Here is a 55,431-nt window from a genome sequence, read left to right on the forward strand (position 1 = left end):
GCCCCCAGGGCCGCCACCACTGCGCCGTCAACGCCCCACCCCTGGAACCGGGCCGGGGCGGAGACGAGTGAACGCGCGCCGTGCCACCGGCGATTGGCTCCCCTGGGCGGCGTTCAAGGCACTCAGGAGATGAGCTCCACCGCGCACCGCACCCCGACCGCGCGGGCCGGCCGCGCGTCCGCGGTCACCAGGGGGCAGCCGTGCGCCTCGGCGGCGGCCACGTACGCCGCGTCGTAGCCGCTGACGTTGCCGCGAAGCTGCCACATCCGGGGCAGCAGCGAGTCGAGGGGAACCACGCTGACCACCATGCGCGGAATGCTCTCCACGGCCGGGCGCGCGCGGACGTCGTCGAGCTTGCGCCCCAGCCACAGGCCTCGGAGGGTGCTGAAGACGTCGGTCTTCCAGTGCTCGGGGACCGCCCAGGCCGGGTCCGACGAGGTGCTTATGCGACACGGCGTACCCGAGGTGGCGCACGGCCCCCGGCACGTGGGCGGTCAGCCCCCAACGCGCCCTGGCGGCCGGCCTGGTGTGCCGCCCGCTGGCCGAGACGGTCACCGACACCTGGGCCTGGCTGAACGCGGGCGGCACGCCCGTCCCGAACCCGAGGTGGGCCGAACACGGCCTGCCGCCGGAGAAGGAAGCGGCGATCCTGGCGGCGCTGCCGGAGCGGTGATCAGGGGCCCAGGGCCAACGGGGAGGAGCCGCCGAGTCCGCGGGCTGCGGCTCGCGCGGTGAAGCCCTCCATGCGTTCGCCCATGTGGCGGGCGGCTGCGGCGGTGGAGAGTTCGCTGCGCAGAGGTCCGCGCGCAGAGCCGTCATGCGTTCCAGCAGCCCCAGCGTGCGCCACTCCGGCTCCAGTGCGAGCACCGGCTCGACGGCTTCGAGGGCACCGTCCACCTCCCCGCGCAGCAGGCGAGCGCGGGCCAGGTCCACGGCGGCCTTGCTTCTCAACGCCGGGCGCTCGTTGTCGACATCCTCGGGCAGCCCCGGGGCGGGAAGCGGCTCGACCTCGGGGACGGCGTTCAGCTCGTCATACAGCCGAACACCGTCCTCTACGCGACCAGGAGCATCAGGCCACGGCGCGGGCCGCGGTGACGCCCAGCGGTCAGAAGAGAGACAGCGAGGCGTTGATGCGGCGGGGCGCGTCCAGGGCGCGGCTCAACGCCTGGACGGGGAGCGGGGGTTGGGCCGTGTCGCCGGGGTCGGTCGTGAGGGCGTAGTAGATCTGCTCGACCGAGGGCGGGCCGACCGCGAGGTTGCGGAGGGCGGCCTGCTGGGAGTCGGCCTGGCCGGTGGTGACGAGGTAGGCCGCGGCCATCGCGCCCGTGCGGCCGACGCCCGCGCCGCAGTGGACGTAGACGGGGCCGGGCGCGTTCTCCACGGCGGTCAGGAAGGACGCGACCTGCTCCTCCGTCGGGGTCTGGCCGTCGCGGATCGGCAGGCGGACCAGGTCCAGGCCCGCCTCGCCCGGGTGCCCGAGCTGGCGCTCGCTGAGATCCTCCGCGCGCAGGTCGATCACGGTCGTGATGCCGCGCTCGGCCAGCGCCTCGTACCCGTCAGGCCGCGGGGCCGAGCCGCGCCACACCTGGTCGTCGACGCGCAGGAAGTGGTTGATGCCCGCGACGCGCTCGCCGTCCGAGTAGTGCTCCCGCGCCCAGAACGACACGCCGAGCGTGCCGAGGACGGCCGCAAGCCACAGGGACACGTACGCCAGCACGCACAGCCCGGCGATCTTGCCCGCGCGCCGCAGGACGCGGCGGCGGCGCGAGGAGCGCGGGGCGAGGGGGGAACGGACGCCGTCCGGTGGCGCCTCGTCGGCCGGGAGGGTCGGCGGGGCGGACAGAACGGGCACGTGATCACCACCGGGGACGAGTGTGAGTGCGAGGGGGTAAACGCCCGGATGGGGACGAACGGGCGCGGTCGGGGCAGCTGACCACGGCGGCCCGGGGTCTGTCCAGCCTCCCAGGTCAGGGGTGCGTGACCTGCGCCACGCCCAGCACCTCCGCGCCCGTCCGGTCCGCCCGCGTGTCGGCCAGGCAGCCGCGCAGGCGCCGCAGGTCGTGCGCGGTCAGGGCCGGCCGCAGCACCCCTGTGAAGACCCCCGGCTCCAGCCGGGCCAGCGGCGCCCGGTCCCGCAGGGCGGACGTGGAGCGCCGGCAGTCCTCCCACAGCGCCCGCGCGGCCTGGTCCACGGCCTCGCCCCGGTCGGTGTTGCGGACGGTGACGCGGAAGACGACCGCGCTGGCGGCCGAGTCGGACGGGGGCCGGGAGGGGCGGGTCTGCGTGGCGTCCGACACCGCGTCCACCAGCAGGAACGCCGCCACGGCCGCCACGGCCCCCGCCGCGAGCAGCAGCGCGGTCCGCCGCGGCCGGGCGGGCGGCACCGGCGGGGGCGGCGGCTCCGCCGGCCGCACCCCGCGCACCCCGCCCGGCGGGGCAGCCAGCCGCGCCAGCCGCCCGGCCAGCCGCCGCTCCGCCCCCGGCCGCGCCGTGGCCGAGGCCACCTTCTGCACGCACAGCGCGACCACGGCAAGCGCCGCCCCCGTCGCCATCAGCACCGGCACGAAGACGAAGGTCCGCCCCCCGCCCGGCTCGTCAAGCCACGCGAAGCGGTGGCGCCCGCCGCCCTCCGCCTCCCGGCCCTGTTCGAGGCGCCGCAGCACCTCCTCGACGCGGGAGCCGTTCTCCGCCAGCTCGCGCCGCAGGCGCCCCACCCGCCCCAGCAGGACCGCGGCCACCAGCGGCACCTCCACGATCAGCAGCAGGACGCCGCACAGCAGGGCGCGCTGCCACTCCCAGCGGTTGAGGTAGACGAGCAGGTAGAGGGCCGCGCCCACGGCCGAGGCCGTCCCCAGCAGCCCGGCGAGGACGCCGCCCGCGCGCCGGGCGTTCACGGGGCCCCCGCCGGCGTCTCCGCCGAGACCGCCCCCGCCGCGCCGTCCACCCGCACCCGCGCCCCCGGCGGGAAACGCTCCAGCGCGCCCGGCACGCCCACCACCGTCGGCACCCCGTACTCCCGGGCGAGCACGGCCAGGTGCGCCAGCACGCTGCCGGTCTCCGCCACCAGCCCCGCCAGGCCCGGCAGGTGAGGCGCCAGCGCCGGATCCAGCGTGCGCACCACCAGCACGGCCCGCTCCGGGCGTTCCCCCGTGCCGTGCCAGGCCGTCCCCGTGCCGAACCCGCCGCCCGCGCCCTGCCCCTCCCCGCCCCCGGCCCGGCGCCCGGGCCGCTCCGGAACGATCCGCCCGCCCGCTGCCAGCCGGAAGGCGGCCGGCAGCTCGGGCGCCTCGGGCCGGGGACGGCGGCCGGCCAGGTCCGCCGGGAACCGCCCGGGCGAGGACGGCTCGGGCGGCCCCGCCGCCAGCGCGTCGGCCAGCTCGGGCCAGCGCAGCAACGCCAGGCGTTCCAGATCCGGCGCGTCCGGCCCCACCCCAACGGCCGACTCCTCCGCAGTGCCCCGCCCCCGCGCCGCGACCTCCCGCACCACCCGCGCCTGCATCTCCTGCACCCACCGCACCCGCATCCGCAGCCCCTCCCGCACCGGCAGCGCCGCGACCCCGCGCGGCGCGCCCGTGCCGCCCGTGCGCGCGGGCAGCGGGCCGGGCCCGCGCAGCGAGGGCGGGAGCAACGCCAGCAGCACCGGGTGCCGCGCGATCAGCGCCGCGTCCTCCCCGGGCGAACGGCCCGCCGCCCGGCACTCCGCGAGCACCGCCAGGGCCTCGCCCGCCGCGGTCAGCCCGGTCCCGGGTCCGAGCAGCGCCCCGGCCAGCGACTCCTGCGCGTGCAGCGCGGTCAGCACGGTGCGTCCCCAGGCCAGGGCTGCCAGCAACTGCCCGCCGAGCATCCCGCCCGGCGGCGGCAGCCCCGCCAGCTCCCGGTCCACCTCGGCCATCAGGTCGGCGGCCAGCAGCGGCAGCGCGCTGCGCAGCCGGCCCATCCGCCACGCGGCTGAGGCCCGCCGGGCGCCGGGTGCGGGGTTGAGGACGTGCAGCACGGGGTGCGGGGAGGGGACTGCGCCCAGCAGGCGCAGGTCGGCGGCGGCGCGGCCGTTGACCGTGGTGACGGTGGGCAGCGTGCGCAGCAGCCGGCGCGGGGCCGTGCCGCCGATGTCCAGGGCGAGGGTCAGGCCGTGCGCCATCGGCTCCAGCCACATGTCCTCCTCCAGCGGCTGGAGGACCTCGGGGAAGGTGTCGGCCACCGGCCCCGGGCCCAGCAGGCGCGCGCGGCTGCTGGGCCGCGCGCCCATCGCGGTGATCGGCCGCGCCTGGAACAGCCACAGCCGGTCCGCCTCGTCGAAGCCGAACTCCATGTCCTGCGGCCCGCCCAGCGCCCTCTCGGTGCGGCGGGCCAGCTGCACCAGGCGCGCCAGGCGCCGCCGCCCGAGCACGCGGTGCCTTCGCCCCTCCGGCGGCTCGGTGCCCACCAGCCGCCCCAGGCGGGTGAGTTGATAACGAACGCCCTGCGCCGCGCCGCCGACCAGCCGGTCCGGGCCGCCGCGCACCGCGCTGACGAGGATGCGGTCGGGACGCCCGGCGACGGGGTCGGCGCCGAAGACCACGCCTCCGGCGACGGCACGCCGCATCGGCTGCACGAGCACGGCCATCCGTTCCCCGGGCTCGCCCGCATCGGCCGACTCCCGCACGCGGCGCACGGCCGTCCCGAACTCGTCCCAGCCGCGGACGTTCAGCACGGACACGAAACGGCCGGCCCGGGAGGAGTCGGCGCTGTCCTCGCCGGTGGAGGAGGAACGCACGACGAGGGCCTCGTCCCCCTGCCCGCGCAGCCCGGCCCAGGCCCGGCGCAGCTCCTCCTCGTCCGCGGCCCCCTCGCCGTCGCCGGGCGGCACCAGCGCGAACCCCGGCAGCACCGGCAGCCCCGCCGCCCGCGCCCGCGCGAGCGCGGCGGCCTTGGCCCCCGTCACGGCGGCCTCCCCCGCCCGCCCACTCTCCAGCGGCACGACCACCAGGCCCACCGCACCCTTCCCCACGCGGCCCCACCTCCTTCGTCCCCCAGCCTTCGCCCGCCCCGCCCACGCCGCCACCGGTATCGGCAACCGGGTGAGGCCCGCTGCGCGCGGCGAGGAACCACTCGACCCACGGGCCGTCCTCCCCGGCCCGGCGGAACGACCGGGCCACGGGCCGGCACCGTGCCCACCCGCCGCCCCGAGGCACTGCGGCGGCACCGCGCTGCGGCACGCCGCGCGCGGCGGGGGGAACGCCCGGCCGAGGCAGGCTCGGGCACGCGCCCGGAGGCTGGGCGCGAGGCCGTCAGCCGGGCAGGGCCTCCTGGGGCATCGCCGGAAGGACCGCCGAGGCGGGGGAGGGGCCCGCCCCCGGGACCGGGGCCATCACCGTCCGGGGCGGAGCCCCGGTGCCTGCCCCCGCAGGGGCCGGAACGGCCGCGGCCGGGAGCGCGGGCGCGGGCGTCCTGCGCGCCGCCGCCTCCGGGTGCGGGCCGGGCGCGGCTGGCGCGACGCGGAAGCGGCCCGGGGTCGTGCCGTGCTCCCGCTTGAACGCCTTGGCGAAGGCGAACTCCGAGGTGTACCCGACCTGTTCGGCGACGACGCGGAGGGTGTGGGTCGTGGTGCGCAGGAGGCGGGCGGCCAGGGTCATGCGCCACCAGGTGAGGTACGTGAGCGGGGGGCGGCCGACCAGGCCGGCGAAGCGGCGGGCGAAGGGGGCCCGGGAGAGGCCCGCCTCGTCGCCCAGCGTGCGCACCGTCCACGGCCGGGCCGGCTCCCGGTGGATCGCGCGGAGCGCGGCCGAGACGCCCGGGTCGTGCAGCGCCGCCGCCCAGCCCGAGCCCGGCCGTTGCTCGGCCAGCTCGTCGTACCAGGCCCGCAGGATGTAGAGCAGCAGCGTCTCCAGCAGCGCCGGGACCGCCCCGTCCGCCCCGGGCAGGGGCGGCCCGGCCAGCTCGCCGCCCAGCAGGTCCACCGCCGCGCGCAGCGAGCCGTGCCGCCCCACGCGGGCGGGCAGGTGGATGACCTCGGGCAGCTCGGCCAGCAGCGGGTGCGGCCGGGCCCGGTCCAGCGGGAACGCCCCGCACAGCAGCACCGTCCCCGGGCCCTCGGCGTCCTCCGGCCCGACCGACCCGGCCAGGCAGGTGGTGAGCGTTTCGGCGGCGGGGCTGCCGGGCGCGTCGGTCAGCTCGTGCGCGCCGCCGTGCGGCAGCAGCAGCACGTCGCCGACCCCGAGCCGCAGCGGCTCGGGGTGCGGCGGGGTCCCGGGGAAGAGCCATGCCTCGCCCTGGAGCACGACGTGGAAGCCGGCTCCCTCGAAGGGCCTGGCGCGCAGCCGCCAGGGCGCGGGCAGACGCCGCCTGGCGGAGTGCGGGCGGCCGGTCCGCATGGCGGCGACCGCGTCGCTGAGCACGTCCATGGGCTCGACTGTATCGGGCAGGGCCATCCACCTGAGACGAACGGACAGTTCAGCGAGACTATCCGGCACGGGTGGTCTCGAAGCCGCTTTCCACGGTCAGTTCAGCGAATCTCCACCAAACCCCACGCAGCGCGCGTAGATCGCCGCAGTTGCCGAGGGCCGTCCGCAGGCGTCCTCGGCCGCCCTCAGTCGTACTGGACGGTCTCCGAGCCGAAGAGGAAGGAGGCGTGTTCCAGGACGTCCTCCAGCGGGTCGTCGATCTGGCCGGTGTTGACCAGGCCGACGCGGGGGCCGATCTTGGGGTCTCCGTAGTAGTGCTCGTCCGCGCTGGCCACGCCGGAGCCGAGGGCCGCGAGCCCGGCCGTCATGCCGGCGGTCAGTGCGGCGGCCATCGGCCAACGCGCCCACACCCGGACATTCCTCATCATGACTGACCGCCTTTCCGCTGGTGGAGTGGTCGGTGTGCTAATCAGCCGTGAGCCGGGAAGGTTACGGTTTCACCTGCTCGTACTACTGTGCGCCCGGGGCGGGTTGCCGCCGGGTCGAGGAAGGTGGGGTGGCGCCATGGTGAGGCGGACGGCGGCGACGGCGGCGGCCCTGCTCGCGGTGGTGCTCGCCGCCGCCTGCGACACCCCCGCCGGGGAGCCGGGCGCCTCGCCCTCGGTCACCACCGCGCCGGAGGCCGCGAGCACCCTCCCGGGCCTGCCCGCGCCCGAGGCCGCGCGCGAGGCGCTGGAGGGGCTCACCGTGGCCGACCCGCGCCCCATGACGGGCTATTCGCGCGACCACTTCCCGCACTGGACCACCGAGGACGGCTGCACCGTCCGCGAGACCGTGCTGCGCCGCGACGGCACCGACGTCGAGGTGGACGACGACTGCCGCCCGGCCACCGGCCGTTGGCACAGCCCGTACGAGGACGCCGACTACACCGACCCCTCCGACATCGACATCGACCACGTCGTTCCGCTGGCCAACGCCTGGCGCTCCGGCGCCGACGCCTGGACCGAGGAGGAGCGGGAGGCGTTCGCCAACGACCTCACCCGCCCGCAGCTGATCGCCGTCGGCAACCGGATCAACCGCGAGAAGGGCGACCAGTCCCCGGATCAATGGCAGCCCCCGGAGCGGGAGTTCTGGTGCACCTACGCGCTGGCCTGGGTCGCGGTGAAGGACGCCTACGGCCTCACCGTCACCGGACCCGAGCGCGCGGAGCTGGAGGACATGCTCGGCACCTGCGGATGAACGCCGGCGGCGCGGGCATCATCGCCCCGTGAACGGTGTGGAGGGCGCGGGGGCCGAGGGGCCGGGCGGCGACGGCACGGTGCCGCTGCCCTTCGAGGCCCGGCGCGGCGCGGAGCACGGCTGGTACGTGGTGGACCCGGTCGGCGGCCTGGTGCACGTGTCGGGGGAGGACGGCCGTCCCCGGGCGGCGTTCTTCGGCGAGGACCGGGCGGCGGCCGAGGCCGTGGCCGCCCGGCTCAACTGCCGCCACGGCATGGACCGTCGCTGAGCCTGCCGCCGCCGGGCCGCTCAGATCAGGCCGCCGGTGCTGCGCCGGTTCGCCTGCCGGACCTTCTCGCGCAGCAGGTCGCTGGCGCTCACCGGGTGCACGTCCTCCGCCGGAGCGTCCCACACCCCGCCGCCCTTGACCGGCCGGAGCTGGTAGGTCTGCCCCTGGCGGCCGACCACGACGCCGACCCGCAGGGAGCGGGAGTCCCGCGCCAGCGCGCCTACCTCGACCTCCGGCGGGCGCGCGGCGGCCTCGGCGCGGGGCGTTTCCCCCGTGGAAGGGGTGGCGGGGCGCCCGGCCGTGCTGTCGGCGGTGCTGTCGGTGGTCGTCATCGGCGGCTCCCCCGGGGCTGCGGGTGGTGGGACGGTTGCCGCGCACCAGCATTCCGCCTCGGGCGCCCCCTGAACAGCCGTCGGTGTTCACCGTTCGGAAACGACCGGGCGTCCGCGCCCGAAACGCCGACGTGCGTCCGAACTCGCGTTGTTCGCACGGCACTGGGTCACACGCTCAGAGGGCGTTGGCCCGCGTCACCTCGGCGTACCACCGCCCGCTGTCCTTGAGCGTGCGGCGCTGCGTCCCGAAGTCCACGTGCACCAGGCCGGTTCTGCGCCCGTAGCCGTGCTCCCACGCGAAGCAGTCCAGCAGCGGGTGCACGAGGAAGCCGCGCAGGTCGACGCCCTCGCCCAGGGCCCGGTGCGCGGCGGCGAGCCGGGCGGCCAGGCCCAGGCGCCGCTCCTCGTCGTGCACGCGGCCGTCGCCCGTGCGCAGGTCCTCGAACGCCCCGCCGTCCGCCGTGAGATAGAGGGGAGGCGGGTCGTAGTGCCGGTGCAGCCCGGTCAGCGCGGCGTGCACCTCCCCGGGGGAACGGCCGCAGCAGTGCGCGTCGAGGAAGTCCAGCGGCGCGGAGATCAACTCCAGATCCCCGCCCAGCACATGCTCGCCCGGCATCGCGTCCGCCGGGTACGCCCCGCGCAGCAGCGGGCCGAGGAACCACGCGTCCGGGGGCCCGTCCCCGCGCGGCGCCAGGCCCAGCGCGATGCCGATCGGCGCCCGCGCGCCCCGGGAGCGCAGGGCCCTCAGGGCCAGCCCGTGCGCCAGCAGCAGGTGGTGGGAGGCGCGGACGGCGGCGGCCGGGTCGGTGAGGCCGGGGGCGTGCAGCCCGGTGCCGTACCCGGCGAAGGCCGCGCTCCACGGGTCGTGCACGGTGGTCCAGGCCGCGATCCGGTCGCCCAGGCGCTCGTGGACGGCGACGGCCCAGGCCGCGAAGTGCTCGGCCGTCGCCCGGCGCGGCCAGCCGCCCGCGTCCTGGAGGCTCTGCGGCAGGTCCCAGTGGTAGAGGGTGGCCCAGGGCCGGATGCCGTGGCCCAGCAGCCCGTCCAGCAGGCGGGAGTAGAAGTCCAGGCCCGCGCCGTTGAGCGGCCCGTACCCCTCGGGCTGGACGCGCGGCCAGGACAGCGAGAACCGGTAGTGCGTCACGCCCAGGTCGGCCAGCAGGGACACGTCCTCGGCGAGCCGGTGGCAGTGGTCGGCGGCCACGTCCCCGGTCTGGCTGCGGTGCACCGCGCCCGGCGCGTGCGCGAAGGTGTCCCACACGGAGGGCAGGCGCCCGCCGGTGCGCACGGCGCCCTCCACCTGGTAGGCGGCCGTGGCCGCGCCCCACGCGAAGCCCTCGGGGAAACGCACGGGGCCGCCCGCCGCGTCCGGGCGCAGGCGGCCGTCGGCCCCGGGCCGTCGCGGGTCAGGGCGTTCCGCGTTCGTGCCGTCGGGTACGGGCCGTTCCGCGCTCGGCTGGTCATCCCTCATGGGCCGGACCCTAGACCGCCCGTCCCGGCGGCCCGTCGCGGCGCGCCCGCCGGGCGCCCCGGGCGCCGGGGTCAGTGCGGGGGGCGGTAGTTCTCGGCCTTGTCGAGGATCGCGGTGAAGCGCTCCCACTGGGCCGCGGCCTCGGCCGTGGGCCCCACGGTGAAGTCCTCCGGGTCGAGGAAGTCGAGTCGCTCGCGCGTGGCCGGGTCCAGATCCCGCCACGCGGCCTCATCCTGCGGTGACCGAGCCACAGTCGTCGCACACCCAGTTGCCGTTGTTGAGCCTGCGGCCGTTGTTCGACCCGCACGATGGACATTCCACAGGGCTGCCCCCTCACGCATCCCTCGCTGTGGGGCACCGACTGTAGCGTGCGGGGGGTGGGCGCGGCAGCCCCCGTCGCGCGCGGCGGGCGGCCTGTGCGGGCCGTCCGCCGCGCGGTGGTCAGGTGATCCGGGTCAGGCGCGCGGTGAAGCCGGGTTCGGCCAGGTCCGCGCCGACCGCGACGGGCACCTCGGTTCGCCGATCGCCCGAGCCGATCAGCAGCCGCCCGACCGTCTCCCCGGCCTCGGCCGAGCCGGGAACGCCGCCCTCGGCCGGGCCGTCCAGCTCCAGCGCGACCTCGAGGCCCGCCCAGCCGGCGACCCGCACGTCCTCCGCGACGACCAGGGGCGCGCCGCCGCCCAGGCCGTCGTCCACCCGGCCGATCTCCTGCCCGGCCTCGAAGACGGTCTCGTCCGTCAGCGCGTCCTGGGCGAACCGGATCAGCGCGTCGCCCGCCGTGAGCGCGCCGGTGAGGATGGAGTTGTCCGAGGGGTGCGGCGGCTGGCTCAGCACGGCGCCCAGGATCAGGCGGGTCTCGCCGCCCGCCTCCTGCTCGGCGGCGAACAGCAGGCTGCCGCCGGCCCGGGGCGTGGTGCCCGTCTTGATGCCGATGACGCCGTTGACCGGCACCAGGCCGTTCCAGTTGGAGTGCTCCACGCCCTGGCTGTCGACGTACGACGGCATCCGGACGATCTGGCGGAAGACCGGGTCCTCCATGGCCGCGCGCGCCAGGAGCACCTGGTCTTCGGCGGTGGAGACGGTCTCCGGGCTCAGGCCCGAGGGGTCGGTGTAGGTGGTGTGCTCCATGCCCAGCTCCTCGGCGGCCTCGTTCATCTGCCGCACGAACTCCTCCTCGGAGCCGGCGCTCCAACGGGCCAGCAGGCGCGCGACGTTGTTCGCGGAGGCAATCATGATCGCCTGAAGCGCCTCGCGCTGGGTGAGAACGCTGCCCTCCTCCACCTCGACGGTGGACTCGCCGTCCTCGCTCAGCGCCGCCTCGTCCTCGGCCCGCTGGTCGACGGGGATCTCCGCGCCGTTGCTCTCGGTGTCCATGCCGTGCTCGCGCAGGACCAGATAGGCCGTCATCACCTTGGCCACGGAGGCGATCGGGACCGGCTCCTGCTGATCGCCGGAGGAGCCGAACGTCCCCAGCCCCTCGACGCCGAGCGCGGCCTGTCCCGAACTGGGCCACGGGGCCTCGGGAACGCTGCCCCCGAAGCTGAACGAGGGGGCCGCGGTCAGCTCCAACTCCGGCTCGGGCAGGGGGCGCAGGGACTGTGCGACGACGAACAGCAGCAGCAGGAACAGGACCAGCGGGGTCCAGATCTTGACCCGGCGGCCGAAAGTGCGCAGCGGAGTGGGCGGCGGGGCGGGCCTGTTGGTCAGCTCGGCCAGCAACTCCAGCGGGTTGCGCTGCGCGTCCGGAACGGGCGGCGGCGCGGCGGGCCTCGGCGGCGCGACCGCCTCCGGCGCGGGCTCGGCCGCGTGCGCCTGCGCGGCGCGGGGCCTTTCGCCGGGCGGGGCGTTCCTTGCCTTCGCGGCCTTCGCGGCCTTCGCGCCGTCGGCCCCGGGACCGGGTCCCGGCTCGGCGCCGGCGTCCCGCTTCGGGCCGAGGACGGTGGTCGCGGAGTCACCGCGCGGGGCGTCGTCCGGCTCCCGCTTCGGGCCGAGATCCATGGTGGCCGGACTGCCACGGGGGGCATCAGCCCCTGGCTCGGGGTCCGGCCTCGGGCTCGGGTCCATGGCCGCGGGGCTGCGACGGGGGGCCTCGTCCGCGTCCCGCTCGGGGCCGAGGACGGTGGTCGCCGAGTCGCCGCGCGGGGCGTCGTCCCCTGGCTCGGGGACGACGCGGGTGATCTCGGGGTCGTCGTCCTCGCCCGGCCTCGGGGCGAGTCGGGTGACCTCCGGGCCGTCCTCGGGCGCGGCGACGACACGGGTGATCTCGGGGTCCCCGTCGTCCTCCGGGGCGGCGACGACGTGGGTGATCTCGGGGTCCCCGTCGTCCTCCGGGGCGGGGACGACGCGGGTGATCTCCGGGTCGTTCCCGCCGGCCCGCCGGGCGGGGAACGCGCGCCGGGGCGCGGGCGTGCGCGGATCCACCGGCGGCCGTTCGCCCTCCTCGGGCAGTCGCAGCACGGCCGTGTGCTGGTCGACGCCCTCCCCGGCCTCCGCCTCGTTCGAGAGCCCGTCCGCGGCGCCGTCGTTCGCGTCCGCGGACGCGTGCCCGCGGTCCGCGTCAGCGGCACCGCCGCCGGGGGCGTTGCCCGCCAAAGCCGGGGGCCTGACCTCCGTCTCCCCGTCCCGGCCTTCGGACGCGTCCGTCGCGCTACCGGGGGCGTTGACGGCCGGGTCCTCGGGACCGTCGTCCGGCGTCCGGGGCAGGCCCGCGTCGTTGCTGGAGGCGTGCGCGTCCTCGGACCCGTCCGGTGCGCGGCCGGGGGCCGGGGCTTCGGCCCCGGTGACCGCCGCGCCGGGCCGGTCCTCGGGCGCATAGGCGCCCTGCGCGGGCGGCTCGTCCGTCTCCCCGTCCCGGCCTTCGGACGCGTCCGTCGCGCCGCCGGGGGCGTTGACGGCCGGGTCCTCGGGACCGTCGTCCGGCGTCCGGGGCAGGCCCGCGTCGTTGCCGGAGGCGTGCGCGTCCTGTGCCCCGCCGGAGGCAGCGGCGTCCGGCGGGGCCTCCTCCGCGTCCCGGGACGCGTCCGCGTCCGGTGGGACGCGGAGGGACGTGGTCGCGCGGTCGCCCGTGCCCTCGGGGCGCACGCGCAGCGAGGTCGTGCCGCCGTCGCCGGACGCCCGTGCCGGTGGGTCCGGCGGTACGCGCAGCGACGTCGTCGCGGAGTCGCCGGTGGAGCCGGGCCGCGTGGACAACTCCGGCCGTTCCGGACGGCCCTCGTGCCCGGTCGTTGCCGAATCCGCCGAATCCCCCTCCCCGGGAAACCTTTCGGAGTCCCCGGGCGTCTTCCCCGGTGACTCCTGCCCCTGTACCCGATCCGACCTGTCCGGGGACTCGCCCGCCACCGATCCTCCCTCTCCTTGATCAAAAACGCCGCTGGCTCTACCAGTCTGCCCGGTCCTGTGCACCGCGGTACGACAAGCCGGTGGTGGCGGAATCCTGCGCTCTGCCCTCAAGGACGACAACGACATATCTACGGGTTCCCGCCCAAATCAACCACGTGCTCTCGACAGAACAATGTGAGAGGCGTCACCCTGTCTTTCATCCACGCGGGGAGGCATGGATGGGCAGGAGTCGTAGAACCATTCCGGAGGAGCTGCTGCTGCTCGCTCTGGACCCGGCCACGGGTACCACTGCGCAGCCGCAGTCGCTCGATCTCGGCCTTGCCGGGGCTCAGCTAGTAGAGCTGGCTCTGGCGGGTCGCATAGCCCCTGATGGGGACCGAATAGCCGTGGTGCTGCCGCGGCCGACCGGAGATCCGACGCTGGACTCCGCACTGGAGCTGCTGCGCAGGCGTGGCAGTCCCGTGCGGGCCGTCCACTGGATCGGCGGGCCCAGACTCGGGCTGCGCCAGACGTATCTCTCGCATCTGGAACGCTGCGGCATGGTGCACGCGGTGGAGAACCAGATGTGCGGGGTACTGCCGACGACGCGGTACCAGGCGACGGACACCGCGGTCAGCCGGCAGATCCGGGCTCGGCTGGACACCGCGATCCGCACCGGTACGCCACCGGACGCGCGGACCGCGGCGCTGGCGGCACTGGCCCACGCCGTGGGCCTGGGCAAGCATCTCTACCCGGGGAACGAGGGGCGGTCGTCCCGCTCCCGGCTCCGGGACCTGATCAGGCACGACCCGATGGGTGGCCTCGTGGCGCACGCCGTGATGGACGTCCAGAACGGCGTGGCGGGTCAGGCAGCCGCGGCGCGCCGCCCCCAGCAGGGCAACGGCACGCGCAAGGCGGGACGCGCCCCGGCGCCGGCGCCGGCCATGGCTGTGGTCGGACAGCCGCAGTCGATCGGCGATCAGAGCCGGCGGAGAGGGGTGACGCGAGCCGCAGTTCGTCCCTCGCTCTCGCACTAGGGCACGCGTCGGCCACGCGCCGACGACCCTGACCGGGAGCCGCGGGTGGGCACGGGGTGTGGTGACGGCCACGGACGGTGGCCGTTCCCACACCCCGTGCCCGCGCCCGCACCCGGGGCGCGAACTCGGCGCGCGAACACGGCGCGCGCGGTCGTTGAGCGGCGGCGCGCGCGGCCCGCGAGCGGCGCGCGCCGAGGCTCGCCGCGGCCCGGCGCACGCACCGGCGCGCGGCCAGTCCGAAATCCGTCGTCCGATATGCCCGGCGGGCAGGCCGCGCGGGGTGGCACTCTGCTGACAGCAGCGGTCCCGTCCCGGGCCCTGCCGTCCGGCCGCCCGCCCCGGGAGGGCCCGGAACCACGCCGTAACGACGGAGGTGCTCACGTCCGTGGCGGGCAACGTCAATCCCACGGTCCGGCGGCGCCGGCTCGGCCAGGAGCTGAGGCGGCTGCGCGAGGAGCAGGGCATGACCGCGGAGGAGGTCGCCGAGCGGCTGCTGGTCTCCCAGTCCAAGATCAGCAGGCTGGAGAACGGCCGGCGCAGCATCAGTCCGCGCGACGTGCGGGACCTGTGCGCGGTCTACCAGGTCGAGGACCACCGGCTCGTCGAGTCGCTGATGCAGATGGCGCGGGAGTCGCGCCAGCAGGGCTGGTGGCACGCGTTCGCCGAGCTCTCGCCCACCTACAGCGTCTACATCGGCCTGGAGACGGACGCGTCCTCGCTGCGCGTCTTCGAGCCGCTGGTCGTTCCGGGCCTGCTCCAGACCCCCGGCTACGCCAACGCCGTCATATCCGGGGCACTGCCCGAGGTCGCCCAGGACGAGGTCAACAGCCGCGTGCAGGTGCGGCTGCGGCGCCAGCAGCGGCTGCACGACGAGGAGAACGCCTTACGGCTGTGGGCGGTCGTCGACGAGGCCGCGCTGCGCCGGGAGGTCGGCGGGCCGCGCACGATGATCGAGCAGCTGCACCGGCTCGCGGAGTGGTCGCTCCTGCCGCACGTCACGCTCCAGGTGATGCCCTTCTCCGCCGGCGCGCACCCCGGCGTGAACGGGCAGTACACGATCCTGGAGTTCCCCGAGGCGTCCGACTCCACGGTGATCTACCTGGAGGGCGGCACCAGCGACCTGTACCTGGAGAAGCCGCACGACGTGCAGCACTACAGCATCATGTACGAGCACCTGCGGGCCCAGGCGCTCAGCCCCGAGCAGTCGCGGCACTTCCTCGTGAAGCTCGCCGACGAGTACCACGCGGGGTGATCGGGGAGTGACCGGGGGGTGACGAAAGCCGGGGAGAATACACCGCCGTCGCCGCGGTGGGGAGGGGGGTCTCGCAGGGTCCATCCGGTCGAGTGAAGCGGCACATCATATGGCGATCCGGACTAGTACGGTCACGGGGCATTCGAGCCGACCGACACCTTCCGGAGAGATCATGGCGATTGAGCAGGGCAGCAGCGACACCTGGACCAAGTCCTCGCATTCGGGCGGGAACGGGGCCTGTCTCGAAGTGATGTCCCCGGCCCGGAACCGCCTGGCCGTCCGCGACTCCAAAGCTCCGGCCGGGCCGCGCCTGGCGTTCGCCCCCGGCTCCTGGGCGGCCTTCGTGGACGCCATGGGCCGCGAGGGGCTCACCGCCGCGCTGTGAGCCTCGTCGGGGGGAGGCGGGCCCGGCGGGTGCGGGCCCGGCGGGCAGCGCCTACGCTGGCAGCAGGGAGGTGCCGTAATGTCCGGATCATCGGAATCGTCGGAAGCGCCGAAGAAGGGGCCGAAGCGGGGCGAGTCGAGCCAGGGGCGGGCCACCGACCCCTCCGCCGACCAGCCCACGCCCGACCGGCTGCTGCACACCGGCGCGGAGAGGCCCCTCGACCCCGAGGACCTGGTGCGGCTCAGTGGCCGCGAGCCCACGCCCGAGCGCGTGGAGAAGGCCAGGAAGCTGCTGGAGGAGGAGGGCCCGGCCGCGGCCGAGCGCTACCTGCCCTGAGTCCGGCGCCGCCCCGCGCCCGCCGCGGCCGGAATGAAACCGGCCGCGGCCCTCGTTGCCCATCACCGTGAACGCCGCCACCGCGCGCCCCTCCGGCCCCACCGGCCGGCGCGGGCGACGCGGAGCGCGGCCGGGCGACGAGCGAAGGGCGGAACGGCCGTGGCGGAAGCGACCGGCGGAGCCGGGCAGACCGGGGCGACGGGGCAGGACGAGGCGGCCGGGCCGCCCCCCGGGGCCGTCGCCCCGGACATCCGGGGAACGGCCCGCGGAACGGCCCCCGTGCCCCTGTCCGTCCTGGACCTGGCCACGGTCGGCAGCGGCCGGACCGCCGCCGAGGCCCTGCGCGCCTCCGCCGCCTTGGCCCGGCTGGCCGAGCGCCGCGGCTACCACCGGTACTGGGTGGCCGAGCACCACTCGATGCCCGGCGTCGCCAGCTCCTCGCCGGCCGTCATCCTGGCCCACCTCGCCGCCCACACCGAGCGCATCCGCCTCGGCTCCGGCGGCGTGATGCTCCCCAACCACGCGCCCCTGGTGATCGCCGAGCAGTTCGGCACCCTGGAGGCCCTCGCCCCCGGCCGCGTCGACCTGGGCCTGGGCCGCGCCCCCGGCACCAACAGCGCCACGGCCGCCGCCCTGCGCCGCGGCCCCGGCGGGCACCTCCCGGACGGCGAGACCGCCGAGGACGGCGCCGAGGGCTTCCCCCGGCAGCTCGGCGACCTGGTCCGCTTCCTGGACGACGACTTCCCCGAGGACCACCCCTACGCCCGCATCCACGCCGTGCCGGGCCCGGTCCAGGGCCCCGGCGCCCGCCCGCCGGTGTGGCTGCTGGGCTCATCCGGGTTCAGCGCGGAACTTGCCGGGCGCCTGGGGCTGCCGTTCGCCTTCGCCCACCACTTCTCCGCCGCGAACACCCTTCCCGCACTGGATCTCTACCGCCGCGCCTTCCGCCCCTCCGCGGTCCTGGACGAGCCCTACGCCCTCATCGGCGTCTCCGCGCTGGCCGCCGAGGACCCGGCCGAGGCCCGCCGCCAGGTCCTCACCGGCGCCCTGGCCATGCTCCGCCTGCGCACCGGCAGGCCCGGCCTGGTCCCCTCCCCGGAAGAGGCGGCGGCCTACCCCTTTTCCCCGCAGGAGACGGCCTTCGTGGACGAGTGGATGGCCAACGTCGTCCACGGCACCCCCGACCAGGTCCGCGAGGGCCTGAACGCCCTGGCCACCCGCACCGGCACCGACGAGCTGATGATCACCGCCAACGTCCACACCCCGGAGATCCGCCACCGCAGCTACGACCTGATCGCCGACGCGTACGGCTTCTGACCCCCGCTCCGGGGCGAAGTGGCGGACGGGGCCGCCCGGGGGCTGTTAGGGTTCCGCCGTTTCGTATCAACGTCCAACGGGGGGAAGCGGCATGGCGCACCGGCCGAGCGTGCCCGCGGATCTCGATCATCCACGGCGCCTGTGGGCCCGGGCCGCGACGCTGGCGATGCTGGCGGCCGTCGGCATCGACGGCGACGAGTATCAGCTGCTGGGGGACGGCGAGTTGCGCTGCGACCACGCGGGCGGCAGCTACTGGTGGCGGCTGACGCTCCCTCAGGGAGGCGACGCCCGGGCCGTGTTCCGCGGGCACGACGCCGACGGCAGCCACGGCCATCTGCGCCGCACGCCCGTCGACTTCCTGGCCGGCGGCCCGCGCTGGCTGCCCTGGGAGGAGCTGCGCGAGGAGCAGAACGGCCTGACGCTGGGCTTCGTCTACTGGTGGCAGGACGGCTCCTGGGGCCGCGCCCCCTACCCCGAGGACCTGGTGGACGACGGGCTCGAGCTGTCCGCGGGCTGGGTCAGCGGCGACGGCGCGCTGACCGAGCAGCTGTGGGAGGCGGCCGACGAGGGCGAGAACGTGGACGGCGCGCTCGCCGCGTTCCTGGACCGGGCCCAGGCCCGCACGGTGGACGCCGAGGCGGTGCGCGCCCTGCTCGCCTCCTTCTCCCCGGCCGAGCCGCCCAAGCCGCAGGCCGTGGACGCCGCCCTGGAGGTCGCCGCCCGCGCGGCCCTGACCCCGTAACGCCCGAGGCAACGGCCGCCTCGGCCACGGGCGTTCGCCCTCCCCCGCCCCCCGTCGGCCGGGGGAGGACGAACGGGCTCCTCAGGACAGGGGGTTGGTCAGGTCGTAGAGCGTGATCCCGTCCACCGTGACCGGGGTGAACGTCTCCCGCACCCACGAACTGATCCGCTCCCCGGGCGAGTCGGGGTCACCCGCGCTCGGCCCCATCAGTACCGGCGTCGCGGCCTCGGCCCCGCCCCCGACCGGGACCGCCACCAGGGACCCGGGCCCGCCGCCCGAGTCCACGAACCAGTGGATCTCCCCGGCCCGCACCAGCTCCCGGAACCGCTCGAACGTCGGCGAGGGATCGGTGCCGTTGAAGCCGCCGATGGGCATCACCGGCTCCCGCGTGGCCAGTTGGTAGCCGGAGGCCACCTGCGAGCCCACCGAGGCAGCCACCCACGTGTAGGCGTCGGCGTCCTCCTCCAGCAGCGCGGCCAGTTCCTCGCTCGGGCGGCTGGCGTCCAGCAGCCCGCCGCCCGCGCCGCCCCCGACCCGCTGGTTGCCCCCGTACATCGCGGGCCCGCCGCCCGGGGTGGGCGCGCCGCCCGGCGCGCCCCCGTCCTTGCCGCCCGGCCGCGGCCCGCCCGGTCCCCCCGGCGCGGCGCCCGGCCCCAGGCGTTCCATCAGGCCTGGGCCGCCCAGTGCGCCCGCCGCCGGGGGACCGGCGACCGGGATCGAGCCCTGGTCCGGGTTGGCCACCGCCTCGGCGGCGAAGGCCGCGGGCCCGGCCAGCCCCGCGAGCAGGGCCGCCCCCGCCGTCCCGGCCGCCAGCCGCCCGGCCCACCGGGCCCCGGCGACCCGGGGCAGCAGTGGCAGCAGCAGACCGAGGACGGCCGCCGCGCCCGCCGCCGCCACGGCGTACCGCAGCCAAGGGGCCCAGTCCGGCGAGCGGTTGAGCAGCACGAACGCCCACCACGCGGTCAGCGCGGTCGCGGCGGCCAGGGTCAGGGCGGCGGCCGGGTGCGCGCGCCGCCGCCACAGCACCGCGCAGCCCATGGCCACCACCGCGGCGACCCCCGGCACCAGCGCGACGGTGTAGTACTCGTGGTAGATGCCGCGCATGTAGCTGAACACCAGCCAGTGGGTCAGCAGCCAGCCGCCCCAGAGCACGAACCCGGCGCGCAGCGGCGAAGTGCGCGGGGCGCGCAGCGTCAGCCACAGCCCGGCGGTGAGCAGCAGCAGCGCGGCCGGCAGCAGCCAGGCGGCCTGCCCGCCCGAGGAGGCGTCGAAGAGGCGGCCGATGCCGGTCGCCCCCCAGCCGCCCGAGGAGGTGATCTCCCCGCCCGGGCCGACGACGATCATCCCTCCGCCGTCGCCCCCGCCGCCCCCGCCGCCCCCGCTGCCTCCGCCGCCCACGCTTCCGGGCTCCTCGCCGTTGAGCCGGCCCAGGCCGTTGTAGCCGAAGGTCAGCTCCAGCACGCTGTTCTCCTGCGAGCCCCCGATGTAGGGACGGGAGTTCTCCGGCCACAGCTCGACCAGGGCCACCCACCACCCGGCGGAGACCAGCAACGCCAGGCCGCCCAGCAGGAGCTGCCCGGTGCGGCGCAGCAACCCGCCCGGCCCGCACAGCAGGAAGACCACGGCCAGCGCCGGCAGCACCAGGAACGCCTGGAGCATCTTCGTCAGGAACCCGAACCCCACGCAGGCCCCCGCCAGCACCAGCCACCGGCCGCGCCCGTCCTCCACGGCGCGCAGCACGGCCCAGGCGGCGAGCACCATCAGCAGTACCAGCAGCGCGTCGGGGTTGTTGTAGCGGAACATCAGTGCCGTCACGGGCGTCAGCGCGAACGCGGCGGCGGCCAGCAGCCCGGCCGCCGGCCCGAGTCCGGCGGGGGCGTCCCCGCCCGGCCCCCCGAAGGGCAGGCGGCGCACCGAGGCGTACAGCAGCCCGGCCGTCGCCGCGCCCATCAGGGCCTGGGGGACCAGCAGGCTCCAGGTGTTGAGCCCGAAGAGGCGCGCGGAGAGCGCCATCACCCACAGGGAGGCGGGCGTCTTGTCCACGGTGATGGAGTTGGCCGCGTCGGAGGAGCCGAAGAGGAACGCCTTCCAGCTCTCCGTCGCGGCCTGCACGGCGGCGGAGTAGTAGGCGTTGCCCCAGCCGGCCGCGCCGAGGTTGACCACGTACAGCAGCGCGGTCAGGACCAGCAGGCCCACCAGGGCCGGGCGGACCCACGCGGGATCCTCGGGACGCCCGCGCCACAGGCGGCGCAGTGGCGCGGCGTCGTCGCGCGCTGCCGCGTTCGCGGCGGCGGGAACGGGGATGGCGCTCATGGTCGGGGATTCCTCGGGTCGGTGACGGGATCGGTCGGGTCAGGGGTCCGGGGTCGCGGCGGAACGTCCGCCGTGGCCGGGTCCGGGTGAACGTCCGCGGTGGCCGGCGATCGCTCAACGGCCGTGCCCGCGACGGGCGTTGACCCCTGCGGTGCGGGAGCGCGGCGGAAGACCCACGCCCGGAAGAGCAGGAAGCGGGCCAGCGTCGCCGCGAGGTTCGCCGCGATGAGGGCGGTCAGCTCCACGGCCCGCCCCGGCGTCGCGTCCAGCGCGTGGAGCGCCGCGAGCGCGCCGCTGGTCAGGGCCAGGCCCAGCAGGAAGACCGCCAGCCCCTGCGCCTGGTGCCGCGCCGCTCCGGCCCGCCCCCGCACGCCGAACGTCAGCCGCCGGTTGGCGGCCGTGTTCCCCAGCGCCGTGCACAGCAGCGCCAGGGCGTTCGCCGCCTGCGGCCCGGCCGGGCCGCGCAGTGCCACGTACAGCAGCAGGTACGCGACCGTGCTCAGCGCGCCGACCGCGCAGAACCGCGCGAGCTGCGCCCCGAGCCCCGGCGGCACCCCGGCAGGTCCGGCCGCCCGGTCCCCGTCGCGGCGCAGCGCCGCGAGCGGCACCCGGCCGCGCGCCAGGGCCCGGCCGAGCCGGGCGATGCCGCGCAGGTCGGCCAGCGCCGTGGCCAGGATGTCCACCCGGCTGTCCGGGTCGTCCACCCAGTCCACCGGCACCTCGTGGATGCGCAGCCCGGCCCGCTCCGCGACCACCAGCATCTCCGTGTCGAAGAACCAGCCGGTGTCCTGCGTCATCGGCAGCAGCCGCTCGGCGACGTCCTTGCGGATCGCCTTGAAGCCGCACTGCGCGTCGGAGAAGCGGGTGGCGAGCGTGGTGCGCAGCAGGAGGTTGTAGGCGCGCGAGATCACCTCGCGCTTCGGGCCGCGCACCACCCGGGAGCCGGGGGAGAGGCGGGTGCCGATGGCCAGGTCCGAGTGCCCGGAGATCAGCGGCGCCACCAGCGGCAGCAGCGCGGCCAGGTCCGTGGACAGGTCCACGTCCATGTACGCCAGCACGGGCGCCGGGGAGGCGGCCCAGGTGTGCCGCAGGGCCCGGCCGCGCCCCTTCTCGGGCAGGTGAACGGCCGTCACCTCGGGCAGTTCGGCCTGGAGCGCGGCGGCCACCTCGGCCGTGGCGTCGCGGCTGGCGTTGTCCGCGATCGTCACCCGGAAGGGGTAGGGGAACCCGGCGCTGAGGTGGGCGTGGAGTCGGCGCACGCAGGGCTCCAGGTCGCGCTCCTCGTTGTAGACCGGGATCACCACGTCCAGGACGGGACGGCCGCGCGCGGCGGCCACCGGCGTGCGCGCGGGCAGCGCGTCCGGCTGCGCGCCGGGCGCGCGCGGCGTGCGCGGCCCGTGCGGCGTGCGAGGGGTCAGAGTCTCCATGCCGGGTGACCCTCGCGGCGCCGCCTGTCACGCCCGTGTGGCCCGGCTGTGCGAGGGCTGTGAGCGCGGCCCGGCCCCGGCCGTTGGCTCAACGTCCGTGGCGCGGGCGGCCGTTCGTCTGCCGGCCTGCGGGTCGACGTCCGTGTCCGGCCCGGTCGTTGGCTCCTCGGCTATCGGCCAGGTGACCGTGAAGACCGTCCGGCCGGGGACGCTGCCGACCGCGACCGTTCCGCCGTGGGCCGCGACCACGGCCTCCACGATGGCCAGGCCGAGGCCCGTGCTGCCGGCCGCCCGCGAGCGGGAGCCGTCGCCGCGCGCGAACCGTTCGAAGACCGTGGGCAGCACGCGCGGCGGTATGCCGGGGCCGTTGTCCGTCACGCGGATCACGGCCTCCGGCCCGGCGCGCCGCACGGCGGCCGTGACCACCGTGCCCGGCGGCGTGTGGGTGCGGGCGTTCGCCAGCAGGTTGACCAGGACCTGGTGCAGGCGGGCCGGGTCGGCGCGCACCGGCACCGGGTCGTCGGGCAGGTCCAGGCGCCAGTGGTGGCCGGGGCCCGCGGCCCGCGCGTCCCCGACCGCGTCGATGACCAGCGGCGAGAGGTCCACGCGGGCCGGGTCCAGCGGGCGGCCCGCGTCCAGCCGGGCGAGCAGCAGCAGATCCTCCACCAGCGCGGTCATCCGCGTGGCCTCCGCCTCCACGCGCCGCAGCGCGTGCGCCGCGTCCGGCGGGATCTCCTCGCGCCCGCGCCGGGTCAGCTCGGCGTAGCCGCGGATGGAGGCCAGCGGCGTGCGCAGCTCGTGGCTGGCGTCCGCCACGAACCGCCGCACCCGCGTCTCGCTGGCCTGCCGGGCGGCGAGGGCGGCGGACACGTGGCCGAGCAGGCGGTTGAGGGAGGCGCCGACCTGGCCGACCTCGGTGCGCGGGTCGGTGTCGGCGGCCGGAACGCGCTCCAGCGAGCCGACCTCGCCCTGGTGCAGCGTCTGGCCGGAGACGCGCAGGGCCGTCCCGGCGATCCGCCGCAGCGGGCCGAGCGAGAGCCGCACCAGCGGAACGAACGCCGTGCCCGCGGCGATCAGCCCCGCGGCCGAGAGCACCACCTCGATGACGACGACCCGGCTCACGGTGTCCTGGAGCGTGTCCATCGGCACCCCGGTGACCACCGTCTCGCCCGGCGTCCCGGTCCGTACGGCGATCAGCCGGTAGTCGCCCAGGCCCGGCACGGCCCGGGTGTGCGCCGCGCCGTCCACGGGCACGTCGGAAACGGCCCGCGTCTGCGCGTCGGTCAGGCCGCGCAGGGCGGCGTCCGCGAGCACGCCCGCGTCGGTCCGGCCGTCCGGGTGCAGCCGCACGCCCAGGGCGCGCGGGTCCACGCCGGGCCCGCGCAGGAACTCCAGGCCCTCCGGCTCGCCGCCCGGCGCGGGCAGGGGCGAGACGAAGTAGACGACGTCGGGCCCGGCCCGGCGCCCGGCCTCGGCGACCCGCTGGTCGAGCTGGCCCATCAGGAAGGCCCGGATCGTCACCGTGCAGGCGACGGCGATCAGGGCCAGGACGAGGGCGAGCAGCGCGATGGCCGAGGCCGTGAGCCGGGTGCGCAGGGGGCGGGCGGCCCACCACCTCCTCACGGCCCCGTCCTCACGCGGCCGGCTTGAGGACGTAACCCGCGCCGCGCCGCGTGTGGATCATCGGCTCGTGCCCCGCGTCGATCTTCCGCCGCAGGTAGGAGATGTACAGCTCCACGACGTTGGCCTGGCCGCCGAAGTCGTAGGACCACACCCGGTCCAGGATCTGCGCCTTGCTCAGCACGCGGCGCGGGTTGCGCATCAGGTAGCGCAGCAGCTCGAACTCGGTGGCCGTCAGCCGTATCGGCTCGCCCGCGCGGTGCACCTCGTGGCTGTCCTCGTCCAGCGTCAGGTCGCCGACGACCAGCAGCGAATCGGGCCGGGACGAGGCCGCGCCGGAGCGGCGCAGCAGGCCGCGCAGCCGGGCGACGACCTCCTCCAGGCTGAACGGCTTGGTCACGTAGTCGTCCCCGCCCGCCGTCAGCCCCGCGATGCGGTCCTCCACGGCGTCCCGCGCGGTGAGGAACAGCACGGGCGTCTCGGGGCGTTCGGCCCGCAGCCGGTGCAGCACCGTCAGGCCGTCGAGGTCGGGCAGCATCACGTCCAGGACCACCGCGTCCGGCCGGAACGCCCGCGCCGCGCGCAGCGCCCCCGCGCCGTCCCCGGTGGCTCGCACCTCCCAGCCCTCGTAGCGCAGGGCCATGGTCAGCAGGTCGGCCAGGGAGGTCTCGTCGTCCACGACGAGGACGCGCGGGGCGGTTCCGTCGGCGCGGTGCAGGGGGGCGGTCCGCGCCGTCCGCGTGGCGGGCGTGGCGGGCGTTTCCGGTGAGGGGGGCGTCGCCCGTCCGGCGGGGGTTCTCGATGCGGTGGTCGTCATGGGCCCACCCTCCGAGCCCTTCTTTTCGCTTTCCTGAGAGCCGTCTGTGAGTCACCTGAGAAACGGCCCCCCGGGGATCGTCCGTCCGGCCGTTGGCGCTCAGTTGCCGGGGAAGGACACCTTCGTCAGTTCTTCGGAGGTCCGCCAGACGCGTTGGGCGTCCTCGGTGCCGCGCAGGCGGGAGTAGAGCTTCTGTTCGGCGGGCGGGCCTCCGAGGTGTCCGAGTCCGCTCGGCCCGTAGAAGCCGCCGGGCCGGGCTTCGGGGGCCGTCGCGGCGTAGAGGGCGGGGAGCTTCGCGGTCTCGACGGTCCCGAGGAGGATGCCGCGGGCGGACAGGGCGCTGATGAGCCTCCTGCTTCCGGTCTCCGTGTCGCGGCCGACCTCGGGGCGGGCGGCGAGCAGGCTGGTCGGGGCGACCCCGGGGTGGGAGAGGTTGCTCGTGATGCCCCAGCCGTGCGCCTGGCTGAGCCGGTCGAGTTCGAGGCCGAAGAGCCCGAAGGCGATCTTCGACTGGCTGTACGCCTTCATGCCGTCGTAGGAGCGTTCCCAGTTGAGGTCCTGCCAGTTGATGGCACCCCGGTTCGCCGCGATGCTGATCTGCGAGGTCACGCGGGCCCGGCCGGCGCGCAGCAGGGGAAGCAGGTGGGCCACCAGGGCGAAGTGGCCGAGGTGGTTGGTGCCGAACTGAAGCTCGAAGCCGTCGGCGGTCGTCTGACGGTGGGGCGGGGTCATCACCCCGGCGTTGTTGACGAGGATGTGGATCGGGCGGCCTTCCTCGCGCAGAGCGTCGCCGAGGGCTGCGACGGAGGCGAGGGACGACAGGTCGAGGGCGCGGAGCGACACGTCGGCTCCGGGAACCGCCTGCGAGATCCTGGAGGCCGCCGCTTCGCCCTTGCGCGGATTCCGCACGGGCAGGAGCACCTCGGCCCCGGCTGCGGCGAGCCTTGTCGCGAGCCCGAGGCCGATGCCGTCGCTGGCTCCGGTGACGAGTGCGCGCCGCCCGGTCAGATCGGGCACGGTGATGTCGATGGTCTTGCGCGGCATGCGCTCCTCCTGGAGTCCTGTGCGTGAGCCGTCGGCGCTGCGAGGGGGCCGACGGGTGCCTCGACTCAATGTATGCGACGATCACAATGTATGCAATGATGACAATGTATGCGGTGCTCGGACTAGGCTGTGGACATGAAGAAGCGCCCCTACCACCACGGAGACCTCCGCGCCGCCCTGCTGGAACGGGCGGAGCAAACGCTGCGTGAACGAGGGTCGGGCGCACTGTCACTCCGGGAACTGGCCCGCGATCTCGGCGTGAGCCCCGGAGCGCCCAGCCGCCACTTCAAGTCCAAGCAGGCGCTGCTGGACGCGCTGGCCCTGGAGGGCTTCGAGCGGCTTCTTGAGACCATCGCGGCCTCCCAGGACGGCGCGGGCCGGACATTCGGCGAGCGCCTGAACGCCATGGCCCGGGCCTACGTGGGCTTCTCCCTGGCGAACGCCGCGCTGCTCGACCTGATGTTCTCGGCCAAGCACAGCCCGGAGGCATCGGAGGCGCTGGAAGTGGCCGCGCACCGGTGGGTCGAGCAGAGCCTGGAACTGGTCAGCACCGGGCAGCGCCAAGGTGAGGTGCGCGAGGGGCCGCTGGACCGTATCGCGCTGACCGTGTTCGCGCCCCTGCACGGGTACGTCGGCCTGGCGGTGAGCGGCGCCCCGCTGCCCGGGCCGGACCGGCGCGGACTCGACGACGTCATCGCGTCCATCATTCGCGGGTGCGCGCCGGACTGATGCGCCTGCGCGCCTTCGGCCCGGCCGTGCACGGCTTCCTCGACACCATCCGCGAGGGGCACCCGGACGCGCCGCTGCTCGTCGTCTCCGCGCTGTACTGCCCGCTGCACGAGGAGACCCCGGGCCCGGCCGCCTTCGACCTCGCGGCGCTGGCGGAGGGACGGCTGGGATACCGGGCCACCGGCGACCCGGCCGAAGTCGCCGCCGGGAAGCTGACGTTGACCGTCGTGCGCGAGGAGCTGTCCCGCATCGTGCGGGAACGGGCGGCCGGCGACCCGCACTTGGGTTACCTCGACGGCCGAGAGCTGTACGGCGAGGCCGACTTCGCCGACCTCCCGCTTCCGGACGGCCTCCACCTCAACACCGCCGCCCACCGCCGCGTCGGCGAACGCTTCGCCGCCCTGGCGTTCGGCCCGGGCGGCCTGCTGACGGCTCCGGCCGCCTGAGCCCCCTCGCCCAGGGCGTCGCGTTCCGCGTCCGTCCCGCGCGCCGGGTCCCGCGTCCGCCTCCGGCCTCGCGCCCGGCGTCGCGCACCCGTCCCCGGCGTCGTCACCGCGCCCGCAGCGACTCCAGCAGCCGCGCCAGCACACCCCACGTCTCCTCCAGTGGCGCGGCCCCCTCCTTCCCGTTCGCCAGCCACAGCGCGGCCTCGTTCATCGCCCCGGACAGCAGCCGGGTCAGCGGCTCCACCGGCTGCTCCACGATCACGCCCCCGGCCACCAACGCGCCCAGCGCGTCCGCCAGATGGCGCGCCGAGTGCGCCTCGTCCAGGGCCCGCCAGGCGTGCCAGCCCAGCACGGCCGGGCCATCCACGAGCATGATCCGCTGCACCCCGGGCGCGGTCGCCGCCACCAGGAACTCCCGGCATCCGGCGAGCAGTTGGTCCCAGCCCTCCGCGCGCCGCCCCGCCGCCGCGGCCACCCGGTCCCCGATCTCCCGCTGCACCTCCTCCAGCACGGCCCGGAACAGCTCCGCCTTCCCCTCGAAGTGGTGGTAGAGCGCGCCCTTGGTGACCCCGGCCGCGCCCACGATCTCCGGCAGCCCCACCGCCGCGTAGCCGCGCTCCGCGAACAGCCGCCGCGCCTCCCGCACCAGCGCCTGCCGCGTCGCCGCGCGCTGCCGCGCCCGCACGCCCTGCGTCATCCCGCCGCTCCCCACTCGCGTTGACATACCGATGGTACGCGAATAGCCTGCCTCGCGTGAGTTCACATACCGACGGTACGCGAAAGGTTCCCGCCGTGCTGACCAGCTTCTATCCCGTGATCTGCTCCCGCCGTCTCGCCGCGTCGCGGGACTTCTACACCGGCCTGCTCGGCTTCGAGGTGACCTTCGAGGCCGACTGGTACGTCAGCCTCCGCCGCCCCGGCCCGCCCGACTACGAGCTGGCCCTCCTCGACCACACCCACCCGACCCTCCCCGCCGCCTACCGCGCCCCCGTGCGCGGACTGCTGCTGAACCTGGAGGTCACGGACGTGGACGCCGAGTGGGACCGCCTCGTCACCCGCGCCGGCCTCACCCCCGAACTCCCCCTGCGCACCGAGGACTTCGGGCAGCGGCACTTCATCGTGGCCGACCCGGACGGCGTGCTGATCGACGTCATCACCCCGACCGAGCCGACCCCGGAGTTCGCCGCCCAGTACGCCACCTGACGGCCCGCTGGGCGCCGTCAGCCCGACGAACCCCCCGCGAGACCGACCCCCACGACCACGAGCGCCAGCACCCCCACCCCGACCCACCCCAGCACGATCCCCGCCACGGCCATCCCGTCCCCGCTCTCGTACCGCTCCCTGATCTGCCGGCGCGCGATGTACCCGAAGATCAGCGCGAGGATGCTGCCGATCCAGTACACCCACACGATCCCCAGCACGAGCGCGGCCACCGCCATCCCATTCACCCGCCGGGGCGGTGGCCCGTAGTAGGAGGGGTACGGCGGCGGATAACCGGACGGCGGCGTGACCATGTGTCCCTCCTCGTTTTCCACCCCCTCACCCTCCCACCCCTCCCGGGGAGGGGTCCCGGCCCCCGCCGCGGCTAGGCTGGCCACTCGCGCACCAGGCGCCCTCAGGGCAGTAAGCAAACTCCGCACCACCCCGCCTGAACCCGTAGCTCAGGCACTCCGCTCCCCGCCCGCGCGGGGCCGTGCCCCGCCCCGTTCCGGCGCCCCGGCCGGGGTCGATTGCCGTGCGCGTGCGGCGTTGGCCAAGGCGCGGGCGGCTAGCCCTCAGCGGAGAGCGTCCAGTGCCTTGACGATCAGGGCTCGGGCGTCCGCTCCGTACACGGCGAGCGCGCGGAGTTCGGCGAAGGCCCTGACGTAGAGGTCGACTTCGGAAGGCTGCGTGACCGTCACCCGGGCCGTGAGCAGTTCGACGGCCGCGAGGCGGTCGTCGTAGACGTGGAAAGCCTCCAGCGGCCGGATCGGCCTGGCGGGCAGGCCGGTCGGGATGATGCCGAGGGAGACCGCCGGGAGCGCGCCCGCGGTGAGGAGGCGGCCGAGCTGAGCCGCCATCGCGTCCGCGTCGCCGAGGCGGTAGTGCAGCACGGGCTCCTCGATGAGGAGAGTGACCCGGCGGCCGGGGCGGTGGATCACGAGGGAGCGCTCCACCCGGGCGCGGGCGGCGGGCCCAGCGTCGTCGGGGGCGCCGTGGAAGCGGGCGACGCCGGCCAGGAGCGCGGCGGCGTAGCCCTCGGTCTGCACCAGGCCCGGGACGATGCGCGAGGAGTAGATCCGGAAGGTCGTCGTGCTGGCGAACAGGTCGTTGTGGCTCTCCTGAAGGCGGCGCAGGCCGCCCCGCATCGTGCGTCGCCACTCGGTGTACAGGGACTGGGCGTTGCGGGAGGCGGCGACGAGGTCCTCCGCCTGGTCCTCGGCGCCGCAGGCGCGGCACCACAGCCGGATGTCCGCCGCGGAGGGGGTGCTGCGGGCGTTCTCGACGCGGGAGGTCTTCGCGTGGTGCCAGCCGCAATGGCCTGCCAGCCCGACGACCGTCAGCCCCGCGTCGAGGCGCAACTCCCTCAGACGGCGCCCGACTTCGGCGCGGGCGGCCTGGGCTGCTGACGAGGGTGACGTGGGCATCGCGCCGACCGGCCGGTTCAGATCTCGTACTTCTCGTGCGGGGTGGCGCGGGACCACACGGCCTCGAAGGCCTGCGCGCAGAGCGCCGCGACCGCGGGGTCGTCGGTGACGTCGTGGCCGGTGAGGTGCCCGTCGCCGTCGAAGTACCCGAAGCGCACCAGGCGTTCGTCGAACAGCCAGAAGTCCGCGTCGGGAAGCGCCAGGTCCGCGGCGTGGTCCCGGGGCAGCCAGCGCACGTCCTCGCCGGCGGCGAGGTTCGCCGGAGTGCCGGCGTGCTCGAACCGGACGTACTCGCTGACCGGCTCGGAAACGATCCGGGCCCGGCGCACGGTCACGCCGCGGGCGACCGTTCGGCGCACGAGGCCCACCCAGTCGCGCCAGTAGGGCGAGTCCGGGGCGGACCGGCGGCCGGTCGCCCGCCACGTCGCCATCTCCTCGCTCTCCGGGGCGACCGCGTAGACGTCGCGCGCCTCCAGGTGCACGGCCGTCCGTTCGGCGGCGGCGAACAGGTCAGAGATCGGGGGAAGGGGCGGGCTGGGCGAGGGCATCGAGCGCCTTCCTGATGACCGGGGCCATGCGGGCGGGGACCCTGATGATCGTCTCGTGGCCGGGAACGCCGTGGGCGTGGCCGGGGGCGGTGCCTCCTTCGGCGTAGCAGCGGTCCGCCTCCTCCGGGGTGGCCGTCCACCCCTGGAGCAGTAACTCCCCGCGGTCGGTGTCCACCCAGGCGGTCGGACTGTCGGCCTGCTCGCTCTCGGGGTCGATCCCGACGAATACCAGGGGCACGTCGTCCTCCTCGGTCCGTGGTGTGCGCGTCTGTGCGGAACTCTTCTGGCAGGGCTGTGACCTGGTCAAGGGCGCATCGGGCGTGCGCCGGGCGTGAAGGATTCATTCGCACAACGCTGCACATCGCTGGCTGGCCGGGGCGTCGGCTCCCTACCGTCCTGAAGCGGAGATTTCGGGCCGGCCGAGGAGGCGAGCGGATGACGAGCGGTGCGCTGCCCGCGTGGTTGCCGACGGCGGATCAGGGGGTGCGGATGCTGCCCTGCCATCGGTGGTGGGACGCCGTCCGGCTGCCGGGGTTCGTCGGGCAGCCGGTTCTCGCCGGCCTGCGGCGGGTGCGGGGGCCGGTCATCGAGGATCAGATGGCGGACACGTATACCTGGCTGGTGCCCATCGGCGCGGCGGACGGCTGGGAGGCGATCGGCGCGCACGTCCTGAACTACGGCCTCATCCCGGTGCCGCCCGCGCGGTTCGACGCCGGGGCCTGGACGGCGGGGGCGGCCATCCGCTGGCTCGCGCCCCCTAACGGCCCGCGCCTGGCCGAGCCGGGCCCGTTGCGGGCGGCGATCCTCGCGGAGTACAGGGGCCCGGGCCGCGCGTGAGTCCCCGCCGCGCGCCCCCGCTCGCGCCCCACGACCACTACCCGGGCAAGGAAGGAGCAGGAACCATGGCAGGCGGAGAACACGAGGAGGTCAACGGCTACGACGTGGCCGGGCAGGAGATCATCACCCCGGCCGAGCCGCCTCAACAGGAGCCCCCGGAGCAGGACGATCAGCAGGATGGCCACTAACCCGGTCGACCCCGAACAGCCGCCGCGCATCGAGGACATGTTCCACAGACCACTGCTCGACGCGGCCCCCGAACGGCCGACATGCGCACGGCACCCGGGCACACGCCCCCGCCGGGTGCTGCGCGCGGCGTGGATCTGCCCGGCGTGCGTCCGCGCAACCGCCGCCGACGAGTGAAACGCGGCTGCCGCCACGCACCGGCGCCCGCCGAGTCGTTGCTCCCCGCACGCGCGGGGATGACCTCCGGCGGCGGGCCGCCGTGAGCCGTGCGCGCGATGACCCCCGCGCGTGCGGGGTCATGCCCTGTTCGAAGACCCGCTCCCCGGTCAGCAGCCTTGCTCCCCACACGTGCGGGGTTATTCCCCGGCGTGGGTGTTCTGGTCGGGTGCATGCGGGCTGCTCCCCGCGCTTGCCGGGGCGTTCCCCACACCCGACTGGCCGGGGGCAGCCCCTGGGGCGGCCTCCCGCGCGTGCGGGGATGCTGCCTGGCAGGGCGGCCCCCCGAGCGCGCGCGCAGATGTCTGCCCCGCGTCCGGGCGTTGGGCCGTCGTGAGGAGGTGGGAGCCGGCGGCCAGCAGGTCGGGGAAGGACTCGGCCATGCGGGCCGCGGCCAGGGCCGAGGCGAAGAGGGGAGTGCCGGTCAGGGATTGGCTGTTGAGGCGTTCGGTCGCGCGGAGCAGGCTCCAGGCCGGGCCCTCGACGCCGGTGACCTCGACGTTCTCGAAGTGGGCGGTGGTGACCTCCTCGCGTAGCTGCTCGCCGGTGTGGAAGTAGGCCGTGGTGAAGGACTTCTTCCCGTCGTGAACGCCGGACTCCAGGATCGCGCCGATGCTCTCGCGGACGTCCTCGCGGTGCAGGTGCGCGAGCGCGGTGTGCTCGAACAGGCTCGCGTACCGGTTGATCGCCGCGGCGGCGAGAAGGCCGCCGGGGCGCAGCACGCGGAACGCTTCGCCCAGGGCCCGGCGGCGGCCCTCCGCGTCGAGGTGGTAGAGCGGGCCCAGGAGCAGGACCACGTCGAAGGAGGCGTCGGCGGCGGCGAGTTGGCGCGCGTCCCCCAAGGCGGCCGTGCAGCCGGGTACCTGCCGGGCCTGTTCGACATGCCGGGGGACCGGGTCGACCAGGTGCACGCCGTAGCCGTCCTCGATCAGCCACCGGGCGTGCGTTCCCGGCCCGCCACCAACGTCCAGAACAGCGGCGGGCGGAGCGGGCAGGCGCCGCCGCAGCAGCTCCTGGGTCCGGATCAGCTCCAACTGCCCGTCGGCGGAGGCCGTCAGCCGGTCGGCTTCGGTGATCTTCTCGGTGTAGAAGGCCAGGATTTCGGGCGCGATCTCCATGCGACGCATTCTGTCCGCCCGCCAGGGCGGTCGACAGGGCCGAAACGGTAACGTGACCGGTTAACCTGACCACCTGGGAAGAGAGCCATGGCGAAGCTGAAGTATGAGCAGATCGCGGACAGTTTGCGAGAGCGGATCACGAACGGCGAGTTCGCCCCTGGCCAGTTGCTGCCATCCGGCCGTGATCTCTGCGAGCAGTGGGGCGTCTCGCGCGCGACCGTGGTCAAGGCCATGGACGTCCTGCGCGCGGACGGCGTCGTGGTGGCCCGGCAGGGCTCGGGCTTCACCGTGGTGGAGGTGCCGGTCGCGCGACCGGCCGGCCGCCGTGGCCGCAGCGCCCGAGCCTTGGGCGCCCACCCGTTCAGGCGGCTCGGCCGGCCCACGATGGCACAGCCGCCCGAGCATGTCGCCGAGGCGCTGGAACTGCGCTCGGGCGACGTCGCGTTGCGGCGCGACCGGCTCGTTCTGCTGGACGACGGCTCGCCGTTGACCCTGGTGATCGCCTGGTTCCCGCCGGACATCGCCAAGGCGTGCTCGCGCCTGGCGGGCGAAGCGCCGCTGGCGGAGGGGACCACGGCGTACGTGGCCCGTACCACGGGCCGGTCTCCTGTGCGCGGCACGGACGTCTGCACGGTGCGGCTCGCGACCTCCGAGGAAGCGGAGGTACTCGGTCTCTCGACGCCGGCGGCTGTCGCCGTCGTTCTGCACCACGCCGTGGACGCGGACGGACGGCCCCTGGTGTGCGAGGAGGGCGTCACCCCCGGGGCCACGTGGGAATTCACGGACAGCTACCCGATGGGGTCGTAGTGTCACGCAACTCTTGACTGGACCGGTTAACCGGTCCAGTGTATGAGGCGTCGTCATCGATACCTCGCACGAAGTGAGTTGCCATGCACGAAGTTCCAGATTGGGTCCCCACCGACCGGCAGGGCGCTCGGCCGCTGCTTCCCGGTCGGTACTGGGACGCGGTCGAGGTGACAACGCGGGTCGCCGCCATGACCTTGGCACGGCTCCAGGCCCACTGCCCGCCGCGGTCCGGGGCCGTGCTGGGCGTCCCGGGTGATGGGTCGAAGCCGGGGCTCGCCTCCTGGCTGTGGTTCGTACGCCCGGGGGATGCCGAAGGATGGCGGGCCCCGGTGGGAGATCGCGTGCTGCCCCCCGGAGAGGAGGTCCTCCTGCCGCCGGCGGGCTGGACTACCGCCCCGGGCACTCACTGGCTCGGCTCCATCCCTGCCGGGCGGTTCACGATGGCCAGGCACCTGGCGGCGGCTCTGGACGCCGTGGGCCGCCGGGAGGCGACCCGTGCCTGAACGACTCGTACGCGTGGACCTGATCGCCAACCGCCTGCCGTACGCCGCCGCGACGGGGATGGTGCACGTCCCGGTGGCCGTCCATGGCCTGCCGGCCACGGTCGATGCCGACATCACGCTCTGCCGCGCCGAAGCACGGTGGCTGGTCGAGAAGTTGACGCAGGTACTCGGGGAGCAGGGCGAGAGGGAGCGTGAGTGATGGGGTCAGGGGAGGGCGAGGGGCGAGGCGTGGAGAGGAAGGTGCCGGTCGCCGTAGTCGTGTCGTTGACGGTGGACGCGCGGTCCGTGCGGCGCGGCGATGAGGTGATGGTGGGCGGCGTGCCCTGGCGCGTGCGGGACATCGTCGGGGCCCCGGCCGGGTGCAAGTGGCTGGAGTTCGAGAGCGGCGAGCGGATGCTGATGCGGCCGTACACGGCGTTCTACGCCAGCCGCTGGCGTTGCTCCCGGTGAGACTCGTCGGTCGCGTCGCCGTCGATGTGGCGGCGGTCGGACGCGGACTCTCGCTCGCCGCGAGATGGGCCGAGGGTCCAGCGCTCCGAAGTGTGATGGAGGCACCAGGCGGCCTCGGTAAAGTGAGCAAAGTCCGCCACGACGCCGCGTGGCCCCTCAGGTCAGACGCTCTGCTCCCCGCGTGTGCGGGGTTGTTCCCCGCGGGCAGGTGGAATGCGTGTCGGGGCTGAACTGCTCCCCGCACCTGCGGGGTCGCGTTCCGCAGAGTTCGAGCGGAACGCGAAGGAGCCGGGCGCCGCGGTCAACGCCAGCCGTTGGCGTTACCCCGGTGCGGCCCGTCAGGGGCCGGAGGCGTTGAGGGGGCGAGGCTTCGTGCAGGAGAGGGCCGCGTGGGCCGATTCGCGGAGGGCCGTGAGCAGGGGGTGGGTGCGGCGGTGGGGGAGCCAGGCGAGGGCTGAGGTGCAGGGGGAGAGGTCGGTGACCGGGAGGTAGGCGACACCGGGGCGGGGGTAGAGGCGGCGGGCCGCCGCGGGGAGGAAGCTCATGGCCGGCCCGCGGGCGACTGTGTGGAGCAGGGACTCGACGTCCGTGGCCACGGGGCCGAAGAGAGGGGAGGCGCCGTCCGGGCGGGGGGCGACCGTCCAGAAGTCGCGCCAGCCGGGCGGGCTTCCCTCGGGGAGGTCGATGACCGGGCGGTCGGCGAGCTGGGCCAGGGTCAGGGGCGAACCGGCGGCCAGGGGGTCGTTCGCCGCCAGGCAGGCGACGCGCGGCTCGGTGGCCAGGTGCAGCGTCTGGACGCCCGGCGGGAGCGGCGGGCGCAGGAACGCCGCGTCCACGTCGCCGTTGGCCAGCGCGTCGATCTGGTCGGCGAAGTCCAGGCCGCGCATCTCGATGCCGATGCGCGGGTGCCGCTCGTTCAACGCGCTGAGCACGGCGTGCGTATACGGCATCGACGCCTCCGCCCCGATGAAGCCGAGCACGAGGTGGCCGCGCACCTCGCGGGCGAACGTCTCCGCCCGGCGGCGCAGCCGCGCCACGGCATCGACGACCTCCCTGGCCTCGGGCAGCAACGCCCGCCCCGCCGCCGTCAGCGTCACGGCGCGGCTGGTGCGGTCGATCAGGAGCATGCCCAGGCGCTCCTCCAGGGCGCGGATCTGCTGGCTGAGCGCGGGCTGGGTCATGAACAGCCGCGCGGCGGCCCGGCCGAAGTGCGCCTCCTCGGCGAGCGCGAGGAACAGCCGGAGCTGGTGCGTGCTCGGCTCCCGCCGGGCGCCCGGGGCGGGCGAGGGTAACGCGGGGACTGGATCAAGGCTCATAGGGTCCAGGTTATCGATCCGGTCGCGAAGCGGATGGCGAGGGGACTGCCGCCGCGACGCCGCGCCGCGCAGGATCGGGGAGTGGCGGGGGAAGTCCAAGGCATCGCGTGCGCAAAGCGGTTGGCGCGCGCGGTTGAAGCGGTGGGCCTTCGCCCCGTCCTCGTCACCTCGGATTCGCGCGCCCCGCGGGCGCGCCCTGAGAAGGGGGAACCTCTCGATGATCAGCCGTCACCTGAACAAGTCCGCCGGCCTGTTGGCCGCCGCCGTCCTGGCCGTCCTCGCCACCTTCTCCGGCGCCTCCCCGGCCGAGGCCGCCGCCGGCTCCGACCACCTCAACAGGGGCGAGCGCCTCAACCGCGGCGAGCGCATCTGGAACGTCACGGGCGGCGTCAACGACGTGGAGTTCATCCTGCTCAACGACGGCAACCTGGTGCTGCGCAACTACGGCCCCCTGGGCACCCACACCTGCTGGTCCAGCGGGACGGCGGGTCGCGGCGGCGCCTACGCGATCTACCAGCACGACGGCAACCTCGTGATCTACACCGGCGACAACCGCCCCGTGTGGTCCAGCGGCACGGTCGGCTCCCGCGGCGAGACCACCAACATCACCACGTTCGGCGAGGTCTGGGTCGGCTACACCGCCCTGACCGGCTATTGCGCCTGACGGCGCCCCACGCGGCCGGGGAGAGCGTCACCTCCCCGGCCGCAGCCGTGACCGCGGCGTCGAACGTCCGGTCCACGGGCGGGCGTTGAGCGGCCCCGTCCGCCTCAGACGGGGGTGTCGAAGACGGCCGTGACCGGGGCGTGGTCGCTTCAGCGGGCCCCGTGGGTCGCGGCCCGCTCGACGTACGCCCTGACCGCGGGGGCGGCGGCGACGCCACTCCGGCCGGCTCCCAGGCGAGCCCGCGATGTTCGAGGAACACCGTACTTTCACAACCGGCGCGGCTCCTTCCCGTCATTTGTCAGCGTCAATTGACGCTGACCGCCGATCCCTTGACGTGGCGACGACACCCCGCGCCGGCGGTCGCGCAGACCGAGAGGAAGCTTCATGGTGAAACGCGAACGCGTGCACGGACAGAAGCGCAGACGCATACGCGCCGCCCTGGCCGGCGGCGCCGGGGCCGCCGCGCTGGCGGCCGGGCTGCTGGCCCCGGCCGCCACGCCCCAGGCCGCCGCCCTGGCCGGAGGCGGCGGGGCAGCGGCCGGCGGGCCGCTCACCGAGGTGACGCTGCTGACCGGGGACCGGGTCCTCGTCGACGAGGACGGCGCCGTCGCGGAGGTCCGCCCCGCGCCCGGCCGGGAGGACATCCCGGTGCAGACGACGACCGCGGGCGGCGTCAGCCTCGCCGTCCCCGCCGACGCGATCCCGCTGCTCGCGGACGGAACGCTGGACCAGCGGCTGTTCGACGTGACGGAGCTGAGCCGCGACGCCTACCACGACGCCGGGGGCCTGCCCGTCATCGTCCGCTACGAGGACAACGCGCGCCGGCAGGCGTCCGCGCGGAGCGAGCTGCGCTCCGCCGCCGGCGACGGGGCCGGGACGACCGAGCTGGTCTCGGTGGGCGGCGAGGCGCTCACCGTCTCCCCCGAGAACGCACCGGAGGTCTGGGAGGCGCTGACCGGCGGCCGGGCCGGGGACGGCGACGCGGCCCCGGCGGCGGCCGACGGCATCGCCTCCGTGACCCTGGACGGCGTCTCCACCCCCGCCCTCGACGTCAGCGTCCCGCAGATCGGCGCCCCCGCCGCGTGGGAGGAGGGCTACGACGGGACCGGCACCGTGATCGCCGTGCTGGACACCGGCGTTGACGCGGAGCACCCGGACCTGGCCGGCCGCGTGATCGAGGAGCGCAACTTCTCCGGCGCGCCCACCGCCCACGATACCTACGGCCACGGCACCCATGTCGCCTCCATCGCCGCCGGGTCGGGGGCCCGTTCCGACGGGCGGCTCAGAGGCGTCGCCCCCGGGGCCCGGCTGCTGAGCGGCCGGGTGTTCGAGGACAGCGGCATCGCCTACGACTCGAACCTCATCGCGGCCATGGAGTGGGCCGTGGAGCGGGGCGCCGACGTGGTCAACCTCAGCCTGGGCCGGGAAGCCGTGGCGGAGGGCGATCCTGTGGAGGAGGCTGTCAACGCCCTCTCCGCCCAGTCGGACACGCTGTTCGTCGGCTCCGCGGGCAACGAGGGCGACGACGGAACCATCAGCAGTCCGGGCAGCGCGGACGCCGCGCTCTCGGTGGGTGCCGTGGACAGCACGGGCGCCCTCACCCTGTTCTCCTCCCGGGGGCCCCTGCCCCGGTCCGGCACGGTCAAGCCCGACGTCACGGCCCCCGGCATGGACATCGCCGCCGCGAGTGCCGAGGGCTCGGTGCTCGCCGAAGCCTCCCCCTCCGCCGGTGAGGGGTACATCGCCGTCTCGGGCACCTCCATGTCCGCCCCGCACGCCGCCGGCGCCGCCGCCCTCGTCGCGCAGGCGCACCCCGACTGGGACGGGAAGCGCATCAAGGCCGCCCTCACCGGCTCGGCCCGGCCCTCCCGTGAGCTGAGCGCCCACGAGCAGGGCGCCGGCCTGATCGACGTGTCCGCCGCCGTCGGCCAGACCGTCGTGGCCGAGCCCGTCTCCCTCGACTTCGGCCGGCTGACCCTGCCGCCGCGCGCGGGCGACGAGCCGGTCGCCCGGGAGCTGACCTACCGCAACACCTCGGCCGAGGACGTCACCCTGAACCTGGCCGCCACCGTCACCGGCCCCGGGGGCGTCGACGCGCCCGAGGGCCTGTTCACCCTGGGGGCGAGCGAGGTGACCGTCCCGGCCGGCGGCACCGCCGCCGTTCCCGTCACCGCGCATCCCGGGCGGGCCGAGAACACGCGGGGCGCGTTCAGCCTCTACGTGAACGCCACGGGTCCCGGCGGCCTGTCCGTCACCACGGCGGGGGCGCTGTGGCAGGAGCCGGAGGAGCACGAGGTCACCTTCGACATCCTCACCCGCGACGGCGCCGCCGCCCAGGGGCGGCTGTCCGTCTACAGCCTCGACACTGGCGCCGTGCCCACGACGCTGTTCGTCACGGGGGGACGCCAGACGCTGCGGCTGCCCGAGGGCACCTACCTGGTGGAGTCCGCCGTGGACGCCCTGGCGGACGACGGCACCACACTCGGCCTCGACTGGCTGCTGCACCCCGCCTTCGTGGTGACGGGCGACACCACGCTGACCCTCGACCCGGACGACGCCCGGGACGTGGTCATGACCGGGCCGGACAGCGAGGCGCGGAACACGGCCGTCTCCGGGCACTTCCGCGTGAATACCGAGGGCATCTACGGGTTCGCCACGCAGGTGGAGAGGCATCCCCAGGACGGCGGCATCCGCACCGGGTTCATCGGCGAGGTCGGCCCCCGCTCCACCCTCACCAGCCAGCTCGTGTCCCTGTGGGAGCGCGGGAACCGCCACTACTACCTCGCCGACCGGCAGGAGGGCGCGTTCTACGACGGGCACACCCAGCACACGACCGCCGGCGAGCTGGCGCGGATCGACGCGCGCCTCGCGAGTTCGGCGGCGGGCCAGTGGGGGCACATGGCCGCCCAACTGGAGGACGGCGGCATCACCGACGCGATCGGGGCCGACCTGCCGCACACCGCCCAGGTCCACGTCCAGGCGGGCGCCGGGGCGTGGAGCCTGTCCTTCCGCCGCGGATTCGACGCCACCGGCACCGAGTTCCCGGACGTCGTCCAGTACGACGAGCTGACCGAGTACCGGGCGGGCCGCGCCTACCGGGAGACCTTCAACGCCGCCGTGTTCGGGCCCGCGCTCCGGCCGGGCGGCACGGAGGGCGTCGTCCGCACCGGCCACCTGATCCACGGCCCGGTCGGCCTGTTCTCGGACGGCGCCGGGCACGACGGGTCCAGCGCGGTGGAGAGCGTGACCAGCACGCTCTACCGCGACGGCGAACTGTACGCCCGCCGGGAGTCCGACTACCCGTCCCGGACCGCCTTCCGGGTGCCGCCCGCGGAGGCCGAGTACCGGCTCGTGACCACCGCCGTGCGCCGGGCGGACGTGGACGTGCTCACCACCTCCGTCACCACGGAGCACACCTTCACCTCGGCCTACGCGGGCGAGGCGGCGGCCCTGCTCCCGGCGAGCGCGGTGCGCTTCGCCCCGGACCTGGCCGGGAACGGAACGGCCCCCGGCGGGCGCGCGATCCGGGTCCCGGTGACGGTGCAGGGCTCCGCCGCGGCGCCGGACCTGGCCTCCCTGGCCGTCTCGGTGTCCTTCGACGGGGGCGCGTCCTGGCGGAGCGCCGCCGTGCGCGACGGCGCGGTGCGGGTGACGAACCCCGCCGCCGGCGGCTCCGTCTCCTTCCGCGCGGAGGTGGTGGACCGGCAGGGCAACGCCACGACGCAGACGATCATCGACGCGTACCGCACGTCGTGACCCGCCGGCGCTGACCCGCGAGCGCTGCCCCCGGCGGCGTGCGGGCGTCCGGTGGCGCGCGCCCGTCCATCGGCGCGTGCCCGTCGCCCCGGTGCCGGGCCTCCGGTGCCGGGGCAACGCCATGCGCGGCGCCCGTGGCGTGAACGGCCGGGCTGGGGGCGGCCGTTGACGGGGAGGTCGCGGGGGTGCGCGGCCGGGCCGTCGCTCGGGGCGTTGGGCCGGCCGGTCCGTCTCAGGCGGGGGTGTCGAAGACGGCCGTCACCGGGGCGTGGTCGCTCCAGCGGGCGTCGTGGGTCGTGGCGCGCTCGACGTACGCCTTGAGGGCGCGGGTGGCCAGGCCGGGGGTGGTCACGATGAGGTCGATGCGCCAGCCCGTGTCGTTGTCGAAGGAGCGGCCCCGGTAGGACCACCACGAGTAGGGGCCTTCCTGGTCCGGGTGCAGGGCGCGGACCACGTCCGTGTAGCCGCCCTCGGCGGGGTCGTAGACGCGGCTCAGCCAGGCGCGTTCCTCGGGCAGGAAGCCGGCGGTGCGGCGGTTGGCACGCCAGTTCTTCAGGTCGGCCTCGTGGTGGGCGATGTTCCAGTCGCCGCAGACGGCGACCTCGCGGCCCTCGGCGGCGGCGCGTTCGCGCAGGGCGGTGAGGTAGGGGAGGAACGCGTCGAGGAAGCGTTCCTTCTCCTCCTGGCGTGGGGTGCCCGTCTCGCCGGAGGGGAGGTAGAGGCTGGCCACGGTCACGCCCGGCAGGTCCACCTCCAGGTAGCGGCCGGAGGCGTCGAACTCCTCCGAGCCGAAGCCGACCCGCACCGCCTCGGGCGGGCGCCGGGTCAGCACGGCCACGCCCGCCCGGCCGCGCGCGGCGGAGGGGGCGAACACCGAGTGCCAGCCGTCGGGGGAACGCGCCTCCGGAGGGAGCTGGTCCTCCTCGGCGCGGACCTCCTGGAGGCAGATCACGTCGGCGGGGGAACCGGCCAGCCAGCCGAGGAAGCCCTTGCGGACGGCGGCGCGCAGGCCGTTGACGTTCGCGGTGGTCACGGTGAGCACCGGGCGACCGTACCGCACGGGGGAGGGCGGGGCGGGCGGAGGAGGGGCGGGGAGGAAGGGCGGCAGAAGGGGGCGAAAGCGTGTTGCATCGGGTCTTTAGGATGTGCGCATGAGGATCGTTCCCCTCCGTTTTGATCATCCCGACGCCCGCAAGCTGAACGATCTTGTGCAGGCCGAGTACACCGAGCGCTACGGCTCGGGCGACATCACGCCGCTGGACCCGGCGATGTTCGACCCGCCGGGCGGGCTGTACCTGCTGGCGTACGACGAGCGCGGGCGCCCGGTGGCCACGGGCGGGTGGCGGGCGCAGGGGGCGGAGAGCGACGAGGGGTACCTCGACGGGGACGCCGAGGTGAAGCGGATGTTCGTCGTGCCGCAGGCGCGCGGCCTCGGCCTGGCCCGGCTGATACTGGGCCGGCTCGAGGACTCGGCGCGGGAGGCCGGGCGCGTGCGGATGGTGCTGGAGACGGGCACGGTCCAGCCGGAGGCCATCGGGCTTTACCGCTCCAGCGGGTACCGGATGCTGCCGCAGGACGAGCGCTTCGGGGTGTACCGGCACTCGCAGCGCAGCCGCTGCTTCTTCAAGGAGCTGTAGGGGCCCCCGGCGGGCCCCACCGGCTCTCCGGGAGAGCGGGACCGGCCGTGGCCCGCGGGCCACGGCCGGTCGTGCCGCCGCCGGCCGCTCTTCCGGCAGCGGCAGCGGGGAGGACGGAGGGACGCGCGGAACGTCCGCCCTCAGGCCGCCACCGGTTCCGCGGCCCGGCGGGCGGTCGCGGTCCCGGCCGCGCGCGGGGCCCGGCGCGCGCCCAGCAGGAGGGCCGCCGCGCCGAGCAGCGTCCAGACGGCCAGCACCGCGAGCGGCTGCGCGAGGGCCGCGCCGTCGAAGAAGGAGACCGAGCGCAGCAGCGTCGCGCCCGCGCCGGTGGGGAGGAACTGGCCGATCAGGCCGACCGGTTCGGGCAGCATCTCGGGCGCCGAGCCGGCGCCGGACCAGGGGTTGCCCAGCAGGACCACGATCAGCGCGCCCAGGCCGACGCCGGGCCGGCCGACCAGGGCCGCGGCGCCGGCCACCGTCGCCGCGCCGGCCAGGACCATCAGGGCGAGGGCGGCGGCCACCGCGATCCAGGAGCCCTCCAGCACGCCGAGCCAGGAGTGGGCCAGGCTCGCGCCGACGAGGCCGACCAGGACCGCGGCCCCGGCCAGGGCCGCCAGCGCCCGCCCGCCGCGCAGGCCGGTGAGGGTGGCCACGGCCCCGGCGGCGACCCCGGCCAGGGCCAGGGGGAGCGCGCTGGTGCTGAAGGCGCCGCCGCGCGGGTCGCCCCCGGGGGCGGGAACGACGTCGGTGACGGCCGGCGCGGCGCCCTCGGGGGCCTGGGCGGTGGCGATCTGGGTGAGCAACTGGGCCACGGAGGGGCCGGCCGCGCTCGCGACGAGGACGGCGGGCTGTTGGCCCGAGGCGTCGAACGCGCCGTAGACCTCGCGGTCCTCGATCGCCTCGCGGGCGCTCGCCTCGTCGGCGTAGCGGTGGATGTCGAACGCGCCCTCCCGCGCCTCCAGTTCCGCCGCGACGCGGTCGGCGGCGGCGGTCTGGCCGACGACGCCGACGGGCAGGTCGTTCGGCCCGCCGTGGGACGCCGGCCAGGCGAAGGCCCACAGGGCGAAGGCGACGAAGACGGGGATCAGCACGATCACCAGCAGGGGCCCGCGCGGGGCGGCGGGCCCGGCCGGCGGGGCGGAACGGGCGGACTCGGCGGACTCGGCGGACTGGACGGACATGGCTCCGCGGCCTCCCGATAGAGAAGGATCGTTCGTTTTTCTTCGTGACCACCGTGCTCCGGCCCGTCGCCGCTTGTCAAGAAGGAATGTTCGTTTTAGGCTGAGGAGCCATGGCCCGTGTGTCACAGGAGCACCTCGAAGCCCGCCGCCGGCAGATCCTCCAGGGGGCGGCGCGCTGCTTCGCGCGCGACGGCTTCCACGCCACGTCCATGGCGGACGTCTTCAAGGAGACGGGCCTGTCCGCCGGCGCCGTCTACCGGTACTTCCCCAGCAAGGAGGCCATCGTCGGCGCCATCGCCCACGAGGTGCTGTCCACCGTCAGGGCGGCGTTCGACGAGGCCGCCGCCGCGCCCCGCCCGCCGTGGCCGGACGAGATCCTGGAGGTGGCGCTGGGGCGGGTGACCGAGGTGCTGGTCTTCCCGCCGCCGCTGGTGGTACAGGTCTGGGCGGAGACGTTTCGAGACCCGGGCCTGGCGGCGATCCTGCGGGAGGCGCTGAGCGGGCTGATCGACGCGTGGACCTCGGTGGTCAAGGCGTACCAGGAGCAGGGGATGATGCGCCCGGACGTCGACCCGGCGCACGTGGCGCGCACGCTCCTGGCCTGCGCCCAGGGGTACATGCTCCAGCGGGCGATCATGGCGCCCTTCGACCTGTCGGTGCTGCGGGACGGCCTGCGGGCCCTGATGTCCATGCCGGGGGGCCCGGAGGGGCCCGGGCCGCAGGAACCGCCGCGCGCGGCGACGCCCGCCCGCAGGCCCTAACGCCTGGCGCGCTGTAACGCCCGCCCGCAGGCCCTAACGCCTGGCGCGCTGTAACGCCCGCCTCACCGCCCGCCGTAGCGCCCACGGCCCCCTCACGCCCGCCCCGGTGCGAGGCCCGCCCGCGCGGGAACGCCCGCGGCGGGCGTTACTCCGGCTGGCCCAGCTCGCGGCGCAGGTGGCGGTCCAGGGCCAGGGAGACCTCGGCGTAGACGACCTGGCGCATCAGCGGGCGCAGGCGCTCCAGGGCCTTGGCGAGCTGTTCCATGCCCTCCTCGGAGAGGGGCCCCGCCGCGGCCTCGCCGGGGGCGCCGAGGAGGTCGGGCAGGACGTAGCGCCGCAGCAGGCCGGCGAAGGCGGTGGCGAGCGCGTCGGCGTTGGCGCGCTGGGAGCGGGCGACCTCCAGGATGGCGGCCAGCGGGATGCCCTCGGTGACCAGGGCGGCGGAGGACTCCAGCAGGTCGCGGCTGGCGTGGACGACCTCCTCGCCGTCCACCGCGATGTAGCCCAGCTCAAGGGACTCGGCGAGGTTCTCCGGGGTCTCCTGGCCGGCGAAGTAGGCGGCCAGCTCGGGCGGGGTCAGGCGCACGCGCTCCTCGTCGGAGAACGGCGCGCGCTCCTCCAGCCCGAGCAGCTCGGCCGTCTGCCCGGCGTCGCGGCCCGCGGCGAAGGCGGCCAGCAGCTCGGCCACGCCCACGAGGGTGTGGCCGCGGGCGAGCAGGGCGGAGATGGTGCGCAGGCGGGCGAGGTGATCCTCGCCATACCAGACGATGCGGCCCTCGCGGCGCGGCGGCGGGAGCAGCTTGCGCTCGCGGTAGAAGCGCAGCGTGCGCAGCGTGATCCCGGCGGCTTCGGCCAGTTCAGCGGCCCGGTACTCGCGCGTGGCGGGCACGCGGGCGTCCGTTTCCGTGTCGTTCATCCCGCCCTCCCCGTCCGGTCGTTGTCGCTGCGTCTCAGGAGCGTCTCCACGGTCCGCAGTTTAGGGACTGCCCAACCCCTACCCACGAGTACCGTTCTGCCTTACGCTCCCATCGTGCCAGTGAACACTGGCACGTTTGGCCCCGGCGGGGTAGCGGTTCACAGGTGAATCACACAGGGAGGCTGGCGACGATGCACGTACGAGTGGCGGTGATCGGGACCGGATTCGGCGGGCTCGGCGCCGCGGTCAAGCTCCGCCGGATGGGCATCACGGACTTCGTGGTGCTGGAGCGGGCGGATTCGGTCGGCGGCACCTGGCGGGACAACACCTATCCCGGGTGCGCCTGCGACGTGCCCTCCCACCTGTACTCCTTCTCCTTCGCGCCCAACCCGCGCTGGCCGCGGAACTTCTCCGGCCAGCCGCACATCCGCGCCTACCTGGAGTGGGTCGCCGACACCTTCGCCCTGCGCCCGCACATCCGCTTCAACTCCGAGGTGGAGGCGGCCCGCTGGGACAACGAGGAGCTGCGCTGGCACATCGACACCGCCGGCGGCCCGCTGACCGCCGACGTCATCGTCTCCGCCACCGGCCCCCTCTCCGAGGCGAAGATCCCCGACTTCACCGGCCTGGAGAGCTTCCCCGGCCACGTCTTCCACTCCTCGCGCTGGGACCACGACTACGACCTGCGCGGCAAGCGCGTGGCCGTCGTCGGCACCGGCGCCTCGGCCATCCAGTTCGTGCCCGGCATCCAGGACAAGGTCAAGGAGCTGACCATCCTCCAGCGCACCCCGCCGTGGGTGCTGCCGCGCGCCGACCGCAGGATCACCGGCCCCGAGCAGTGGTTGCACGCCAAGGTCCCGGCCACCCGGGCGCTTCGCCGCGGGCTGCTGTGGAGCATCCGCGAGCTCCAGGTGGGGGCGTTCGCCAAGCAGCCCGACGTGATGCGCGCGGTCGAGCAGGTCGCCAGGCTCAACATCCGCCGCGCGATCAAGGACCCCGAGCTGCGCCGCACGGTCACCCCGCGCTACCGCATCGGCTGCAAGCGCATCCTGCTGTCGAACGACTGGTACCCCACGCTCGCCCGCCCCCACGTCAACGTCGTCGACTCGGGCCTCGCCGAGATCCGCGGCTCCACGCTCGTGACGAACGACGGGCGCGAGATCGAGGCCGACGTCATCATCTTCGGCACCGGCTTCCACGTCACCGACCTGCCCATCGCCTCCCGCATCAAGGGCAGCAACGGCACCACGCTGGCCGAGGAGTGGAAGGACGGCATGGCCGCGCTGCGCGGCACCACGGTCGCCGGGTTCCCCAACTTCATGACGATCATCGGCCCCAACACCGGCCTGGGGAACAGCTCGATGATCCTCATGATCGAGTCCCAGCTGAACTACCTCGCCGACTTCATGACCCGGCTCGACGTCCTGGGCGGCTCCAAGGCCGCCCTCGCCCCGCGCAAGGAGGCCGTCGACGCCTGGGACGAGAAGATGCAGCGCCGCCTGGCGCGCTCGGTCTGGAACACCGGCGGATGCCAGAGCTGGTACCTGGACGCCAACGGCCGCAACACCACCGTCTGGCCCGGCACCACCGGCGAGTACCGCCGCGTCACGCAAGCCGTCGAACTCAGCGAATACGAGGTGCTCCGCCATGCCTGACCCGACGCGTGCCGCCGACGTCACGACCGTCACCACCGTCTCGACCGGGGGCGCCCGCCTCCACACCGAGATCCACGGGCCCGAGGACGCCCCGACGCTGGTCCTGGCGCACGGCTGGACCTGCAACACCACCTTCTGGCACGGCGTCGTCCGGCGCCTGGTGCCCGACTTCCGCGTGGTCCTCTACGACCAGCGCGGCCACGGCCGCACCCCGGCCACGCCCGGCAACTGCTCGACGGACTCGCTGGCCGACGACCTGTGCGCCGTGCTGGAGTTCACCCTCGCCCCCGGGCAGCCGGCCATCGTCGGCGGCCACTCCATGGGCGCGATGACCATCCTGGCCGCCGTGAACCGGCCCGTCTTCCGCGAGCGGGCCGCCGCCGTGCTGCTGTGCTCCACCGGCGCCGACCGGCTGACCGGCGAGTCCACCGTGCTGCCGCTGCGGCCGGGCAACCTGCGCCGCCTGGGCCAGCGTTACTTCCTCACCACCACGCTGCCCTACGGCGGGGTCACGCCCGTCAGCAAGCGGGTCGTGCACTACATCACCATGGGCAAGGGCGCCTCCCAGCGCCAGCGCAACGAGATGACGCGGATGGTCGCCGCCGCCCCGCGCAAGGCCCGCGGCGAGTGGGGCCGGGTGCTGGCCGGGCTCGACCTCTCGCAGAACGTCGCCCAGCTCGACAAGCCCGTCACCATCGTGCAGGGCACTGCCGACCGCCTCACCCCGGCCGTTCACGCGCACCGGATCGCGGGGCGGCTGCCGCGGCGGCCCGAGTTCATCGAGCTGCCCGGCATAGGCCACATGACCCCGGTCGAGGCGACGGACACCGTCAGCGACGCGCTGCGGGCCCTGGCCAAGGACCACCTGTGACCGCCCGGCGCGCAGAAACCACCGAGGAGCACCCGTGAGCACCCTTCTCAACCCCCGCAGGAACCGCCGCGACCTCGCAGGGCAGGTGGCCGTCATCACCGGCGCCGCCCGGGGCGTGGGCGCCTCCCTGGCCCGCCTCCTGTCGGCGCGCGGCGCCCGCGTGGCGCTGATCGGCCTCGAGCCGGACGAGCTGAAGACCGTCAGCGACTCCCTGCCCGGCGAGTCCGCCCACTGGCACGCGGACGTCACCGACGCCGCCGCCATGCGCGAGGTCGCCGCCGAGGTCGTGGGCCTCTTCGGCGCGGTGGACATCGTCGTCGCCAACGCGGGCGTGGCCACCGGCGGCCCGTTCGCCGACTCCGACGACGACACCTGGCGGCGGGTCATCGAGGTCAACCTCGTCGGCTCCTCCGTCACCGCCCGCGCCTTCCTGCCCGCGCTCACCGACAGCCGCGGCTACTTCCTCCAGGTCGCCTCGCTGGCCGCGATCACCCCGTCCCCGATGATGTCCGCCTACTGCGCCTCCAAGTCGGGCGTCGAGGCGTTCGCCCACTGCCTGCGCCCCGAGGTCGGGCCGCTGGGCGTGAAGGTCGGGGTGGCCTACCTGAGCTGGACCGACACCGACATGGTGCGCGGCGCCGACGAGGACCCGGCGATGGCCGACATGCGCAAGAAGCTGCCCTGGCCGGCCAACCGCACCTACCCGCTCGCCCCGGCCGTGGAGCGGATCGCGGACGGCATCGAGCGCCGCGCCGCGCACGTCTACGGCCAGGGCTGGCTGCGCGGCATGCAGCCGGTGCGCAGCCTGCTGCCGCTCGTGCTGGGCGGGCCGCTGGGCCAGCGCGAGATACGCAAGATGCTGCCGCGCATGGCCGAGCTGGGCCGCCGCGGCCTGGTCGGCGCCGGCGGCGAGGCGGCGGAGCGCGAGCGGACCCGCGGCTGACGCCGCGCCACGAGCCGCCCGGGCCACCGGGCCCGGGCGCCGGGGAGCGGCCCACTCATCGGATGTGTGCGGGAGCGCGTCCGGAACGGCGTGTGGGCCGCTCCCCCGTCCCGTCCTGATGGTCCTGCCGTGGCGCGCTACACCCGCAGAGCGCCGCCCGGGTGGCCGTAGGAGCGACCGCAGGCGGTGAGGGCCAGGAGGGCCTGGCCGGTGATCTTGGTCTGGGGGCCGAGGGAGGCGGGGTCCACGGAGGCGCGGCCGGCCACCTCGGCCGCGCTCGGCGCGCCCGGCATCCCCAGGTCCCGGCGGACGTCGGCGAACGAGGCGAGGAACGCCGTCGCGTCCGCTTCGGCTATGCCGTCGAAGCTCCCGGGCGGGAACTCCTCCTCGTGCGGCAGCGGCCCCGGCAGCTCCGCCGGGTGCCGGTCGCCGGAGGCCTGCGCGGGGTCGAACACGTCGTACGCCCGCACCACCCGCCCGTCCTCCGCGAAGCACCAGGCCGTCCAGTCGTCGGTACAGCGCATGCCGTACCAGTGGGCCGTTCCGAAGCGCCGGCTCAGCTCCGCGCACCACCGCCGCACCCCCGCCGGGGACAGCCCGCCCGGCGCGGCCGTGGCCGCCGCCCGGTGCGCGTGCGGGGAGGGCACCCCGAACACCAGGGTCCAGCCGTCCAGTTCGGGGCTGACGTAGATCCGGGAGCAGCGCCCGTGCCGGCCGGGGGCCGTGTGCCGGTCGTGCCGCCAGGCCGCGGCGCCCAGGCGCATCGTCACCGGCTCGGGGTGCGAGAGGCCGAACGCGTCGAGCACCGCCTCCTGATCGCCCGTCGGCAGCGCGAACCACGGCCCGCACGGCGCCATCGGCTCGGGCACCTCGCCGCCCGCGCGGATGCGGATCAGGCGCCGCAGCGCCGCCCGGTCCGCCGAGTCCAGCGCCTGCGGGCCGCCCACCGAGGCCAGCACCTCCAGGGCCGCCCGCCGGGAGGCCCCCGGCCCCCCGCGCTCGCGCCGCAGCCCGCGCAGCAGCGGCAGAACGCCCTCGCCCGCGCCCTTCAGCGCCCACATCGCCCCCCGGCGCACCGCCTCCACCGGGTCGGCCAGCAGGGGCACCAGCCGGTGCGCCTCGTCCGCCGCGCCCGTGCCGCGGGCCTGGAAGGCGTAGGCCACGCTCTCCCGCACCCACGGGTGCGGGTGGCACACGGCGGGCGCGTATGCCGCGAGGCAGGGCACCTCGAGCCCGATGAACGCGAACCTGGCGCGCCGGACCGCGCTCGGCGAGGGCGCCGCCGCGATGGCGTCCGCCAGGGGCATCAGCGCCGGCTCCCCGATCCGGCGCAGCAGGAAGGCGGCCTCGGACCAGCCCAGGGGCCCGTCGTCCTCCCGCAGCTCCGCCAGCAGCAGCGGGACCGCGGCCCCGCCCCGCGCCACCAGGGCGCTGCGGGCGGACTCCCGGGCCGACGTCACCCGCGGATCCGTGCCGTCCTGTCCGCCGAGCAGCCCGATCAGTCCGATCAGCCGCTGGATCTCCATACTCCGGAGAATAGAGCCGTGCGCTGACACACGGCTGAGAACGGGCGGAAGCGCGCGGGAAGCACACAGGAAGCACGCGGGGCACGTCCGGCACACGTGGACGTACCCCGCGCTACGGTCGCGCGCCGGCGCTCAGCGGTCGTCGCCCTTGGCCTTCTGCCGGCGTTCCTTCGCCTCCTGCTTGGCCTTGCGGCCGGTCTGCTTGGCGCGTTCCTTCATGTCGTTCTGCTTCTGTTCGCGGCTTCTGGTGTCGTCCTTGCCGCCGACCGCGTCCATGGCGCGGCCCTGAAGCTCCTGGGCCTTCTGGCGGATCCGGTCTGACTTGCCCATGTCCACTCCTCGTCCGTTATGGCCGTTTCGTCGCCGCTTCTGTCCAGCGTGGCACGGCGGGCGTTCGGGTGCATGTCGGGCGGATCAGGCACCCTCCGGCTCCTCCGGCTCGCCGTAAGTGGCCTCCGGCGCGTACCCGGCCGTGCGCGGCGGCAGCGGCGGGCGCGCACGGGAGGGCAGGTCCCGGTAGCCGGGCGGCGCGCTCGCCGGGTGCTTCTCCAGCAGATCAACGGCCACCCGCACCGCCCTCTCCAGTACCACCGTGCGCCCCTCGGCCCAGTCCACGGGCGAACGCACCACCTCCAGGTCCGGCACCACGCCGTGGTTCTCCACGCCCCAGCCGTAGGAGTCGAACCAGGCCGCGTTCATCGGCACGGTGATCGAGGTGCCGTCCCCCAGCCGGTGGTGCCCGGTGATCCCGACCACCCCGCCCCAGGTGCGGCTGCCGACCACCGGGCCCAGGCCCAGCAGCCGGAAGGCGGCCGTGATCATGTCCCCGTCCGAGGAGGTCGCCTCGTCGGCCACCGCCACCACCGGGCCGCGCGGGGCGTCGGAGGTGTAGCTGACGGCCTGCGTGTTGCGCGTCAGGTCCCAGCCCAGGATGGGGCGGCTGAGCTTCTCGATCACCAGCTCGCTGATGTTGCCGCCCGCGTTGCCGCGCACGTCCACGATCAGCGCCTCGCGCGCGATCTCCATCCGCAGGTCCCGGTTGAACTGCGCCCACCCCGAGCCGCTGAGGTCCGGGATGTGCACGTAGCCGCAACGCCCCTCGCTCAGCTCGCGCACCACCTCGCGCCGCCGCGCCACCCAGTCCTGGTACCGCAGCGGCCTGTCGAAGATCAGCGGCACCACGGCCACCCGGCGCCGCCCGCCGCCCTCCTCGGCGAACGTCAGCTCCACGCTGGTCCCGCCCGTCCCGGCCAGCAGCGGCCAGGGTCCGGCCACCGGGTCCACGGGCCGCCCGCCCACGTGCGTGAGCACGGCCCCCTCCTTCACGCCGGTCCCGGCCAGCGGGGAACGCGCCTTGGAGTCCGAGGACTCGCCCGGAAGGATGCGCGTCACCTGCCACGAACCCTCCTTCGTACGGGCGAAGTTGGCGCCCAGCAGGCCCTGCGCGCGCTGGTAGTGCGGCGGGCCCTCGTTGCGGCGCGCGGGGGAGACGTAGGCGTGCGAGGTGCCCAGCTCGCCCACGGTCTCGCGCAGCAGGTCCGCGAACTCGTCGGGGCTGGCCACCCGCTCCAGCAGCGGCCGGTACTGGTCCAGCACGCCCGCCCAGTCCACGCCGCCCATGTCCGGCTCCCAGAAGTAGTCCCGGATCAGCCGGCCCGCCTCCTCGAACGCCTGGCGCCACTCGGCGGCCGGAACGGCCGTGTGCACGATGCGCCGCAGGTCCACGTGCACGGAGGCGTCCCCGTCCCCGCCCTCCGTGGCCGGGATGGTGCGCAGCTCCTCGTCCTCGCAGACGACCAGGCGGGTGCCGTCGCCGCTGGGCGCGAACCAGTCCACGTCGTCGGTCAGTTCGCTGCGCTTGGCCTTGGCCAGGTCGAAGTGCTCCAGGGTGGGCTTGCCGGAGGTGTCGTCCGGGTTGACGAAGGTCTCGCCCAGCGCGCCGGAGATGGGCCAGCGCAGCCACACCAGGCCGCCGCCGCTGACGGGATAGAGGGAGGAGTACTTCGAGGCGGCCACGGGGAAGGGCGTCACCCGGCTGTTGAGGCCCTCGGCCTCCACGAGCACGGTGCCCTCCTCGCCGCCGGGCGCGTCCGCGGGGTCCAGGCCGCCGGCCGCGGGCCGCCCCTCGGGGGTGATCGCGAACGGTGAGCGGGTCGCTGAGGACAGCGGCACGAGGTAGGGGCGGCAGCCGACGGGGAACGACAGGTCGCCGGTGTGGACGTCGTAGACCGGGTCGAAGCCGCGCCAGGAGAGGAACGCCAAATACCTGCCGTCCCGCGTGAACACGGGCTCCTCGTCCGCGAACCTCCCGTCCGTCACGTCCACGATCCCGCCCTCGCGCGCCCCCAGATCCGCGATCCTGACCCGGCTCAACGACCGCCCCACCCCCGGCTGCGCCCACGCCACCCACCGGGAATCCGGCGAGAACGCGACGCCCCGCACGGGGCCGTTGTCCGAGCGCACGACTTCCCTGACACGCGCCTCCGCCTCCGGCTCCGGCGCTCCCCCGGGGCTGTGCCCCGTCTCCGCTGCGGACTCTTGCGCCTGCGGCGCGCCGCTTTCGGGGCTGCGCCCGGTCTCCGCCTCGGCGACTGCCCGGCCCTGCGGCCCGGCATCCGCCGCTGCCGCGGCCTGCGGCGCGGGGGTGTCGGGGCTGGCCCCCGCTCCCGCCTCCGGCGCGGTAGCCGGGGCTCCGGGGTCCGGCCCCGGGGCGGGCTCGGGCGGGGTGGTGGGGGCCTCCGGGACCGGGACGGTGAGGAGGCGGCCGTCGTGGGTGGCGATGGCGAGGGTTTGGCCGTCGGGGGAGGAGACGAGTTCGAGGACGCGGCCGAGGGTGCCGGGGGGGAGGGGGAGGCGGAGGGGGTCCTTGCCGCCGCTGGCGCGGGGGAGGTGGGCGATCTCGATCGCGTCCTCGCCCGCCGCGTCCGTGACGTACGCGATGCGGCCCGTATCGCCCAGCATCTCGGGCTCGCGCACCCGCACCCCCGGCGTCGCCGCCAGCGCCCTGGCCGGCCCGTCGCGGTGGGTGAGCCAGTACAGGCCGCCGCGCACGCACACCGCGCTGGCCCGCCCGGTCGCGTCCACGGACAGGTCGTCCACGTGGGCCGCGGTCCGCACCTGGTAGGGCCTGCGCCCCGTGCGCGGACCGCCCAGGCGGACGTTCAGCCGCCGCGGCACCGAGCCGGGCCCCAGCTCCTCCACCAGCCACAGGTCGCCCCCGCACTGGTAGACCACCCGCCGCCCGTCCGTGGAGGCGTGCCGGGCGTAGAACGCCTCGTGGTCCGTGTGACGCCACAGCTCCGTGCCGTCGGGGCGGCAGGAGTAGAGGTTCCCCACGCCCTCGTGGTCGGAGAGGAACGCGATCCGGTCCCCGACGAGCATCGGGCTGTCCACGTGCCCGTTCAGCGCTGGCAGCAGCCGCCGCCCGTGGTACCACAGCCGCCCCATGGCCCCACCCCGGTACCGCTTCCACGAGGCCGGCTCGTGCGGCGCCTTCCCCGTCAGCAGGAGCGTGCGCCGCTCGGGCCCCGCCCCGGCGACCGCGATGTCCGCCACCGGACCCCAGGGCAGGCGTTCCCCGGGACCGCCCTCCACCGGGACCGTGTACGCCCACGTGTAGTGCGAGAAGGGCTGCTCGTGGGCGCCCAGGGCCAGGACGCGGCTGCCCCGCGCGTCCTCGGCCGGGGTCCAGCCGCAGACCCGCGTGTCGTAGGAGCCCCAGTGGCTGAGCTGCCGGATCTCGCCGCCGTCCACCGGCGCGAGGTGGATCTCGGGGTCCAGCGTGCGCCAGCTGGTGAACGCGATCTGCCGCCCGTCCGGGGAAAACCTCGGCGGGCCGATACGGGTACGATCGACGGTGAGCCGCCAGGCTCGGCCGGGATTCCGGCCCTGGGCGGGCAAGGGCGCCAGCCAGAGATCGTCTTCGGCGACAAAGCAGAGCAGTTCTTCGTGAAGATGCGGGTAGCGCAGATATCCGTCGGTCCCCTGGGTGCGGCTCCGGGACGCGGCTGCTGAGGTGGGTTCGTCGCTCACGGTTCCATGCTTCGGCCCGCCGAATGCCCCGGCAAGTCACATAGCTGAGCCCAATGTGATCTGCGCCACAATGCGCCGCTTCCGCTCACCCTGCCCGGCTGGTGCCGCGTCTCGTGGCATGAGCTGACCCCCTCATTTTCGACCCACGACACCCGGACAGGAGAACCTGCCTCGTGGCTACGTTCCTTTATAAGCTGGGACGCCTGTGTTTCCGGCGCCGCTGGTGGGTGGTGCTGGCCTGGCTGGCGCTCCTCTTCGGTATCGGTGCCGCGTCCGCCAACGGCGAAACGGTGACCGACGACTTCGCTCTGCCCGGCACGGAGGCCCAGGAGGCCTTCGACCTCATGGAGAGGGAATTCCCCGAGGCGAACGCCGAGGCGGTCGAGTCCACCGTCGCCTTCCAGGTCCCCGAGGGCCAGGACATCAACGAACCCGAGTGGCAGCAGGCCGTCCGGGGCGTCCTGGCCGAGATCGAGGGCCTGCAGCACGAGGTTGACGGCGCCGAGACCGATGGCGTCCTGAGCGTCTCCGACCCGTTCAACCCGGACAACCCGACCGTCAACGAGTCCGGCTCCACCGCCTACGCGACCGTCGACTTCGCCATCGAGCCCGGCGGCACCACCGAGTCGCTGCACGAGGGCTTCATCCACGCCCTGGAGAACGCCCCCGAGGACCTCCGCGTGGAGGCGAACGGCGAGGTCGCCCTCGGCCCCGTGGAGTTCGGCGGCGGCGAGCTGATCGGCATCGTGGTCGCCGCGATCGTCCTGATCATCACCTTCGGTTCGCTGCTGGCCGCGGGCATGCCGCTGCTGACCGCGCTCGTCGGCGTGATGGCGGGCTCGATGGCCCTGGTCGCCCTGGCGAGCACCCTCGACCTCTCCGAGAACACCGGCGTGCTGGCCACCATGATCGGCTTGGCGGTCGGCATCGACTACGCCTTGTTCATCGTCTCCCGGTACCGGGCCGAGCTGGTCGCAGGGCATCCACATGAGGAGGCCGCCGGGCGTGCCGTGGGCACCGCCGGCTCGGCCGTGGTCTTCGCCGGCCTGACCGTGGTCATCGCCCTGGCCGGCCTGGCGGTCGTGAACGTCCCCATCCTCACCAAGATGGGCTTCGCCGCCGCGGCCCAGGTCGTGCTCGCCGTCCTGATCGCGCTCACGCTTGTCCCGGCGTCCCTGCGGCTGATCGGCAAGCGGATCTTCGGCCGCCGGGTGCGCAAGCAGAACCCGGAGACCGGCGTCCCCGCCGCCACCACCGGCGGCAAGGAGAACTTCGGCTCCCGCTGGGCGCGCGGCATCCTGCGCCGCCCGGGCCTGGTGCTCGTCGCCTCCGTCGTCGGGCTCGGCGTGCTGGCCGCCCCGGTGGCCAGCATGGAGCTGGGGCTCCCCGGCGACGAGGTCGCCGCCGAGGACACCACCCAGCGCCAGACGTACGAGATCCTCAGCGAGGGCTTCGGCCCCGGGTTCAACGGCCCGCTGATGGTCGTCATCGACGGCGACGCCGGCGTGGACATCAACGCGGCGGTCGAGTCGGTGCGCGCGGAGCTGGACACGCTGGACGGCATCGACGCCGTCGCCCCGCAGGCGCAGGTCAACGAGGAAGGGACGATGGCGACGCTGCTCGCCTTCCCGACCACGGCGCCGGCCGAGAGCGAGACGGCCGACCTGGTGCATGAGATCCGGGACGACGTCGCCCCGGTGCTGGAGGCCGAGACCGGCACCCAGCTCCTGGTCACCGGCATGGCCGCGGTCAACATCGACTTCTCGCAGGTGATGACCGACGCGCTGGTGCCCTACCTGGCCCTCGTCGTGGGTCTGGCGTTCATCCTGCTGATCCTGGTCTTCCGCTCCATCGTGGTGCCGCTGAAGGCCGCCCTCGGCTTCCTGTTCTCCGTGCTGGCCGCGCTCGGCGCCGTCGTCGCGGTCTTCCAGTGGGGCTGGGGCGCGAGCCTGATCGGCGTGGAGGAGACCAGCCCGATCATGTCGATGATGCCGATCTTCATGATCGGCGTGATCTTCGGCCTGGCCATGGACTACGAGGTCTTCCTCGTCACCCGCATGCGGGAGGCCCACGTCCACGGCGAGGACGCCCACCAGGCGGTGGTCACGGGCTTCAACCTGAACGCCCGGGTGGTCACGGCGGCGGCGATCATCATGATCAGCGTCTTCGCCGGATTCGCGGTCACCAGCGCCGAGTCCATGATCAAGATGATGGGCTTCGGCCTCGCCGCGGCCGTCCTGCTGGACGCCTTCATCGTCCGGATGACCATCGTCCCGGCGCTGATGGGTCTCATCGGGGAGCGGGTCTGGTGGCTGCCGAAGTGGCTGGACCGCATCCTGCCGAACGTCGACGTCGAGGGTGAGTCCCTGGAGAAGTACCTGCGCGCGCAGGGCAAGGGCCGGGACGCC

General features: G+C 75.1%; 54 protein-coding genes and 2 pseudogenes (1 of these 56 only partly in view). 27 read left to right on the forward strand and 29 right to left on the reverse strand.

The window, feature by feature from the left end; all coding sequences use genetic code 11:
- Positions 1–122 precede the first annotated feature (122 nt).
- Entirely contained in the window at positions 123–308 is a 186-nt protein-coding gene (locus RM780_RS19035) for a hypothetical protein (protein ID WP_311631992.1), read from the reverse strand.
- A 218-nt stretch (positions 309–526) separates the two neighbouring features.
- On the opposite strand from RM780_RS19035, the gene RM780_RS19040 reads away from it, so the two are divergent.
- On the forward strand, positions 527–673 hold the full coding sequence (locus tag RM780_RS19040; protein WP_311631993.1) for a hypothetical protein: 147 nt from the start codon (positions 527–529) through the stop codon (positions 671–673).
- Positions 674–1,105: 432 nt separating this feature from the next.
- Here RM780_RS19040 and RM780_RS19045 read toward each other — a convergent pair whose 3' ends face one another.
- The 5 genes and pseudogenes from RM780_RS19045 to RM780_RS19065 form a co-directional block, all read right to left on the reverse strand.
- The gene (locus RM780_RS19045) at positions 1,106–1,852 is read right to left on the reverse strand and encodes a fused DSP-PTPase phosphatase/NAD kinase-like protein (protein ID WP_311631994.1); all 747 of its coding nucleotides are present in this window, start codon (positions 1,850–1,852) and stop codon (positions 1,106–1,108) included.
- 115 nt (positions 1,853–1,967) lie between these two features.
- Positions 1,968–2,894, reverse strand: a complete 927-nt coding sequence (locus RM780_RS19050; RefSeq protein ID WP_311631995.1) for a hypothetical protein — start codon at positions 2,892–2,894, stop codon at positions 1,968–1,970.
- Positions 2,891–4,987 (reverse strand): PEP/pyruvate-binding domain-containing protein, encoded by a 2,097-nt coding sequence (locus RM780_RS19055; RefSeq protein ID WP_311631996.1) that lies wholly within the window; start codon positions 4,985–4,987, stop codon positions 2,891–2,893. Before RM780_RS19055 ends, RM780_RS19050 begins: the two co-directional genes overlap by 4 nt.
- A gap of 487 nt (positions 4,988–5,474) precedes the next feature.
- Positions 5,475–6,380: pseudogene (locus RM780_RS19060) on the reverse strand (AraC family transcriptional regulator); the annotation flags it as partial.
- Positions 6,381–6,565: 185 nt separating this feature from the next.
- Entirely contained in the window at positions 6,566–6,808 is a 243-nt protein-coding gene (locus RM780_RS19065) for a hypothetical protein (protein ID WP_394813017.1), read from the reverse strand.
- Positions 6,809–6,944: 136 nt separating this feature from the next.
- On the opposite strand from RM780_RS19065, the gene RM780_RS19070 reads away from it, so the two are divergent.
- Both RM780_RS19070 and RM780_RS19075 read left to right on the forward strand, forming a co-directional pair.
- Complete coding sequence (locus RM780_RS19070; protein ID WP_311631998.1) at positions 6,945–7,619, forward strand: HNH endonuclease family protein; 675 nt, start codon at positions 6,945–6,947, stop codon at positions 7,617–7,619.
- Positions 7,620–7,647: 28 nt separating this feature from the next.
- Entirely contained in the window at positions 7,648–7,887 is a 240-nt protein-coding gene (locus RM780_RS19075; RefSeq protein WP_311631999.1) for a hypothetical protein, read from the forward strand.
- Between the two features lie 20 nt (positions 7,888–7,907).
- Here RM780_RS19075 and RM780_RS19080 read toward each other — a convergent pair whose 3' ends face one another.
- From RM780_RS19080 to RM780_RS19095, 5 genes are all read right to left on the reverse strand, one after another.
- The gene (locus RM780_RS19080) at positions 7,908–8,219 is read right to left on the reverse strand and encodes a hypothetical protein (RefSeq protein ID WP_311632000.1); all 312 of its coding nucleotides are present in this window, start codon (positions 8,217–8,219) and stop codon (positions 7,908–7,910) included.
- A gap of 175 nt (positions 8,220–8,394) precedes the next feature.
- The gene (locus tag RM780_RS19085; RefSeq protein WP_311632001.1) at positions 8,395–9,690 is read right to left on the reverse strand and encodes a family 1 glycosylhydrolase; all 1,296 of its coding nucleotides are present in this window, start codon (positions 9,688–9,690) and stop codon (positions 8,395–8,397) included.
- 71 nt (positions 9,691–9,761) lie between these two features.
- Entirely contained in the window at positions 9,762–9,941 is a 180-nt protein-coding gene (locus RM780_RS19090; RefSeq protein ID WP_311632002.1) for a hypothetical protein, read from the reverse strand.
- Positions 9,919–10,011 (reverse strand): hypothetical protein, encoded by a 93-nt coding sequence (locus tag RM780_RS27875; protein WP_394813018.1) that lies wholly within the window; start codon positions 10,009–10,011, stop codon positions 9,919–9,921. Before RM780_RS27875 ends, RM780_RS19090 begins: the two co-directional genes overlap by 23 nt.
- Positions 10,012–10,131: 120 nt before the next feature.
- The gene (locus tag RM780_RS19095; RefSeq protein WP_311632003.1) at positions 10,132–12,879 is read right to left on the reverse strand and encodes a D-alanyl-D-alanine carboxypeptidase; all 2,748 of its coding nucleotides are present in this window, start codon (positions 12,877–12,879) and stop codon (positions 10,132–10,134) included.
- A 368-nt stretch (positions 12,880–13,247) separates the two neighbouring features.
- Here RM780_RS19095 and RM780_RS19100 point away from each other — a divergent pair, with 368 nt between their 5' ends.
- From RM780_RS19100 to RM780_RS19125, 6 genes are all read left to right on the forward strand, one after another.
- Positions 13,248–14,045, forward strand: coding sequence for a GOLPH3/VPS74 family protein (locus tag RM780_RS19100; protein WP_311632004.1), 798 nt, complete (start codon positions 13,248–13,250; stop codon positions 14,043–14,045).
- A gap of 385 nt (positions 14,046–14,430) precedes the next feature.
- Positions 14,431–15,297 carry a helix-turn-helix domain-containing protein gene (locus RM780_RS19105; RefSeq protein WP_311632005.1) on the forward strand — a complete coding sequence of 289 codons (867 nt, stop codon included), beginning with the start codon at positions 14,431–14,433 and terminating at the stop codon, positions 15,295–15,297.
- A 172-nt stretch (positions 15,298–15,469) separates the two neighbouring features.
- Entirely contained in the window at positions 15,470–15,682 is a 213-nt protein-coding gene (locus tag RM780_RS19110) for a DUF397 domain-containing protein (protein WP_311632006.1), read from the forward strand.
- Between the two features lie 78 nt (positions 15,683–15,760).
- Complete coding sequence (locus RM780_RS19115; protein ID WP_311632007.1) at positions 15,761–16,018, forward strand: hypothetical protein; 258 nt, start codon at positions 15,761–15,763, stop codon at positions 16,016–16,018.
- A gap of 249 nt (positions 16,019–16,267) precedes the next feature.
- Positions 16,268–17,335 (forward strand): LLM class flavin-dependent oxidoreductase, encoded by a 1,068-nt coding sequence (locus tag RM780_RS19120; protein WP_311632057.1) that lies wholly within the window; start codon positions 16,268–16,270, stop codon positions 17,333–17,335.
- 91 nt (positions 17,336–17,426) lie between these two features.
- Positions 17,427–18,077 (forward strand): hypothetical protein, encoded by a 651-nt coding sequence (locus RM780_RS19125; protein ID WP_311632008.1) that lies wholly within the window; start codon positions 17,427–17,429, stop codon positions 18,075–18,077.
- Between the two features lie 81 nt (positions 18,078–18,158).
- Here RM780_RS19125 and RM780_RS19130 read toward each other — a convergent pair whose 3' ends face one another.
- The 5 genes from RM780_RS19130 to RM780_RS19150 form a co-directional block, all read right to left on the reverse strand.
- A complete protein-coding gene (locus RM780_RS19130) occupies positions 18,159–20,390 on the reverse strand; it encodes an ArnT family glycosyltransferase (RefSeq protein ID WP_311632009.1) in 2,232 nt (743 codons plus the stop codon).
- Entirely contained in the window at positions 20,387–21,817 is a 1,431-nt protein-coding gene (locus tag RM780_RS19135; RefSeq protein WP_311632010.1) for a bifunctional glycosyltransferase family 2/GtrA family protein, read from the reverse strand. The genes RM780_RS19130 and RM780_RS19135 overlap by 4 nt, the downstream gene beginning before the upstream one ends.
- Before the next feature lie 27 nt (positions 21,818–21,844).
- The gene (locus RM780_RS19140; RefSeq protein WP_311632011.1) at positions 21,845–23,440 is read right to left on the reverse strand and encodes a sensor histidine kinase; all 1,596 of its coding nucleotides are present in this window, start codon (positions 23,438–23,440) and stop codon (positions 21,845–21,847) included.
- A gap of 10 nt (positions 23,441–23,450) precedes the next feature.
- The gene (locus RM780_RS19145; protein WP_311632012.1) at positions 23,451–24,254 is read right to left on the reverse strand and encodes a response regulator transcription factor; all 804 of its coding nucleotides are present in this window, start codon (positions 24,252–24,254) and stop codon (positions 23,451–23,453) included.
- 99 nt (positions 24,255–24,353) lie between these two features.
- Entirely contained in the window at positions 24,354–25,298 is a 945-nt protein-coding gene (locus tag RM780_RS19150) for an SDR family oxidoreductase (RefSeq protein WP_311632013.1), read from the reverse strand.
- A gap of 135 nt (positions 25,299–25,433) precedes the next feature.
- Here RM780_RS19150 and RM780_RS19155 point away from each other — a divergent pair, with 135 nt between their 5' ends.
- Both RM780_RS19155 and RM780_RS19160 read left to right on the forward strand, forming a co-directional pair.
- On the forward strand, positions 25,434–26,027 hold the full coding sequence (locus RM780_RS19155; RefSeq protein WP_311632014.1) for a TetR/AcrR family transcriptional regulator: 594 nt from the start codon (positions 25,434–25,436) through the stop codon (positions 26,025–26,027).
- A pseudogene (locus RM780_RS19160) lies at positions 26,012–26,473 on the forward strand (lipase); the annotation flags it as partial. The gene RM780_RS19155 and the pseudogene RM780_RS19160, both read left to right, overlap by 16 nt.
- Positions 26,474–26,576: 103 nt before the next feature.
- On the opposite strand, the gene RM780_RS19165 reads toward RM780_RS19160, so the two are convergent.
- A complete protein-coding gene (locus RM780_RS19165; RefSeq protein WP_311632058.1) occupies positions 26,577–27,170 on the reverse strand; it encodes a TetR/AcrR family transcriptional regulator in 594 nt (197 codons plus the stop codon).
- Between the two features lie 56 nt (positions 27,171–27,226).
- On the opposite strand from RM780_RS19165, the gene RM780_RS19170 reads away from it, so the two are divergent.
- Positions 27,227–27,676, forward strand: coding sequence for a VOC family protein (locus RM780_RS19170; protein ID WP_311632015.1), 450 nt, complete (start codon positions 27,227–27,229; stop codon positions 27,674–27,676).
- A 17-nt stretch (positions 27,677–27,693) separates the two neighbouring features.
- On the opposite strand, the gene RM780_RS19175 is transcribed toward RM780_RS19170, so the two are convergent.
- The 4 genes from RM780_RS19175 to RM780_RS19190 all read right to left on the reverse strand — a co-directional run bounded on the left by RM780_RS19175 (position 27,694) and on the right by RM780_RS19190 (position 29,886).
- The gene (locus tag RM780_RS19175) at positions 27,694–27,987 is read right to left on the reverse strand and encodes a DUF4190 domain-containing protein (protein ID WP_311632016.1); all 294 of its coding nucleotides are present in this window, start codon (positions 27,985–27,987) and stop codon (positions 27,694–27,696) included.
- 261 nt (positions 27,988–28,248) lie between these two features.
- On the reverse strand, positions 28,249–29,100 hold the full coding sequence (locus tag RM780_RS19180; protein ID WP_311632017.1) for a helix-turn-helix domain-containing protein: 852 nt from the start codon (positions 29,098–29,100) through the stop codon (positions 28,249–28,251).
- Between the two features lie 17 nt (positions 29,101–29,117).
- A complete protein-coding gene (locus tag RM780_RS19185; RefSeq protein WP_311632018.1) occupies positions 29,118–29,648 on the reverse strand; it encodes a DUF6879 family protein in 531 nt (176 codons plus the stop codon).
- Positions 29,611–29,886 (reverse strand): hypothetical protein, encoded by a 276-nt coding sequence (locus RM780_RS19190; protein WP_311632019.1) that lies wholly within the window; start codon positions 29,884–29,886, stop codon positions 29,611–29,613. The genes RM780_RS19185 and RM780_RS19190 overlap by 38 nt, the downstream gene beginning before the upstream one ends.
- Positions 29,887–30,083: 197 nt before the next feature.
- Here RM780_RS19190 and RM780_RS19195 point away from each other — a divergent pair, with 197 nt between their 5' ends.
- The 3 genes from RM780_RS19195 (at position 30,084) to RM780_RS19205 (ending at position 30,848) form a co-directional block, all read left to right on the forward strand.
- Complete coding sequence (locus RM780_RS19195; protein ID WP_311632020.1) at positions 30,084–30,485, forward strand: hypothetical protein; 402 nt, start codon at positions 30,084–30,086, stop codon at positions 30,483–30,485.
- A gap of 65 nt (positions 30,486–30,550) precedes the next feature.
- The gene (locus RM780_RS19200; RefSeq protein ID WP_311632021.1) at positions 30,551–30,673 is read left to right on the forward strand and encodes a hypothetical protein; all 123 of its coding nucleotides are present in this window, start codon (positions 30,551–30,553) and stop codon (positions 30,671–30,673) included.
- Complete coding sequence (locus RM780_RS19205; protein WP_311632022.1) at positions 30,663–30,848, forward strand: hypothetical protein; 186 nt, start codon at positions 30,663–30,665, stop codon at positions 30,846–30,848. The genes RM780_RS19200 and RM780_RS19205 overlap by 11 nt, the downstream gene beginning before the upstream one ends.
- Before the next feature lie 179 nt (positions 30,849–31,027).
- Here the strand turns inward: RM780_RS19205 and RM780_RS19210 are convergent, their stop codons facing one another.
- On the reverse strand, positions 31,028–32,005 hold the full coding sequence (locus RM780_RS19210) for a class I SAM-dependent methyltransferase (protein ID WP_311632023.1): 978 nt from the start codon (positions 32,003–32,005) through the stop codon (positions 31,028–31,030).
- 87 nt (positions 32,006–32,092) lie between these two features.
- On the opposite strand from RM780_RS19210, the gene RM780_RS19215 reads away from it, so the two are divergent.
- The 4 genes from RM780_RS19215 (at position 32,093) to RM780_RS19230 (ending at position 33,765) form a co-directional block, all read left to right on the forward strand.
- Positions 32,093–32,812, forward strand: a complete 720-nt coding sequence (locus RM780_RS19215) for a GntR family transcriptional regulator (RefSeq protein WP_311632024.1) — start codon at positions 32,093–32,095, stop codon at positions 32,810–32,812.
- A 341-nt stretch (positions 32,813–33,153) separates the two neighbouring features.
- The gene (locus RM780_RS19220) at positions 33,154–33,315 is read left to right on the forward strand and encodes a hypothetical protein (protein ID WP_311632025.1); all 162 of its coding nucleotides are present in this window, start codon (positions 33,154–33,156) and stop codon (positions 33,313–33,315) included.
- Positions 33,308–33,514 (forward strand): hypothetical protein, encoded by a 207-nt coding sequence (locus tag RM780_RS19225; RefSeq protein ID WP_311632026.1) that lies wholly within the window; start codon positions 33,308–33,310, stop codon positions 33,512–33,514. The genes RM780_RS19220 and RM780_RS19225 overlap by 8 nt, the downstream gene beginning before the upstream one ends.
- A gap of 41 nt (positions 33,515–33,555) precedes the next feature.
- Entirely contained in the window at positions 33,556–33,765 is a 210-nt protein-coding gene (locus RM780_RS19230) for a hypothetical protein (protein WP_311632027.1), read from the forward strand.
- A 338-nt stretch (positions 33,766–34,103) separates the two neighbouring features.
- Here the strand turns inward: RM780_RS19230 and RM780_RS19235 are convergent, their stop codons facing one another.
- A complete protein-coding gene (locus tag RM780_RS19235; protein WP_311632028.1) occupies positions 34,104–35,081 on the reverse strand; it encodes a LysR family transcriptional regulator in 978 nt (325 codons plus the stop codon).
- Between the two features lie 217 nt (positions 35,082–35,298).
- On the opposite strand from RM780_RS19235, the gene RM780_RS19240 reads away from it, so the two are divergent.
- Together RM780_RS19240 and RM780_RS19245 are read left to right on the forward strand one after the other, a co-directional pair.
- Positions 35,299–35,745 (forward strand): hypothetical protein, encoded by a 447-nt coding sequence (locus RM780_RS19240; RefSeq protein ID WP_311632029.1) that lies wholly within the window; start codon positions 35,299–35,301, stop codon positions 35,743–35,745.
- A 384-nt stretch (positions 35,746–36,129) separates the two neighbouring features.
- Positions 36,130–39,501, forward strand: a complete 3,372-nt coding sequence (locus RM780_RS19245; protein WP_311632030.1) for a S8 family serine peptidase — start codon at positions 36,130–36,132, stop codon at positions 39,499–39,501.
- Positions 39,502–39,733: 232 nt separating this feature from the next.
- Here the strand turns inward: RM780_RS19245 and RM780_RS19250 are convergent, their stop codons facing one another.
- The gene (locus RM780_RS19250) at positions 39,734–40,543 is read right to left on the reverse strand and encodes an exodeoxyribonuclease III (RefSeq protein ID WP_311632031.1); all 810 of its coding nucleotides are present in this window, start codon (positions 40,541–40,543) and stop codon (positions 39,734–39,736) included.
- A gap of 109 nt (positions 40,544–40,652) precedes the next feature.
- Here RM780_RS19250 and RM780_RS19255 point away from each other — a divergent pair, with 109 nt between their 5' ends.
- Positions 40,653–41,138 (forward strand): GNAT family N-acetyltransferase, encoded by a 486-nt coding sequence (locus RM780_RS19255; RefSeq protein WP_311632032.1) that lies wholly within the window; start codon positions 40,653–40,655, stop codon positions 41,136–41,138.
- A gap of 140 nt (positions 41,139–41,278) precedes the next feature.
- On the opposite strand, the gene RM780_RS19260 is transcribed toward RM780_RS19255, so the two are convergent.
- The gene (locus RM780_RS19260) at positions 41,279–42,319 is read right to left on the reverse strand and encodes an ABC transporter permease (RefSeq protein ID WP_311632033.1); all 1,041 of its coding nucleotides are present in this window, start codon (positions 42,317–42,319) and stop codon (positions 41,279–41,281) included.
- Positions 42,320–42,429: 110 nt separating this feature from the next.
- On the opposite strand from RM780_RS19260, the gene RM780_RS19265 reads away from it, so the two are divergent.
- The gene (locus RM780_RS19265; RefSeq protein WP_311632034.1) at positions 42,430–43,080 is read left to right on the forward strand and encodes a TetR/AcrR family transcriptional regulator; all 651 of its coding nucleotides are present in this window, start codon (positions 42,430–42,432) and stop codon (positions 43,078–43,080) included.
- A 145-nt stretch (positions 43,081–43,225) separates the two neighbouring features.
- Here RM780_RS19265 and RM780_RS19270 read toward each other — a convergent pair whose 3' ends face one another.
- On the reverse strand, positions 43,226–43,996 hold the full coding sequence (locus RM780_RS19270) for a MerR family transcriptional regulator (RefSeq protein WP_311632036.1): 771 nt from the start codon (positions 43,994–43,996) through the stop codon (positions 43,226–43,228).
- A gap of 191 nt (positions 43,997–44,187) precedes the next feature.
- On the opposite strand from RM780_RS19270, the gene RM780_RS19275 reads away from it, so the two are divergent.
- The 3 genes from RM780_RS19275 to RM780_RS19285 are packed head-to-tail and all read left to right on the forward strand — an operon-like array spanning position 44,188 to position 47,465.
- Positions 44,188–45,651, forward strand: coding sequence for a flavin-containing monooxygenase (locus tag RM780_RS19275; RefSeq protein ID WP_311632037.1), 1,464 nt, complete (start codon positions 44,188–44,190; stop codon positions 45,649–45,651).
- Positions 45,644–46,522: an alpha/beta fold hydrolase gene (locus RM780_RS19280; RefSeq protein ID WP_311632038.1), complete on the forward strand. Its 879-nt coding sequence runs from the start codon at positions 45,644–45,646 to the stop codon at positions 46,520–46,522. The genes RM780_RS19275 and RM780_RS19280 overlap by 8 nt, the downstream gene beginning before the upstream one ends.
- A gap of 34 nt (positions 46,523–46,556) precedes the next feature.
- The gene (locus RM780_RS19285) at positions 46,557–47,465 is read left to right on the forward strand and encodes an SDR family oxidoreductase (protein WP_311632039.1); all 909 of its coding nucleotides are present in this window, start codon (positions 46,557–46,559) and stop codon (positions 47,463–47,465) included.
- 137 nt (positions 47,466–47,602) lie between these two features.
- Here RM780_RS19285 and RM780_RS19290 read toward each other — a convergent pair whose 3' ends face one another.
- The 3 genes from RM780_RS19290 to RM780_RS19300 all read right to left on the reverse strand — a co-directional run bounded on the left by RM780_RS19290 (position 47,603) and on the right by RM780_RS19300 (position 53,023).
- A complete protein-coding gene (locus RM780_RS19290) occupies positions 47,603–48,991 on the reverse strand; it encodes a HEAT repeat domain-containing protein (RefSeq protein WP_311632040.1) in 1,389 nt (462 codons plus the stop codon).
- A 132-nt stretch (positions 48,992–49,123) separates the two neighbouring features.
- A complete protein-coding gene (locus tag RM780_RS19295) occupies positions 49,124–49,321 on the reverse strand; it encodes a hypothetical protein (RefSeq protein ID WP_311632041.1) in 198 nt (65 codons plus the stop codon).
- A gap of 84 nt (positions 49,322–49,405) precedes the next feature.
- Complete coding sequence (locus RM780_RS19300) at positions 49,406–53,023, reverse strand: S41 family peptidase (protein ID WP_311632042.1); 3,618 nt, start codon at positions 53,021–53,023, stop codon at positions 49,406–49,408.
- A 173-nt stretch (positions 53,024–53,196) separates the two neighbouring features.
- On the opposite strand from RM780_RS19300, the gene RM780_RS19305 reads away from it, so the two are divergent.
- Positions 53,197–55,431, forward strand: the 5' portion of a protein-coding gene (locus RM780_RS19305) for an MMPL family transporter (RefSeq protein ID WP_311632043.1). It continues 36 nt past the right edge of the window; only the first 2,235 of its 2,271 coding nucleotides appear in the window; its start codon is at positions 53,197–53,199; its stop codon lies beyond the right edge, outside the window.

The organism is Streptomyces boetiae, assembly GCF_031845405.1.
GTDB classification, from domain to species: Bacteria; Actinomycetota; Actinomycetes; order Streptomycetales; family Streptomycetaceae; genus Streptomyces; species Streptomyces boetiae.

Excerpts from the sequence above, each read along its gene's own strand:
- RM780_RS19035 (WP_311631992.1), bottom strand. The coding sequence starts at position 308 with ATGGTGGTCAGCGTGGTTCCCCTCGACTCGCTGCTGCCCCGGATGTGG.
- RM780_RS19065 (WP_394813017.1), bottom strand. The coding sequence starts at position 6,808 with ATGATGAGGAATGTCCGGGTGTGGGCGCGTTGGCCGATGGCCGCCGCA.
- RM780_RS19070 (WP_311631998.1), top strand. The coding sequence starts at position 6,945 with ATGGTGAGGCGGACGGCGGCGACGGCGGCGGCCCTGCTCGCGGTGGTG.
- RM780_RS19080 (WP_311632000.1), bottom strand. The coding sequence starts at position 8,219 with ATGACGACCACCGACAGCACCGCCGACAGCACGGCCGGGCGCCCCGCC.
- RM780_RS19085 (WP_311632001.1), bottom strand. The coding sequence starts at position 9,690 with ATGAGGGATGACCAGCCGAGCGCGGAACGGCCCGTACCCGACGGCACG.
- RM780_RS19100 (WP_311632004.1), top strand. The coding sequence starts at position 13,248 with ATGGGCAGGAGTCGTAGAACCATTCCGGAGGAGCTGCTGCTGCTCGCT.
- RM780_RS19110 (WP_311632006.1), top strand. The coding sequence starts at position 15,470 with ATGGCGATTGAGCAGGGCAGCAGCGACACCTGGACCAAGTCCTCGCAT.
- RM780_RS19115 (WP_311632007.1), top strand. The coding sequence starts at position 15,761 with ATGTCCGGATCATCGGAATCGTCGGAAGCGCCGAAGAAGGGGCCGAAG.
- RM780_RS19125 (WP_311632008.1), top strand. The coding sequence starts at position 17,427 with ATGGCGCACCGGCCGAGCGTGCCCGCGGATCTCGATCATCCACGGCGC.
- RM780_RS19130 (WP_311632009.1), bottom strand. The coding sequence starts at position 20,390 with ATGAGCGCCATCCCCGTTCCCGCCGCCGCGAACGCGGCAGCGCGCGAC.
- RM780_RS19135 (WP_311632010.1), bottom strand. The coding sequence starts at position 21,817 with ATGGAGACTCTGACCCCTCGCACGCCGCACGGGCCGCGCACGCCGCGC.
- RM780_RS19145 (WP_311632012.1), bottom strand. The coding sequence starts at position 24,254 with ATGACGACCACCGCATCGAGAACCCCCGCCGGACGGGCGACGCCCCCC.
- RM780_RS19150 (WP_311632013.1), bottom strand. The coding sequence starts at position 25,298 with ATGCCGCGCAAGACCATCGACATCACCGTGCCCGATCTGACCGGGCGG.
- RM780_RS19155 (WP_311632014.1), top strand. The coding sequence starts at position 25,434 with ATGAAGAAGCGCCCCTACCACCACGGAGACCTCCGCGCCGCCCTGCTG.
- RM780_RS19165 (WP_311632058.1), bottom strand. The coding sequence starts at position 27,170 with ATGACGCAGGGCGTGCGGGCGCGGCAGCGCGCGGCGACGCGGCAGGCG.
- RM780_RS19175 (WP_311632016.1), bottom strand. The coding sequence starts at position 27,987 with ATGGTCACGCCGCCGTCCGGTTATCCGCCGCCGTACCCCTCCTACTAC.
- RM780_RS19180 (WP_311632017.1), bottom strand. The coding sequence starts at position 29,100 with ATGCCCACGTCACCCTCGTCAGCAGCCCAGGCCGCCCGCGCCGAAGTC.
- RM780_RS19185 (WP_311632018.1), bottom strand. The coding sequence starts at position 29,648 with ATGCCCTCGCCCAGCCCGCCCCTTCCCCCGATCTCTGACCTGTTCGCC.
- RM780_RS19195 (WP_311632020.1), top strand. The coding sequence starts at position 30,084 with ATGACGAGCGGTGCGCTGCCCGCGTGGTTGCCGACGGCGGATCAGGGG.
- RM780_RS19200 (WP_311632021.1), top strand. The coding sequence starts at position 30,551 with ATGGCAGGCGGAGAACACGAGGAGGTCAACGGCTACGACGTGGCCGGG.
- RM780_RS19205 (WP_311632022.1), top strand. The coding sequence starts at position 30,663 with ATGGCCACTAACCCGGTCGACCCCGAACAGCCGCCGCGCATCGAGGAC.
- RM780_RS19210 (WP_311632023.1), bottom strand. The coding sequence starts at position 32,005 with ATGGAGATCGCGCCCGAAATCCTGGCCTTCTACACCGAGAAGATCACC.
- RM780_RS19215 (WP_311632024.1), top strand. The coding sequence starts at position 32,093 with ATGGCGAAGCTGAAGTATGAGCAGATCGCGGACAGTTTGCGAGAGCGG.
- RM780_RS19235 (WP_311632028.1), bottom strand. The coding sequence starts at position 35,081 with ATGAGCCTTGATCCAGTCCCCGCGTTACCCTCGCCCGCCCCGGGCGCC.
- RM780_RS19240 (WP_311632029.1), top strand. The coding sequence starts at position 35,299 with ATGATCAGCCGTCACCTGAACAAGTCCGCCGGCCTGTTGGCCGCCGCC.
- RM780_RS19245 (WP_311632030.1), top strand. The coding sequence starts at position 36,130 with ATGGTGAAACGCGAACGCGTGCACGGACAGAAGCGCAGACGCATACGC.
- RM780_RS19255 (WP_311632032.1), top strand. The coding sequence starts at position 40,653 with ATGAGGATCGTTCCCCTCCGTTTTGATCATCCCGACGCCCGCAAGCTG.
- RM780_RS19260 (WP_311632033.1), bottom strand. The coding sequence starts at position 42,319 with ATGTCCGTCCAGTCCGCCGAGTCCGCCGAGTCCGCCCGTTCCGCCCCG.
- RM780_RS19265 (WP_311632034.1), top strand. The coding sequence starts at position 42,430 with ATGGCCCGTGTGTCACAGGAGCACCTCGAAGCCCGCCGCCGGCAGATC.
- RM780_RS19270 (WP_311632036.1), bottom strand. The coding sequence starts at position 43,996 with ATGAACGACACGGAAACGGACGCCCGCGTGCCCGCCACGCGCGAGTAC.
- RM780_RS19275 (WP_311632037.1), top strand. The coding sequence starts at position 44,188 with ATGCACGTACGAGTGGCGGTGATCGGGACCGGATTCGGCGGGCTCGGC.
- RM780_RS19280 (WP_311632038.1), top strand. The coding sequence starts at position 45,644 with ATGCCTGACCCGACGCGTGCCGCCGACGTCACGACCGTCACCACCGTC.
- RM780_RS19290 (WP_311632040.1), bottom strand. The coding sequence starts at position 48,991 with ATGGAGATCCAGCGGCTGATCGGACTGATCGGGCTGCTCGGCGGACAG.
- RM780_RS19295 (WP_311632041.1), bottom strand. The coding sequence starts at position 49,321 with ATGGGCAAGTCAGACCGGATCCGCCAGAAGGCCCAGGAGCTTCAGGGC.